Annotated in this window: 53 protein-coding genes (1 of these 53 running past the window's edge); 14 read left to right on the forward strand and 39 right to left on the reverse strand. The window is 69.3% G+C overall.

The window, feature by feature from the left end:
* The 8 genes from D0D37_RS19935 to D0D37_RS19970 all read right to left on the reverse strand — a co-directional run.
* Positions 1-2576 (reverse strand): ATP-binding protein (locus D0D37_RS19935; RefSeq protein ID WP_116202069.1); only part of this gene is annotated, 2576 nt, incomplete at its 3' end.
* Positions 2577-2997: 421 nt separating this feature from the next.
* Positions 2998-3204 carry a hypothetical protein gene (locus D0D37_RS19940; protein WP_116202070.1) on the reverse strand — a complete coding sequence of 69 codons (207 nt, stop codon included), beginning with the start codon at positions 3202-3204 and terminating at the stop codon, positions 2998-3000.
* Between the two features lie 185 nt (positions 3205-3389).
* The gene (locus D0D37_RS19945; RefSeq protein ID WP_116202071.1) at positions 3390-3587 is read right to left on the reverse strand and encodes a DUF397 domain-containing protein; all 198 of its coding nucleotides are present in this window, start codon (positions 3585-3587) and stop codon (positions 3390-3392) included.
* 13 nt (positions 3588-3600) lie between these two features.
* Positions 3601-4500, reverse strand: a complete 900-nt coding sequence (locus tag D0D37_RS19950; RefSeq protein WP_116202072.1) for a helix-turn-helix domain-containing protein — start codon at positions 4498-4500, stop codon at positions 3601-3603.
* A gap of 427 nt (positions 4501-4927) precedes the next feature.
* Positions 4928-5827, reverse strand: coding sequence for an acyl-CoA thioesterase II (tesB, locus tag D0D37_RS19955; protein ID WP_116202073.1), 900 nt, complete (start codon positions 5825-5827; stop codon positions 4928-4930).
* A gap of 36 nt (positions 5828-5863) precedes the next feature.
* Entirely contained in the window at positions 5864-7288 is a 1425-nt protein-coding gene (gene pyk / locus D0D37_RS19960) for a pyruvate kinase (protein WP_116202074.1), read from the reverse strand.
* Between the two features lie 157 nt (positions 7289-7445).
* On the reverse strand, positions 7446-8111 hold the full coding sequence (locus D0D37_RS19965; RefSeq protein WP_116202114.1) for a DUF2461 domain-containing protein: 666 nt from the start codon (positions 8109-8111) through the stop codon (positions 7446-7448).
* 60 nt (positions 8112-8171) lie between these two features.
* On the reverse strand, positions 8172-9398 hold the full coding sequence (locus tag D0D37_RS19970) for a glycoside hydrolase family 18 protein (RefSeq protein WP_116202075.1): 1227 nt from the start codon (positions 9396-9398) through the stop codon (positions 8172-8174).
* A gap of 169 nt (positions 9399-9567) precedes the next feature.
* Between D0D37_RS19970 and D0D37_RS19975 the strand changes: the two genes are divergently transcribed.
* The gene (locus tag D0D37_RS19975) at positions 9568-9870 is read left to right on the forward strand and encodes an ArsR/SmtB family transcription factor (protein WP_182890918.1); all 303 of its coding nucleotides are present in this window, start codon (positions 9568-9570) and stop codon (positions 9868-9870) included.
* Between the two features lie 10 nt (positions 9871-9880).
* Positions 9881-11317: an aromatic amino acid ammonia-lyase gene (locus tag D0D37_RS19980; protein WP_116202076.1), complete on the forward strand. Its 1437-nt coding sequence runs from the start codon at positions 9881-9883 to the stop codon at positions 11315-11317.
* A 99-nt stretch (positions 11318-11416) separates the two neighbouring features.
* On the opposite strand, the gene D0D37_RS19985 is transcribed toward D0D37_RS19980, so the two are convergent.
* Entirely contained in the window at positions 11417-14260 is a 2844-nt protein-coding gene (locus tag D0D37_RS19985) for an ATP-binding protein (RefSeq protein WP_162834342.1), read from the reverse strand.
* Positions 14261-14401: 141 nt separating this feature from the next.
* Here D0D37_RS19985 and D0D37_RS19990 point away from each other — a divergent pair, with 141 nt between their 5' ends.
* Positions 14402-16144 (forward strand): putative Ig domain-containing protein, encoded by a 1743-nt coding sequence (locus D0D37_RS19990; RefSeq protein ID WP_244223582.1) that lies wholly within the window; start codon positions 14402-14404, stop codon positions 16142-16144.
* Between the two features lie 46 nt (positions 16145-16190).
* On the opposite strand, the gene D0D37_RS19995 is transcribed toward D0D37_RS19990, so the two are convergent.
* From D0D37_RS19995 to D0D37_RS20005, 3 genes are all read right to left on the reverse strand, one after another.
* Complete coding sequence (locus D0D37_RS19995) at positions 16191-16625, reverse strand: VOC family protein (RefSeq protein WP_116202079.1); 435 nt, start codon at positions 16623-16625, stop codon at positions 16191-16193.
* A gap of 9 nt (positions 16626-16634) precedes the next feature.
* A complete protein-coding gene (locus D0D37_RS20000) occupies positions 16635-17909 on the reverse strand; it encodes a S41 family peptidase (protein WP_244223583.1) in 1275 nt (424 codons plus the stop codon).
* Positions 17910-17991: 82 nt separating this feature from the next.
* Positions 17992-19017 carry a 6-phosphofructokinase gene (locus D0D37_RS20005; RefSeq protein WP_116202080.1) on the reverse strand — a complete coding sequence of 342 codons (1026 nt, stop codon included), beginning with the start codon at positions 19015-19017 and terminating at the stop codon, positions 17992-17994.
* 290 nt (positions 19018-19307) lie between these two features.
* Here D0D37_RS20005 and D0D37_RS20010 point away from each other — a divergent pair, with 290 nt between their 5' ends.
* Complete coding sequence (locus D0D37_RS20010; RefSeq protein ID WP_116202081.1) at positions 19308-20399, forward strand: 3-deoxy-7-phosphoheptulonate synthase; 1092 nt, start codon at positions 19308-19310, stop codon at positions 20397-20399.
* A gap of 364 nt (positions 20400-20763) precedes the next feature.
* Here D0D37_RS20010 and D0D37_RS20015 read toward each other — a convergent pair whose 3' ends face one another.
* The gene (locus D0D37_RS20015) at positions 20764-21252 is read right to left on the reverse strand and encodes a polyadenylate-specific 3'-exoribonuclease AS (RefSeq protein ID WP_116202082.1); all 489 of its coding nucleotides are present in this window, start codon (positions 21250-21252) and stop codon (positions 20764-20766) included.
* A 20-nt stretch (positions 21253-21272) separates the two neighbouring features.
* Complete coding sequence (locus D0D37_RS20020) at positions 21273-22034, reverse strand: lysophospholipid acyltransferase family protein (RefSeq protein ID WP_116202083.1); 762 nt, start codon at positions 22032-22034, stop codon at positions 21273-21275.
* A 218-nt stretch (positions 22035-22252) separates the two neighbouring features.
* Here D0D37_RS20020 and D0D37_RS20025 point away from each other — a divergent pair, with 218 nt between their 5' ends.
* The 4 genes from D0D37_RS20025 to D0D37_RS20040 are packed head-to-tail and all read left to right on the forward strand — an operon-like array spanning position 22253 to position 25198.
* Positions 22253-23020: an alpha/beta hydrolase gene (locus tag D0D37_RS20025; protein WP_116202084.1), complete on the forward strand. Its 768-nt coding sequence runs from the start codon at positions 22253-22255 to the stop codon at positions 23018-23020.
* Positions 23017-23568: a hypothetical protein gene (locus tag D0D37_RS20030; protein ID WP_116202085.1), complete on the forward strand. Its 552-nt coding sequence runs from the start codon at positions 23017-23019 to the stop codon at positions 23566-23568. The genes D0D37_RS20025 and D0D37_RS20030 overlap by 4 nt, the downstream gene beginning before the upstream one ends.
* A gap of 10 nt (positions 23569-23578) precedes the next feature.
* Positions 23579-24718 (forward strand): glutamate--cysteine ligase, encoded by a 1140-nt coding sequence (locus D0D37_RS20035; RefSeq protein ID WP_116202086.1) that lies wholly within the window; start codon positions 23579-23581, stop codon positions 24716-24718.
* 24 nt (positions 24719-24742) lie between these two features.
* On the forward strand, positions 24743-25198 hold the full coding sequence (locus D0D37_RS20040; RefSeq protein ID WP_116202087.1) for a YdeI/OmpD-associated family protein: 456 nt from the start codon (positions 24743-24745) through the stop codon (positions 25196-25198).
* Here D0D37_RS20040 and D0D37_RS20045 read toward each other — a convergent pair.
* Positions 25195-25761 carry a TetR/AcrR family transcriptional regulator gene (locus D0D37_RS20045; protein ID WP_167493550.1) on the reverse strand — a complete coding sequence of 189 codons (567 nt, stop codon included), beginning with the start codon at positions 25759-25761 and terminating at the stop codon, positions 25195-25197. The genes D0D37_RS20040 and D0D37_RS20045 overlap by 4 nt on opposite strands.
* 106 nt (positions 25762-25867) lie before the next feature.
* On the opposite strand from D0D37_RS20045, the gene D0D37_RS20050 reads away from it, so the two are divergent.
* Positions 25868-26656, forward strand: coding sequence for an SDR family oxidoreductase (locus D0D37_RS20050; protein ID WP_116202088.1), 789 nt, complete (start codon positions 25868-25870; stop codon positions 26654-26656).
* A 130-nt stretch (positions 26657-26786) separates the two neighbouring features.
* On the opposite strand, the gene D0D37_RS20055 is transcribed toward D0D37_RS20050, so the two are convergent.
* The 7 genes from D0D37_RS20055 to D0D37_RS20085 all read right to left on the reverse strand — a co-directional run bounded on the left by D0D37_RS20055 (position 26787) and on the right by D0D37_RS20085 (position 32601).
* Positions 26787-27656 carry an NUDIX domain-containing protein gene (locus tag D0D37_RS20055; RefSeq protein ID WP_116202089.1) on the reverse strand — a complete coding sequence of 290 codons (870 nt, stop codon included), beginning with the start codon at positions 27654-27656 and terminating at the stop codon, positions 26787-26789.
* Between the two features lie 692 nt (positions 27657-28348).
* Positions 28349-29275, reverse strand: coding sequence for an ROK family protein (locus tag D0D37_RS20060; RefSeq protein WP_116202117.1), 927 nt, complete (start codon positions 29273-29275; stop codon positions 28349-28351).
* Positions 29276-29290: 15 nt separating this feature from the next.
* Positions 29291-29683: a hypothetical protein gene (locus tag D0D37_RS20065; protein ID WP_116202118.1), complete on the reverse strand. Its 393-nt coding sequence runs from the start codon at positions 29681-29683 to the stop codon at positions 29291-29293.
* Positions 29684-29763: 80 nt separating this feature from the next.
* Positions 29764-30921, reverse strand: coding sequence for an ArsA family ATPase (locus D0D37_RS20070; RefSeq protein WP_116202090.1), 1158 nt, complete (start codon positions 30919-30921; stop codon positions 29764-29766).
* A complete protein-coding gene (locus D0D37_RS20075; protein WP_116202091.1) occupies positions 30922-31359 on the reverse strand; it encodes an SRPBCC family protein in 438 nt (145 codons plus the stop codon).
* A 27-nt stretch (positions 31360-31386) separates the two neighbouring features.
* Complete coding sequence (locus D0D37_RS20080) at positions 31387-32181, reverse strand: metallophosphoesterase family protein (protein ID WP_116202092.1); 795 nt, start codon at positions 32179-32181, stop codon at positions 31387-31389.
* A 9-nt stretch (positions 32182-32190) separates the two neighbouring features.
* Positions 32191-32601 (reverse strand): polyketide cyclase / dehydrase and lipid transport, encoded by a 411-nt coding sequence (locus tag D0D37_RS20085; protein WP_116202093.1) that lies wholly within the window; start codon positions 32599-32601, stop codon positions 32191-32193.
* A 112-nt stretch (positions 32602-32713) separates the two neighbouring features.
* On the opposite strand from D0D37_RS20085, the gene D0D37_RS20090 reads away from it, so the two are divergent.
* Positions 32714-34510, forward strand: a complete 1797-nt coding sequence (locus tag D0D37_RS20090) for an AMP-dependent synthetase/ligase (RefSeq protein WP_116202094.1) — start codon at positions 32714-32716, stop codon at positions 34508-34510.
* A 31-nt stretch (positions 34511-34541) separates the two neighbouring features.
* Here the strand turns inward: D0D37_RS20090 and D0D37_RS20095 are convergent, their stop codons facing one another.
* The 4 genes from D0D37_RS20095 to D0D37_RS20110 form a co-directional block, all read right to left on the reverse strand.
* Positions 34542-39350, reverse strand: a complete 4809-nt coding sequence (locus D0D37_RS20095; RefSeq protein ID WP_116202095.1) for an RHS repeat-associated core domain-containing protein — start codon at positions 39348-39350, stop codon at positions 34542-34544.
* Positions 39351-39454: 104 nt separating this feature from the next.
* Complete coding sequence (locus tag D0D37_RS20100; RefSeq protein ID WP_116202096.1) at positions 39455-39913, reverse strand: YbjQ family protein; 459 nt, start codon at positions 39911-39913, stop codon at positions 39455-39457.
* 27 nt (positions 39914-39940) lie between these two features.
* Positions 39941-41035: an FAD-dependent monooxygenase gene (locus tag D0D37_RS20105; RefSeq protein WP_116202097.1), complete on the reverse strand. Its 1095-nt coding sequence runs from the start codon at positions 41033-41035 to the stop codon at positions 39941-39943.
* Between the two features lie 67 nt (positions 41036-41102).
* Positions 41103-42341, reverse strand: a complete 1239-nt coding sequence (locus tag D0D37_RS20110; protein ID WP_116202098.1) for an aspartate aminotransferase type Ic — start codon at positions 42339-42341, stop codon at positions 41103-41105.
* Positions 42342-42412: 71 nt separating this feature from the next.
* On the opposite strand from D0D37_RS20110, the gene D0D37_RS20115 reads away from it, so the two are divergent.
* From D0D37_RS20115 to D0D37_RS20125, 3 genes are read left to right on the forward strand one after another with little or no spacing between them, the layout of a single operon-like run.
* A complete protein-coding gene (locus tag D0D37_RS20115; RefSeq protein ID WP_116202099.1) occupies positions 42413-42895 on the forward strand; it encodes a hypothetical protein in 483 nt (160 codons plus the stop codon).
* A gap of 44 nt (positions 42896-42939) precedes the next feature.
* Positions 42940-44085 (forward strand): GDSL-type esterase/lipase family protein, encoded by a 1146-nt coding sequence (locus tag D0D37_RS20120; protein ID WP_116202100.1) that lies wholly within the window; start codon positions 42940-42942, stop codon positions 44083-44085.
* A 26-nt stretch (positions 44086-44111) separates the two neighbouring features.
* A complete protein-coding gene (locus D0D37_RS20125; protein WP_116202101.1) occupies positions 44112-45053 on the forward strand; it encodes a methylenetetrahydrofolate reductase in 942 nt (313 codons plus the stop codon).
* Here D0D37_RS20125 and D0D37_RS20130 read toward each other — a convergent pair.
* The 13 genes from D0D37_RS20130 to D0D37_RS20190 all read right to left on the reverse strand — a co-directional run bounded on the left by D0D37_RS20130 (position 45031) and on the right by D0D37_RS20190 (position 56985).
* Positions 45031-45519, reverse strand: coding sequence for a hypothetical protein (locus D0D37_RS20130; RefSeq protein WP_244223584.1), 489 nt, complete (start codon positions 45517-45519; stop codon positions 45031-45033). The genes D0D37_RS20125 and D0D37_RS20130 overlap by 23 nt on opposite strands.
* Positions 45516-46004 (reverse strand): hypothetical protein, encoded by a 489-nt coding sequence (locus tag D0D37_RS20135; protein WP_116202120.1) that lies wholly within the window; start codon positions 46002-46004, stop codon positions 45516-45518. Before D0D37_RS20135 ends, D0D37_RS20130 begins: the two co-directional genes overlap by 4 nt.
* A 53-nt stretch (positions 46005-46057) precedes the next feature.
* A complete protein-coding gene (locus tag D0D37_RS20140) occupies positions 46058-47299 on the reverse strand; it encodes an MlaD family protein (protein ID WP_116202102.1) in 1242 nt (413 codons plus the stop codon).
* Entirely contained in the window at positions 47299-48501 is a 1203-nt protein-coding gene (locus D0D37_RS20145) for an MCE family protein (protein ID WP_116202103.1), read from the reverse strand. Before D0D37_RS20145 ends, D0D37_RS20140 begins: the two co-directional genes overlap by 1 nt.
* Positions 48498-49694 carry an MCE family protein gene (locus D0D37_RS20150; RefSeq protein WP_116202104.1) on the reverse strand — a complete coding sequence of 399 codons (1197 nt, stop codon included), beginning with the start codon at positions 49692-49694 and terminating at the stop codon, positions 48498-48500. The genes D0D37_RS20145 and D0D37_RS20150 overlap by 4 nt, the downstream gene beginning before the upstream one ends.
* A gap of 76 nt (positions 49695-49770) precedes the next feature.
* Positions 49771-50802, reverse strand: coding sequence for an MlaD family protein (locus tag D0D37_RS20155; protein ID WP_162834343.1), 1032 nt, complete (start codon positions 50800-50802; stop codon positions 49771-49773).
* Positions 50799-51836 (reverse strand): MCE family protein, encoded by a 1038-nt coding sequence (locus D0D37_RS20160; RefSeq protein WP_116202106.1) that lies wholly within the window; start codon positions 51834-51836, stop codon positions 50799-50801. Before D0D37_RS20160 ends, D0D37_RS20155 begins: the two co-directional genes overlap by 4 nt.
* A complete protein-coding gene (locus tag D0D37_RS20165; protein ID WP_116202107.1) occupies positions 51833-53188 on the reverse strand; it encodes an MCE family protein in 1356 nt (451 codons plus the stop codon). The genes D0D37_RS20160 and D0D37_RS20165 overlap by 4 nt, the downstream gene beginning before the upstream one ends.
* Positions 53185-54045, reverse strand: coding sequence for an MlaE family ABC transporter permease (locus D0D37_RS20170; protein WP_009075203.1), 861 nt, complete (start codon positions 54043-54045; stop codon positions 53185-53187). Before D0D37_RS20170 ends, D0D37_RS20165 begins: the two co-directional genes overlap by 4 nt.
* 1 nt (position 54046) lies before the next feature.
* Positions 54047-54841, reverse strand: a complete 795-nt coding sequence (locus D0D37_RS20175; RefSeq protein WP_116202108.1) for an MlaE family ABC transporter permease — start codon at positions 54839-54841, stop codon at positions 54047-54049.
* A gap of 174 nt (positions 54842-55015) precedes the next feature.
* Positions 55016-55780 (reverse strand): glucose 1-dehydrogenase, encoded by a 765-nt coding sequence (locus D0D37_RS20180; protein ID WP_116202109.1) that lies wholly within the window; start codon positions 55778-55780, stop codon positions 55016-55018.
* Positions 55781-55793: 13 nt separating this feature from the next.
* Positions 55794-56675, reverse strand: coding sequence for a 3-oxoacyl-ACP reductase (locus tag D0D37_RS20185; RefSeq protein WP_116202110.1), 882 nt, complete (start codon positions 56673-56675; stop codon positions 55794-55796).
* Between the two features lie 124 nt (positions 56676-56799).
* Complete coding sequence (locus D0D37_RS20190; protein ID WP_116202111.1) at positions 56800-56985, reverse strand: ferredoxin; 186 nt, start codon at positions 56983-56985, stop codon at positions 56800-56802.
* A gap of 103 nt (positions 56986-57088) precedes the next feature.
* On the opposite strand from D0D37_RS20190, the gene D0D37_RS20195 reads away from it, so the two are divergent.
* Positions 57089-57671 carry the 5' portion of an acyl-CoA dehydrogenase family protein gene (locus D0D37_RS20195; protein WP_116202112.1) on the forward strand. Its footprint extends 581 nt past the window's final position, so only the first 583 of its 1164 coding nucleotides appear in the window; the start codon lies at positions 57089-57091; its stop codon lies off the right edge, out of view.

Raw genomic sequence — 57671 nt, forward strand, 5'->3', positions numbered from 1 at the left:
CCCGCCCCCCACAACTCCGGATCGGCGGGCCCCTCCAACGCCGAAGCAGCAGCCTCCATCCGAGCGAGCCAAGCCCGCCGCTCCGGCCCCACAGTCCCGGAACGCGGATGCCCCTCGGCCGCACAACGCCGCCCATGCTCCAAAAGCCGCCGCCCCCGCGCGACAAAGGCGTCCGCCGCGGCAAGATCCCCCTTGACCCGAGCCTCCGCGGCCAACGCCGCAGCCGACGGAATCGCCAGCGCCACGATCCGAATCCCGCCGAGCAACGCGGCCTCGACCTTCTCCAGCCACAGCACCAATTCGTCAGTGATCCGCAGCGCCTCGGAATGCTCCCCGCGCCAAGCGGCCAACTCAATCGCAGCATCCCCAGCGGACAAGGCGATCTGCAGATCAGCCATCCACTGCTGACGTAGATTCGGCAACACCTTCGCCGCATCCGCGAACCGACCGCGCCCCACCAGGAACAACACCCAGTTAGCCAAGATCCGCGCAGCGACCGCGCTGGACACGCCCCGCCGCGCGCGGCCCGCAGCGTCCTCCTTAGGCCAATCCCCGCTGAGGTACCGCAAATACAGAAGCCGGGCCCGCAACTCCAGCCCGTACGCACTCCAGGTAAGCCCGACCGCCTCCGCCCTCTCGACTCCGCGCGCGGCGTGGGCGAGCGCCAGATCCATCTCGGCCTGGTCGTCGTAGCTGAGGGCTAGGAAGTACATCGCGCGGATCTCGACGTTTAACGCTCCCGCGTCGTGCGCCTTGCCTTCGGCCTCGCACAACCGCTCGCGAGCCTCGACCGAGTCGCCCGCGCTGTCAGCCAGCGTGCCCAGCGTGACCAGCGCAGATGCCTCAGCACCGACCGCACCGACCGCGCGTGCGTCGGTGACTGCGGTGTGCGCGCTGGCCAACGCCTCGTCCGGTTGGTCGAGGAGCCGCTGGAACCCGGCCCGCGAGGCCAGCACCCACGCCCGCGCTCCGCTCGGCTCACGGTCGGCGACCAGTTCCCAGGCGCGCTCGATCGCCCGGACAGCCTCGTCGAACGTGCCTTCCAGGGTGAGCAGCGTTTCGGCCAGCCGACGCCAGACCTTCGCCGCGTGCTCGGGCGACGCGTCCGGCTTAAGAGCTTCGGTGGCGGAGCGCGCGTACGCGACCGCGCGTTCCGGTTCGCCGGAAGTGCCAGCGAAGTACGAGGCTTCGCTGAGCAGCTTCAACTCGTCGACACCCTCTGGACGGTTTTCCGGAGCGACAGCGTCCCAAATGGACTGTGCTTGCTCGATGTGCCGCAGAGCCGCACCGGGCGCGCCGAGTTTTTCCGCTTCGTCGGCGGCGCGCAGCAACGCGGAAAGGGCGGTGTCGAAGTCCCGGCTTTCCAGGCTGTGGAAGGCCAGCTTGGCGTCGTGGCCGCGCCCCTGCGGCATCGACTGGATCCGTGCCGCGTATCCGGCGTGCATCCGCGTGCGTTCGCCGGGAAGCAGGTCCGCGTAGACCGCTTCCTGCAGCAAGGCGTGGCGGAAAGTGTAAAAACCGTGCTCGATGACCAGGACATGGTGCTGCACGGCTTCCCGCAGCGCCTCGTCCAGCTCCAGGTCGCCGATGCCCGCTACTTGCGCGAGCGCGGCGTGGGACACCGATTCGTTGGCGACCGAGATGACGCGGAGGACTCGCCGGGTCTCGGCGGGGAAGCGTTCGAGCCGGGCCAGAAGGACTTCGGCGAGCCCGGCGGGAAGATCTTGACAGTCCGCACCCGTGGCGAGGAGTTCCTCGACGAAGAACGGATTGCCCTCGGAGCGTTCGGCGATGTCCGCGACCACGTCCGGCGACAGCGGTTCTTCAGCGAGCGCAGCGACGAACGCGCGCGCGTCGGCCGGTCCGAACGGGGCCAGCGCGACCTGTTCGACGGTGTTGAGCCGGACCAGTTCGGACAGCAGACCGCGCAGCGGATGCCTGCGGTGGACGTCTTCCTCGCGATAGCTGCCGACGACCAGCAGCCGCTGCGCGCGCAACCGGCTGAGCAGGAAGGACAGCAGGTTGCGGGTGGAGGAATCCGCCCAGTGCAGGTCTTCGAGCAGGACGACCACCGGCTGCGCCTGGCCGACCTCGGTCAGCACCCCCAGTACCGCGTCGAACAACTGGAGCTGACCCAGGTCCTGCTCAGGCCGCACCCGGCGGACGCCCTCGCGCTCCCCTTCCGAAACCTGCCCGTGGTCGCCGATGGCCGCGGGCTGCGGATCGCCGCCTTGCGGCAGCAGCATCCCCAGCGCGGACCGGGCCCGCACCGCGGCCGAAACCGCGGGATCGGCCGACGACCCGAGCGGAGCCAGCGCCTCGGCGAACGGCAAGTAGGGCAGGCCGCCGTCGCGCACGTCGATGCACCGGCCGGTGAGCACGAGGCCGCCGCAAGCGGCGACGTGCTCCCCGAGCGCGGTGAGCAGCCGGGTCTTGCCGACCCCGGCGTCGCCCGCGATCAGCACCGCACCTGCTTCTCCGCGTTCTGCACGCGCGAAGGCCGCTCGCAGCCGCCGCATCTCGTGCGTGCGGGCGACGAGCGGAATACCGGAACCGAGACGAGGCACGAGATGCATTCTCGCCTACACCCCCGACAGTTCCGGCATGGATTTCCTCGTGGCGGCCGGTTCGGCCAGTGATCTCCGTCCGATCAGCGGACGAAGGGTGTTCTCGAGCGGCCCGCCGCGTCTCTTCAGAACCGGTCCGGCCGGTGCTCCGGGGACCGACCGGCGCGCGGGCCGCGGCAAGTTCCTGGCGGAGCAGGCCGCCGCCTAGCTCGCGGCGGTGCTTCAGTGCGTATTAGGGAGAAGTCCGTGAGGGGAACCCTCACGGACTCTGATTCCCGCAGGGTTCCCCTCACGGACCTCTGCGGGAGCTTCGCCTGGCGGGCGTCGCGGGCCGGGCGCGTCCGGCGGGCGGAGCGGCCAGGCCGGAACCCGTGTTCCGGCTCGTCCGCCCCGCCCGACCCCCTTGCCGTCCCCGACCCGGGACCGGGGCTCAAGCGCTATGTCGCGCCCTTGCCTCCGGTACCGTCGCCGCGCGCCTTTGCTGGCGGGGCACCTCGACGTTCGTGATGCGGTGTGCGCGCACCCAGCGGACGACGCGGTTGCCGCGGCTCATGCGGGCGTGGCGGGCGGCGCGGCGCAGTTCGGCCATCCGGTAGTCCACCTCGGCGCGAGTGGCGTCCCAGTTGTAGTCGCTCATCGGATTCTCCCCAGCGGGTCGTGGTTCCTTGACGAAGACCACTTTCGTGCTGAGGGCCCGCCCCGGACATCAGGTGATCGCCTACCCCCGGACGCGAAAAGACCCCTTACCCGCGCTTTCGACTAGGGAAGTCCAGGTCGAGCGGGGTAAGGGGTCTCAGTGCAACGATCAGCCGGGCGAACGGATCAAGCCTGTCCCCGGTCGCGCACCGCGTCCAGCAGGCCCTGCCAGCCGGCGGCGGGCAGGCGGAACGCTCCGCCTTCCGGGTCTTTGGAATCGCGCACCGCGGCGCCGCCTGCGACGAAGGCGACCTCGACGCAGTCGTTGCCGCCGCCGCTGTAGCTGCTCTTGCGCCACTGCGCACCGGAAAGGTCGGCCATCATGGTCCCCACATCCTCACTGTCTCGGGTTGGTTTTCCTCGGTTCCTGAACCACGGCGGCCTGTTCGGCGAACCGGCCGGCCGCGTCGGTGATCAGAGCCACCGAATCGTCCGGTTTCAGCGCTGCTGCGCGCAGGTGGTCGAACATCAGCGCGTAGCGCCGGACGTCGTCGGGCTGTTCGAGGTACAGGCCGCTGGAAGTGCTGTCGTCGACGTAGACCACGTCGGGATCGGCCTGCTCGGGGAAGCCCATGATGAGGAACGGTCCCTCCATGCCGGGGTGCGCCCCGGCTCCGAACGGCACCACCTGGACGGTCACGTTCGGCTTCTCGGCCATCGCGCTCATCCGGTACAGCTGTTCGGCCATCACCTCGGCGCTGTCGACCACGCGGTGCAGCACCGCCTCGTCGATCACCGCCCAGTACTCGACCGGCGGGTCGTCGGTCAGCAGCTGCTGGCGCGCCATCCGCGCGGCGACCCGGCGGCGGGTCTCGGACTCTTCGGCGTCCGGGCGCAGCGCGCGGATCACCGAGAACGCGTAGCGCTCGGTCTGCAGCAGCCCCGGAACCAGCAGCGCCTGGAACGCGCGCAGCGAACTCGCGTCGGCTTCGAGGCCGACGAAGGTGCCGGTGAAGACTTCGTTGTACGCGTGCCACCAGCCGCGTTTGCGTGCTTCGCGCGCGAGCTGGACGAGCGCTTCCTGCTCGTCGCCGGTGATGCCGTACAGCGCGAGCATGTCCCTCGCGTCGCGCGGGGTGACGCCTACGTGGCCGGTCTCGATGCGGCTCACTTTGGACGCTGAGCACTCCAGCTTCTCGCCGACCTCGTCGATGGTGAGATCGGCGGCTTCGCGCAGCCTCCGCAACTCGCTCGCGAGGCGCCGGCGGCGAACGGTCGGTCCCTGGCCTCTCGCCATGGCAGCACCTCCGGTCCGTATTGTTGCCCGCACTGCATATCTAACCAGGTGATCGACTTGTCAGTGGAGTAATAACGCCGGGGAATTCCCGCCGTCGCCGCGGGAGCCGCCCGTCACCGGTTCCGACCTGCATTGTGCAGACTGCGCTTGTACTCTGGCATCCTGCGGGCCGAGACGCGAATCCAGCCGCGCCGACCGCCCTGAGCAGCGTAGACGACGACCGTCCTCGGCTATTGCGGACACCGGCCGAATGCGGACGACCACGGTGTCCGGGGCCGCCCCCCGACCGGTCCCGGGCACCTTCCTTCGCCTCGCGGGTATTACTCAGACGTGTTTTTCCGCGCAATTTCGCCACCGGAGTGTGGCAGTTTCCGACGATTTCCTCGCAGACAGCCACGCTGAGTGGTCATCGATGGGGTGAACGTCCTTACCGGACCCGCAGCAGTCCTTCTTGGACCACGGTGGCGACGTGCAGGCCGTCGCGGGTGAAGAACCGTCCGGTCGCCAGCCCGCGGGCGCCCGAGGCGCTCGGCGACGTGCTGTCGTAGAGGAACCACTCGTCCGCCCGGAACGGACGGTGGAACCACAGCGCGTGGTCGAGGCTCGCGCCGAGCACCTTGTCGACGTCCCAGTACACGCCGTGCCGCGCGAGCACCGAGTCGAGCAGCGTCATGTCCGAGGCGTAGGCGAGCACGCAGACGTGCAGCAGCTGGTTGTCGGCCAGCGTTCCGTCGGCCCGCATCCAGACGCGGTGGTTCGCCGGGCGTTCGCCGGTCGTGCGGGTGACCCACGGCGGCTCGCCGATGTAGCGGATGTCGATCGGCCGAGGGCGTTCGCTGAAGCGCAGGCCGTAGCCGGCGGTCAGCTCGGGGAACGTCGGCAGCGACTCCGGGTCCGGCACGTCCGGCATCGTCTCGGCGTGGTCGATGCCCGGCTCGTCCTTCTGGAACGACGCGGACAGCGAGAAAATCGCCTTGCCGTGCTGGACGGCGACGACGCGCCGGGTGGTGAACGAGCGGCCGTCGCGAATGCGGTCCACTTCGTACACGATCGGGACGCTCGGGTCGCCGCCGCGGATGAAGTACGCGTGCAGCGAATGGACCCGCCGCTCCTCCGGGACGGTCCGGCCCGCCGCGACGAGCGCCTGTCCGGCGACCTGCCCGCCGAACACGCGCACCGGCGAGTGCGCGGGCGAAACGCCGCGGTAGATGTTCTCTTCGATCTTCTCCAGGTCCAGCAGCGCGACGAGCTTGTCCAGCACCGGCTGTCCGCCGCCACCGAGGCTCGTGTCGAGTTCGGTGGCGGCTTCCCTGGCCATCTCAGTCATGCCGGAACCTTATGTGCCAAGGTTCCGGCACGTCCCTTATGCGTGGTCGTCTTCACCGAGCCGGTGGACGTGGATCAGGTTGGTCGAGCCAACGGTCCCGGGCGGGGAGCCCGCGACGATCACCACGAGGTCGCCGCGCTGGTACTTGCCCATTTCGAGCATCGCGTGGTCGACCTGCTGGATCATCTGGTCGGTGGAGTCCACCCGCGGCACGATCTGCGTCGTGGTGCCCCAGGTCAGCGCCAGCTGGCTGCGGACGCTCTGCTCCGGCGTGAACGCCATCAGCGGCAGCCGCGTGTGCAGCCGCGCGAGGCGGCGCACGGTGTCTCCGGACTGGGTGAACGCGACCAGCGCCTTGGCGTTGAGCCGCTCGCCGATGTCGCGGGCGGCGTAGGAGATCACGCCGCGCTTGGTGCGCGGCACGTGCGACAGCGGCGGCACGACCGGCGAATCCGTCTCGACGGCCTCGACGATCCGGCCCATCGTCTGGACCGTCTCGATCGGGTACCGGCCGACGCTCGTCTCGCCGGACAGCATCACCGCGTCCGCGCCGTCGAGGACCGCGTTCGCGACGTCGGACGCCTCGGCACGGGTCGGGCGGGAGTTGTTGATCATCGACTCCAGCATCTGCGTGGCGACGATGACCGGCTTCGCGTTCTCGCGGCAGATCTGGATGGCGCGCTTCTGCACCAGCGGGACCTGTTCGAGCGGCAGTTCGACGCCGAGGTCGCCGCGGGCGACCATCACCGCGTCGAAGGCCAGCACGATGGCCTCGAGGTTGTAGACCGCCTCGGGCTTCTCGATCTTCGCGACGACCGGGAGACGTCCCTTGCCGACACGGTCCATGACCTGGTGCACGAGGTCGATGTCGGCGGGCGAGCGCACGAAGGACAGCGCGATGAAGTCGACGCCGAGGTGCAGCGCGAACTCCAGGTCCTCGATGTCCTTCTCGGACAGCGCGGGCACCGAGACGTCCATCCCGGGCAGCGACACGCCCTTGTTGTTGCTGACCGGCCCGCCCTCGGTCACCTCGCACACGACGTCCGGGCCCTCGACGTCCTTGACCACCAGGCCGACCTTGCCGTCGTCGACCAGCAGCCGGTCGCCCGGCTTGGCGTCGCGGGCGAGTCCCTTGTAGGTGGTCGAGACCCGGTCGTGGGTGCCGGCGACGTCCTCGACGGTGATCCGGACGACGTCCCCGGTGTGCCATTCCGCCGATCCGCTGGCGAACGTGCCCAGCCGGATCTTCGGTCCCTGCAGGTCGGCGAGAATCCCCACCGCCCGGCCGGTTTCGGCGGCCGCGGACCGGACCAGGTCGTAGACCTGCTTGTGGTCGCTGTGGCTGCCGTGGCTGAAGTTCATCCTCGCGACGTCCATTCCGGCGTCGACGAGTGCCCGCATCTTCTCCGGCGTGGAGGTCGCGGGACCCAATGTACAAACGATCTTCGCGCGTCGGCTCACGTCCGGAGAGCCTAGTCGCTCGAGCCGCTCGCGTCTGTACCGATCCCGAAGTTCCGGCCGGAGAACACGGGAAGGATTCAGTTCCGGCCACCGGCGTGCGCTGCGCGACCACGCCGCGCGCCGGCGCTCGGAATCACCCGTTCGGGGGATGCCGGGTTCAGCGCCGCGGTTTCTCGCTCGGACCCACGTGGTCGCGAGCCCATTCGTTGAACTTCCGCAGCTGGCGCCACGATTTCCGCACTCGGTCGAAGGTCTCGCGCTCGTGCAGGAAGTCGTCCGGCTCCCAGCCGCGGACGGCGTACACCGACCGGTGCCGCAAGAGGTCGAGGCGCGAGTGGTCCTCGGCGAACCCGCGCGGTTTCGACTTGAGCCGGTCGCCGAGAATTTCCCAGCCCGCCTTCCGCAGGCCTGCCAGGATTTTCTCCAGCGCGGGCCCGTGCAGTTCGGTGTCGACCGCCGTGCGGTACCGGGCCAGCTGGTCGGAGGCCAGGTGGAAGCAGCCGCCGCCGACGCGCAGCCCGGCCGGGCCCACCTCGACGTAATACGCTCCCCCGCCGCGGCCGGACTCGATCACGCCGCCGCAGTGCGTCTTGTACGGCGTCTTGTCCTTGGCGAACCGGACGTCGCGATAGGGCCGGAACACCTTCGCCTCGCCGAAGCCCGCGCCGAACTCCGGCTCCAGCTCGGCCAGCAGCGCCTCCATCGGAGCCCGGACGTGCTCCTTGTAGACCGCCACGTGGTCGTCCCAGTAGGCCTTGGTGTTGTCCGCGAGCAGCCCGTCGTAGAACTCGACGGCGTGCTCCCCGAATCCGCTGAACTTCACCCGCAGCACGATAAACCGGGGCGCCGACAGAATCGGCGCCCCGGCGGCATCGAGCGGGGGTTACCTGGCGAGCGCGGTGATCAGCTCGCCGTTCGAGGTGTCGCCGGACAGCTCCCAGAAGAAGGTGCCGCCGAGGCCCTGGGACCTCGCGTACGACGTCTTGCCCGCGATAGTCGACGGGGTGTCGTAGCTCCACCAGTTCGAACCGCACTTGGCGTACGCGGTGCCCGCGACGGTTCCGGTCGCCGGGCAGCTCGTCTTGAGGATCTTGTAGTCCTCGATGCCCTGCTCGTACTTGCCCGGAGCCGGTCCGGTCGCGGTGCCGCCCGGCGCGCTCTGCGTGACGCCGGTCCAGCCGCGGCCGTAGAAACCGATGCCCAGCAGCAGTTTCGAGGACGGGACGCCCTCGGTCTTGAGCTTCTGGACGGCGGCGTCGGAGTAGAAGCCTTGCGTCGGCAGGCCGTTGTACGACGTGAGCGGCGAATGCGGCGCGGTCGGGCCTTGCGCGGCCCACCCGCCGAAGAAGTCGTACGTCATCACGTTGTACCAGTCGACATACTGCGCGGCGCCCGCGTAATCGGTGGCGTCGAGCTTGCCGCCGTTGCTGCCGTCCGCGGTGATCGCGGCGGTGACGAGCTTCGACGAGCCGAACTTCCCCCGCACTGCCGCGAGCAGCTTCTTCAACGCGTCGGGACCGCTCGTGTCACAGGTGAGGCCGCACGCGTTCGGGTACTCCCAGTCGAGGTCGATGCCGTCGAACAGCCCGGCCCAGCGCTTGTCGTTGACGAGGTTGTAGCAGGAGTTCGCGAAGGCTTCCGGGTTCTTCGCGGCCTGCCCGAAGCCGCCGGACCAGGTCCAGCCGCCGAACGACCAGATGATCTTCAATCCGGGATGCTTGGCCTTCAGCTTCTTGAGCTGGTTGAAACTGCCCGCGAGCGGCTGGTCCCAGGTGTCGGCGACGCCGTCGACGCTGCCCGCCGCGTCGTAGGTTTTCTGGTAGTCGGCCCACGCGTCGCCGATCGCGCAGCCGCCGCCGGTGACGTTGCCGAAGGCGAAGTTGACGTGCGTGAGCTTGTTCGCCGAGCCGGACGTCTCGATGTTCTTCACGTGGTAGTTGCGGTCGTAGATGCCCCAGTCGGTGAAGTAGCCGACCACCTTCCCGGCCGCCGCCTCGGTTCTCGCGGGCGCGGCCGTCGAAGCGGCGGGGACGAGCGCGGCCGCGGCGGCGAACGCCGCGGTCGCCAGGCCGGCCAGTGCCAGCAGGCGTTTTCTGCGCAAGCGAAGCATCGTTGCTCCCTTCAGGAGTCACCGTCGGTGACGAAGCGGTAACGGTGGGGACGAATGCACCGTAAGTGGACTAGACCACCGGGTCAATGGTTTAGACCATAAAACGGACATTCGGCGGTACTCGCATTCCTTGACAGGCATATGCCCCGCGAGGCAGATTTCCGGGGTGATGCAGACCTTCGACGTGCTGGCCGAACCCCGCCGCCGCGCGCTGCTGGACCTGCTGCTCGAGGGCGAGCGGTCGGTCGGCGAACTGGTGGCCGAGCTGCGGCTCAGCCAGCCCGCCGTGTCCAAGCACCTGCGCGTGCTGCGCGAGGCGGGGCTGGTGACCGTGCGAGTGTCCGCGCAGCGCCGCTGCTACCGGCTGCGCGCCGAGCCGCTGGCCGAAGTGGACGCGTGGCTCGCGCCCTACCGGCAGTTCTGGGCGGACCGGCTCGACGCGCTCGAACAGCGGCTGGACGAAACCGAGTGAGGAGCACGCCGTGATCCGAGTGGACGGCCGGACCCTGCGGTGCGCCGACGTGGTCACGGCGGCGCACACCGAAGGCCCATTGGCGATCGACGTGTCCATCGCCGCGATGCGCGCCGCCGAGCACTCGTGGAAGCTGGCCGAGGACCTGAGCACCCGGCGAGTGGTCTACGGCCGCACCACCGGCGTCGGCGCGAACAAGGACGACGCCGTCGACGAGCCCGCCGAGCACGGCCTTCGGTTGCTGCGCAGCCACGCCGGCGGCAGCGGCGACCTGCTGCCGGACGGCCAGATCCGCGCGATGCTGCTGATCCGGCTCAACCAACTGCTGACCGGCCGGTCCGGAATCAGTCCGGAGCTGATCGGCGCGCTCGCCGAAGCCGTCCGCACTGGCGCGCTGCCGGTAGTGCACCGACTGGGCGCTATCGGCACCGGCGATCTCGCCCCGCTCGCGGAAACCGCGCTCGCGCTGGCCGGAGAACGCGCGTGGGCGATCGGTACCGTGCCACCGGTTCCGGTGCGCGCGGGCGATGCGCTGGCCTTCATGAGCAGCAACGCCGCGACGCTCGCCGAAGCGACTCTCGCCGCGATGAGCCTAGACACGCTCACCCGCGCGAGCCACGCCGTCGCCGCGCTCACGTACGTGGCTCTCGACGGCAACCCGGAGGCGTACGCGACGCCTGTGCACGAAGCGCGCCCGCACGCCGGGCAGGTGGCGTGTGCGGCTGAGATGCGTCGGCTGCTGGGCATGCACGGCACGCCTAAGCCCGGGCGTCGGCTTCAGGATCCCTTCGGGTTGCGCGCTTTTCCTCAGGTGCAGGGTCCCGCTTTGGACGCGATCCATTACTTGCGCGACGTGCTCGCCGTGGAGATCAATGCCAGCACGGAGAATCCGATGATTTCCACGGTGCACGGCGATGCTTACCACCATGCGCATTTCCACACTGCGTACGTCTCGACTGCGCTCGACCAAGCCCGCGCCACTGTGCATCAGGTCGCGGAGCTGTCCGTGGCTCGGTTAGGTGACTTGGTGGAACCGGAATTCACCGGGCTGCGGCCGTTCCTCGCGGTCGGGCCGCCGGGGAGTTCCGGGGTGATGATTCTGGAGTATGTGGCGCACGACGCGCTGACCGAACTGCGGCAGGCGGCTTTGCCCGCGACGCTCGGGACTGCGGTGGTGTCGCGCGGGATCGAGGATCACGCGAGTTTTTCGACCCAGGCCGCGCGGGCTGCCACTGCGGCGGCGGCTGCTTATCGGCAGGTGCTGGCATGCGAACTGGTGGCGGCGGTGCGGGCGTTGCGGATCCGGAAGGCGGAGCTGGTGGACCTGCCAGTGCGGGCGGCTTTCGCGGCTGCGGTGGGTGTGTTGGATGAGCGGTTCGAGGATCGGCCGTTGACCGACGACATCGCGCAAGCGGCCGGGGTTCTTGACGAGCTGGCGCGGATCTGACTGACCGCAGTGGACACTTGGTTCTGCTCCCGCAAATGTCCGTGAGGGGAACCCTGACGGACTCTGATTCCCTCAGGGTTCCCCTCACGGACGGTCAGCTCAGTCCTCCGCCAACGCGTCCCGCCGCATTGTCGTGAACAGTTCCTCCGCCCGCCCACGATCTCGGGCCGCGGCAGCAGAGTCGCCTCGGTGGTCCGACAGATCAGCGTGCGCGGCGCTCACCCGGGCAAGCAGGTACGGCGAAGCCATCCGTTCAGCCAGCGAACGCGCCTCCTCCATGCTTTCCTCCGCCAGAGCAAGGGATCCGCACCGGAGGTAAGCAAGACCCTGCACCCGGAAAGCATCAGTGCGGGCAAGAATGTGGTCGATGTGCTCAGTACAGGCAACAGCCTCCGCAGCGGTATCCACAGCGGTCACCGGATCGCCAGCGGCCAGTTGCGCCTCGGCGAGGAACGGCAGCGCATCGGTCATCTGCCAGCTCCGCTCCCCCTGCATCGCAAGCAACGGCAGCAACCGACGCACCCCTTGCGCAGGACGGCCCGCGCGCACGTCGTTCTCCGCCAGTTGCGCGGACGCGTTGCAGATGATGTCGGCATTGTCGCTTTCCCGCCCCAGCCGAATCACTTGAGTCAGATCATCGGCTGCCGCGTCGAAGCGGCCGCAGGCTGACCACAGGGCACCGCGGCCGATGAGCGCCATCGCGCCGCACATGGGTGACCTGCCGTGTCCCGCGAGTTCCAGTGCTTGGCCGAACCGTCGCAGCGCGTCGCCCCAGCGGCCGACGTAGACCGCGCTCGCGCCGACGTTGCAGACCGCTCGGCTGAGCAGTTCCCGGTCCCCGAGTTGCTCGGCCAGCAAGAGGATCCGCTCGAACTGCCGGTCGGCCCGGACCAGTTCGCCGCGGTAGTGGTGCAGCACCGCGACCCCGGTCAGCGCTCGGACGACGATCTCGCGGTCGCCGCACAGTTCCGCGGTAGCGGCGGCGGTGTGCAGATCGGCCAGCGCGTCTTCGTTACGGCCGAGCAACCGCGACGCCAGGCCGCGGCGCAGGTGTCCGCCCGCGAGGCCGTGCTCGTCCCCCACCGCTTCTGCGGCGACGATCGCGGCGGTGGAGACCTCGACAGACTCCCGGTAGCGCGTGCTCTGGTAGAGGTTGGCGGCGCGAGCCAGCCGCAGCTGTACGGCCGATCCGCCGGGCCGGTCCTCGGTCAGCGTCGGCGCGATCCTGGCCAGCCCCTCGCGCGGAGTGCCGCGTTGGTAGTGCAGGTAGCCGATCCGGGCGATCACCAGGCGTTGCCGTTCCTCGTCGCCTTCCTTGCGGTACACCAAAAGCGCGCGTTCGGCGGCGGCGAGCGCGGCATCGTAGCGGCCAGCAGCGGCGAGTGCGTCCGCCCAGGCTTCGGCTGCTCCGGCGACCTCGGTCTGGGAACCGGTGCGGTCCAGCAGATCGACCAGCGCGCCCAGGTGCTGGGCGGCAGTGTCGTGCGCGGCTTGTCTGCTGGCTTTTTCCGCTGCGTGCCGCAAGGTTTGCGCGGCGCGTTCGGTGTCCTGCGCGTGCGTGTAGTGATAGGCCGCCGCCGCGCCGCCCAACGCCTCGGCGAGTCTGCGGTGCAGCACGTGCCGACGGCTCGGGGGCAGATCTCCGTTCATCACCTCGGCGACCAGTTCGTGAGTGAGCCGGACGCCCTCGGCGTTCTCGTCCAGCAGCCGCGCGGTGTGCGCGGGAGCCAGTACCTCGGACAGTTCGGCCGGGTCCAGCCCGGCGGCCGCGGCGAGGACGTCCGGGTCCATCCGCTGCTGCCCGACCGCTAGCAGCGTCAGCACTTCGGCCGTCCGTTCGGGCAGCGAACCGAGCTGCCGCCGCACCGCGTGTGCGAGTCCCCACGGCAGTTCCGCGGGCGGTTTGCCGGATCTGCCCAGTACGTGTCCCAGCTGGACCAGGAACAACGGAAGACCGCCGGCCAGCCGGAGCACCCGGTCCCGGGCGGACTGTCCCACTTCGGTCCCGGCGCTGTGGTGCAACAGCATCGTCGCGTCCTCGTCCGCCAGCGGAGCGAGCGAATGCTGGGTCAGCAAGCCTTTTCGGTACAGATCGAGCAGCGTGTCGGCCAACGGTTCGGCCGTGGCGATCTCGGTGTCGCGGTAGGCAGCGAGGAAACGGACGCGATCCGGCCGGACGTCTTGGACGAGCGAAGCCAGCAGCGCGAGCCCGTCCGGACCGGCCCATTGCAGGTCGTCCAGGATCACGAGCACGCCGTGCCGCCGGGCGAGCGTGTCAAGAAACCGCGCTGCTTCGGCGAACATCTGCCAGCGGGCGGGAACCGGTTCGGCGGTGCGTTGTTCCGGCACCAGGAACGCCAGACCGGGTCCGGCGGGATGCTCGGACACGTGCCGGGCGAACGCTTCGGAGAGCGGCGCGTACGGCTCGCCGCCGTGCCGGGAACACGCAGTGGAAAGCACCACCGTGCCCCGGGCTTCGGCGAGTGTCGCGGCTTCGGTCAGCAACCGGGTCTTGCCGATGCCGGTCTGTCCGGCGAAGACCAGAAACGACCTTCCCGTGCCCGAAATGTGCTTATCCAGCAAGGCGTGTTCCTCGACGCGGCCGATGAGATCCGGCGCTGGAGGCGCAGGCGGGACCGGCCGGTCCGGCGGACTTTGCCTGCCGCGCCGCGCGGCCGCCAGCAGTTCGGCACGGCCGTCTTCGGGCAGCGCGAGACCGTCGGCGAGCAGTTGCACGGTGACCCGCCGCGGATGCCGCTGCCCGCGTTCGAGATTCCCGACGCCGCGGGTGCTCAGCCCGCAGCGCTGCGCCAGTTGTTCCTGCGTCAGCCCGGCCGCCCGGCGCAGCCGGACCAGCGTCCGGTCGAACGTTTCCGTCGCGCCGTCCGGCATGTCCCGCACCTCCCGCCAGTCCATGGTCGCTCGCGCCGGGGCGTGGAACATCCTCCGAAGGTCGGGTTCCTCCTCCCGGCACAACAGCCGGTTGTGCCGGTTGTTCCTGGTTCCGGCCGCCTCGGTGAAATCCAATGGCGGCACCGCTTTTCGCCCGTCTCCGGGCAGCGGCGTACCAGGAAGGACGCGATGATGCGTGCAGGAATGACCTTGAGACGGCTAGCTGCCGCCGGTGCGGCGCTCGCTCTGGGGGCAGGGGTGGCGGCGACCTTCACCCCGACCGCCGACGCCAGCCCGCAGCTGAGCCCGGCGTCGTGCGCCAACGCCCCCGCCGGTTACGCGAAATGCCAGGCAGTGCAACTGGTTTCGTCAGGCGCACGGCCGGCGAACGCGATGAGCCCGACCGACCTGCAGAACGCCTACGGAGTCGCCGGGCTGAAGAGCGGCGGGACCACCGTCGCGATCGTCGACGCCTTCGACGACCCTGGCATCGAAAAGGACCTGAACGACTTCCGGTCGCATTGGAACCTGGGCTCCTGCACGAAGGCGAACGGCTGCCTGACCGTCGTCGGCCAGGACGGCACGAGCACGCTTCCGTCCAAGACCGACTCGGGCTGGGCGACGGAGATGGCCATCGACGTGGACGCGGTCAGCGCGCTCTGCCCGGACTGCAAGATCCTGCTGGTGGAAGGCAACAGCAACGAGGACAGCGACCTCGCGGCGGCCGTCGACAGCGCGGTCCGGCTCGGCGCGAAGATCGTGTCGAACAGCTACGCCGACCACGAAAGCGCGATCCCCTCGGACGCCGAGCAGCACTACAACCACCCGGGCGTCGCCATCCTCGGCGCCACCGGCGACTGGGGCAGCGAAAGCGGGACCCAGGCCGAATACCCGGCAACCTCCCCTGAGGTGGTCGCGGTCGGCGGCACCACGCTGACCGCGTCCGGCAGCGGCTACTCCGAAACCGCCTGGAACAAGGCGGGCAGCGGCTGTTCGAGCAAGTTCAGCAAGCCCGCGTTCCAGAACGGGATCAGCACCGCGTGCGACAATCGGGCCACTTCGGACATTTCGGCGGACGCGGATCCCAACAGCGGCATCACGATCTACGTCAACGGCCAGCAGTCGCAGTACGGCGGCACCAGTCTCGCCACGCCGATCGTCGCCGGCATCTGGGCGCTCGCGGGCACGCCTAAGGACGGCGACAACGCCGCGACCTACCCGTACGCGCACACCGGCGACTTCAACGACGTCACCTCGGGCAGCAACGGCAGCTGCGGCACCGTGATCTGCAACGCGGGCACCGGCTGGGACGGCCCGACCGGCCTCGGCACCCCGCACGGCGTCAACGGCCTCACCCCGGGCGGCGGCACCAACGGCAAGCTCAGCGTCAGCAACCCGGGCAACCAGAACAGCGTGGTGGGCAAGGCGGTTTCGCTGAAGGTCACCGCCTCCGGCGGCACCTCGCCCTACACGTACTCGGCGGACGGCCTCCCGGCCGGACTGGCCATCGACGGCAAGACCGGCTCCATCACCGGCACGCCGAGCGCCGCGGGCACCAGCAAGGTGACCGTGACGGCCACCGATTCCGCCGGGGCGACCGCGCAGGCTCCGTTCACCTGGACCGTCACGACGGCTCCGGTGGGCAAGCTGACCGCGAAGTTCACCACCGACTACGACTACGGGTTCGGCGCCTTCGCGCACTTCACGATCACCAACGGCGGCGCGTCGACTGCGAACGGCTGGACGCTGGCGTTCGACCTGGCTTCGAACGAGTCGCTGTCGAACACGAACCCGGGCACCGCGTCCGGGTCCACCGGGCACGTCGTGATCACCGGCCAGGACGCCATCCCGGCGGGCGGCAGCCTCACCGTGTCGCAGATCTACCAGGTGTCGGGCGGCTCGTTCACCGCTCCGGCCAACGTGTCTGTTTCCTGACCCGCTGAGAGTCGCCGTGCCGCGGGTCGCGGCACGGCGGCTTTTCTCAGTCCAGGCAGAACTCGTTGCCCTCGACGTCCTGCATCGGGATGCAGGACTCGTTCACGCCGTCGGCGCGCAGCACCTGCACGATGGACGCGCCCAGCGCGACCAGCCGCGCGGCCTCGGCTTCGAGGACCGCCAGCCGCTCGTCGCCCACGAGGCCGGCGCCCGCGCGCACGTCGAGGTGCACTCGGTTCTTCACCACGCGGCCTTCGGGCACGCGCTGGAAGTACAGCCGAGGGCCGACCCCGTTCGGATCGACGCAGGCGAACGCCGCGCCCTGGTGTTCGGCGGGCAGCGAACGGTCGAACTCGGCCCAGTCGGCGAATCCTTCCGGCGGCGGCGGCACGACGTACCCCAGCACCTCGCACCAGAAGCGGGCGACGCGCTCGGGTTCCGCGCAGTCGAAAGTGACTTGGAAGTTCTTGACCGACCCCATGCGCTCACCTTAGCGGCGGGCGGCGGCCAGCGCCGGATCCCGCCCGGCAGCGAGGTCGTCCGGGGCGAAAACCGGGACTTTGAGGTCCGGGCTGATGCCGGTGCCGTCGTAGGTGCGGCCGTGCGGGTCGAGGTACTCCTCGTTCGGCAGCGCCACCTGCCAGCCCTGCTTCGGCAGCGTCCGCTCCAGCATGTCTGAGAAAGCGCCCTGAGTGGACTGTCCGATCAGGACTGGGCGCGGGTGCCGGTTCAGCAGTGCCTGCAGGAAGGTCTCCCCCGCCGAGACGTCCAGGCTGCCGGTCAGGACCGTCAGCGGACCGGTGTAGCGCGGCGCGGCAGCGGGCTGCACGAAGAACGGTTGCGGCACGGTGAACCTCGCCGGGTCGTCCGGGTCATTGCGGGCGCGTTTGGCGTAGGCGAAGTGCGGTGTGTCGGTCAGCCGGGCGGCGACCTGCAGGCCGAGTGGGTCGTCGCCACCGCCGTTGACGCGCAGGTCGAGGATCAGGCCGCGCAAGGCGTGCACCCGGTCGGCGGTGAAGATCTGGTCCAGCGCTTTCGCCAGGACCTTGCTGCTGGCGGCGAACGTGTCGGCGTAGTCGTGGAATCCGCTGATCCGCAGGTATCCGCGGCCATTCGGCAGATCGGCGTAGGCGATGGCTCCGTCGGCCCAGCGCTGGATCGGGACGCCGAGGTTGGCGTCGGCTACGGCGATCGCGCGCGGGACAGTCGTTTTCAGATCCGGAGTGCCGGGCCGAGGCGACGAGCAACGCTGGCCTGACGCGAGCAAGCCGACGTGAGCGTCGTGCAGCGGCCTGATCAGTCCACATAGGACGCCGAAGAGCCGCTCCGGATGCGCGGCCAGTTCGCGGCGGGCAGCGTCCCCTTCGGATTTCCAGTCGACGCCCTTCGCCCGGAAAAACGGGTAGTTCTCGGCAAAGCTGTGCCAGAAGACATCGAACACTTCCGCGGACGAAGCCTGGCACTCGGGCGGCAATCCACTGTGGACCCGGCGCAACGACCGCACACCCAGGTTGTCGTCGAAACTCATCTTGCCCGCGCGGACGGTGACGACGGATCCCTCGTTCGTCGAAAACCTGGTGCCGTCGCCAGTTCCGGAAAGCGCGCCGGGCAAGCAGCTGACTTTGGTGACGTCGTAGGTCGTCAGCTTGCCGCCGGACACTTGGACCAACTGCCCGTACCCGTCGGTCCGCCACACACCGTCCACAGTGGAGTTCGGTGCCACGGTCATCGAGAGCATCGTCAAGCCCGCCAGGAGGATTCGCACGAGCCGAGGGTAGAAAAAAGCCGGGGGCGCACGGAATACCGCACGCCCCCGGCACCGTAGTGGGGTTGCCCCTACCCGTGGCTCAGCCGAAGAAGACTTCGGCTTCCTGGTACCGCTCCAGCGGAACGGTCTTCAGTTCGGCCGTCGCCTCGGACAGCTTCACGCGGACGATGTCGGTGCCCTTGAGCGCGACCATCACGCCGAAGTCGCCGTCGGCGACCGCGTCCACCGCGTGCAGGCCGAAGCGCGTCGCGAGGACCCGGTCGTACGCGGTCGGGGTGCCGCCGCGCTGGACGTGGCCGAGCACGACCGCGCGCGATTCCTTGCCGGTGCGCTCGGTGATCTCGCCGGCCAGCCAGTTGCCGATGCCGCCGAGGCGGACGTGCCCGAAGGCGTCCTTCTCGCCGGTCAGCAGCTTCTCCTCGCCGCCCTCGGGCAGCGCGCCCTCGGCGACGACGATGATCGGCGCGTACTCCTTTTCGAAGCGGCGCTCGACCCACTGCACGACCTGGTCGACAGAGAACTGCCGTTCCGGCACCAGGATCACGCTCGCGCCGCCGGCCAGGCCGGAGTGCAGCGCGATCCAGCCCGCGTGCCGCCCCATGACCTCGACGACCAGCGCACGGTGGTGCGATTCGGCCGTCGTGTGCAGGCGGTCGATCGCCTCGGTGGCGATGGAGACCGCGGTGTCGAAGCCGAACGTGTAGTCGGTGGCCCCGAGGTCGTTGTCGATCGTCTTGGGCACGCCGACGACGCCGATGCCGTCGTCGGTCAGCCGCTTGGCGACGCCGAGGGTGTCCTCGCCGCCGATCGCGACCAGCGCGTCCACGCCCTGGTCGGCGAGCACCTCACGGATCTTGTCGACACCGCCGTCGACCTTGTACGGGTTCGTCCGCGACGACCGCAGGATGGTGCCCCCGCGGGTGAGGATGTCCTCGACGTCGGCGAGGCCGAGCGGCCGGCTGTCGCCGGTCAGCGGGCCCTGCCAGCCGTTGCGGAAGCCGACGAACTCCCAGCCGTGCACCTCGACGCCCTTGCGGACCACCGCGCGGATGACCGCGTTCAGGCCGGGGCAGTCGCCGCCCCCCGTCAGCACACCGACACGCATCTGTTGCCTCCGTCTTTCGTCGCAGGGAGAGTGCAGTCACAGTCCGCGGACAGCGTAGCGGCTTTCATCTGGATCGGTGCAGGGCGGACCACCTGCCCAATCCGGTCCGGACAGAGTGCTCTGGACGGTGTGTTACCTTGGGGCTGTGCAGCGCTATTTCTGGTTTACGAAGCCGGCCCCGGGTGGGCACGGCGGCGTGAACCTGCGCTGACCTCCACCCCGAGCCGGATCTCGAACCGGCTCGGCGATTCTCCCGCGGGTCGGTGTCCACCAGGAAGGACCACCCGCACATGAACGCCCCCCTCGTCGCCGCCCCCGCCGACGCGAGCACGCTGGACAACCGCCGCACCACCTCGGTCAGTCCCCTCATCTCGCCCGCGTTGTTGCGAGAAGACCATCCCGTGGGCGCCGCCGTCGCGAAGGTCGTGCAAAACGGCCGCACGGAAACGGTCGACATCCTCGACGGCCGCGACGACCGCCTGGCGGTGATCGTCGGCCCGTGCTCGGTCCACGACCCCGAAGCCGCCTTGGACTACGCCCGCCGCCTGGCCGCCAAGGCTGAGTCGCTGCGCGAAGACCTGCACATCGTGATGCGGGTGTACTTCGAAAAGCCGCGCACCACGCTGGGCTGGAAGGGCCTGATCAACGACCCCGACCTGGACGGCACCTTCGCGGTCAACAAGGGCCTCCGCCTGGCCCGGAAACTGCTGCTGGACGTCTCCGAACTGGGCCTCCCGGTCGGCTGCGAATTCCTGGACCCGATCACCCCGCAGTTCATCGCCGACATCGTCACCTGGGGCTCGATCGGCGCTCGTACAGCGGCCAGCCAGGTCCACCGCCAACTGTGCAGCGCCCTGTCCATGCCGGTCGGCATCAAGAACTCGACCGAAGGCGACATCCAGGTAGCCGTGGACGCGACCCGCGCCGCCGCAGCGTCGCACGTCTTCCCCGGAATCAACGTAGACGGCCTGGCCGCCCTGGTGACGACCGCCGGAAACCCGGACTGCCACGTAATCCTGCGAGGCAGCTCCGCAGGCCCGAACTACGACCCGGCCACTGTGGAGGAAACCCTCGCCCGCCTGGCGAAGTCCGGCCTGCCAGAACGCCTCGTGGTCGACGCGAGCCACGGCAACAGCAACAAGGACCACGTCCGCCAGGAGGAAGTAGTCCGCGACCTGGCCGCCCGGATCTCCGCCGGAGAACGCGGAATCGCAGGCCTGATGCTGGAAAGCAATCTGGCAGCCGGACGCCAGGACCTGGTGCTGGGACAGGCAGCCGATTTGACCTACGGCCAGTCCATCACCGACGCCTGCATGGATTGGGACACCACCGCGGCCTTGCTGGACACCCTGGCCACCGCCGTCCGCACCCGTCGCCGCTGACCAGCCCGCTCGCCGATGCCGAGGCCGAGTCCGAGTCCGTGAGGGCCACCTTCACGGACTCTGAGTCCCTCAGGGTTCCCCTCACGACCAACGCAAGTCCGTGAGGGGCCCCTTCACGGACTTAGATTCCCTCAAGGAGCCCTTCACGGACCACCCACCAAACCGCCACCAACGCACCCAACGATCGAGGCACCCACACCACCCCCGCACCCCGATACGAAGCCTTCCCTGCGGTCTTGGGGTGCTTGTCAAGGCATCTTTCCCGCCTTGACAAGCACCCCAAGACCGTCAGCACAATCAGCTTCGGGGTGCCCCACGCAACCACCCGTGAGCAATGTCGCCGCCAGGCGACGAGCCGAACGACTCAACGCCGCCGAAAAGCCCCCTCAATAACCTCCCACCGCTGCAAGTTATGCCGAGCATCAGCCAACGCGTCATGCTGATCCCCAGGCGCAGCAGGCAACTTGGGCTTCCCCGCATCCTCCCACCGCTGCCTCAAGTCCCGAGTAAACCGAGGCAACTGCCGAGGCAACGCAGGCATCGGCCCCCACAACTGCGCCAACGCCACATGGTCGTAAGCAGCGAACCAAGCCCAAAGCTCGATCCCCCCAGGCGGCTTCCCGAAGAACTCCAGCAGATCCGCCCGAATCCGCTCCCGGCTGCGCCAAGCCGGATCCGCCGGGGAAGGCAGCTTGGGCAGCACATTCTCCCGCACCCAAGCCCCGGCCCGCCCGGGGTCGAAGTCGGTGGACACGGCATAGAACTCGCGACCGCGCTCGTCAACGACACCGATCGACACCAGGTCAATCGTCACGCCGTCCTCGATAAACTCGGTGTCGTAGAAAAAACGCACCGGGGAACTCTAGTGGGCGGCTATCCGGCCTTGCTCTCCGGCACCCGATCGGCGTCAAGACCACTCGGCTGAACGGGCACCGCGGGCTTGACTCCAGCCGCTTCGGCGGCGAGCAACTCCTTGGCCTTAGCCGCGTAAATGTCCACGTATTCCTGGCCGGACAGCTCCATCAGCGCGTACATGATCTCGTCCGTGATCGACCGTTCGATGAACCGGTCGCCGGCCAAGCCCTCGTAGCGGGAGAAGTCGAGCGGCTTGCCGAAGCGGATCTCGAGCCGCCGCGGCCACCACATCTTGGAGCCGATCGGGTTGACCTTGTCCGTGCCGACCATGGCCACCGGGACCACCACGCCGCGCGATTCGAGCGCGATCCGGGCGACGCCGGTCTTGCCCTTGTACAGCCGCCCGTCCGGGGAGCGGGTGCCCTCGGGGTAGATGCCGAGCAGGTGCCCGTCCTTGACCAGCCGGATCGCGGTGTCGAGCGCGGCCTGCGCGGCGTTGCCGCCGGAGCGGTCGATGGGGAACTGGCCGACGCCGGTGAAGAACCACTTCTTGAGCAGGCCCTTGAACCCGGGCTCGGTGAAGTACTCCGACTTCGCCGGGAAGGTGACCTTGCGCTTGACCCGCAGCGGCATGAAGAACGAATCCGCGACCGCGAGGTGGTTCCCGGCGAGGATGGCGCCACCCGTCTCGGGGATGTTTTCGGCGCCGACGACCTTGGTGGGCCACAGCGTCTTCAGCAGCGGTCCGATGAAAACCCACTTCATCAGCAAGTACAGCACCGGGTTCCAGTCCTTTCCTGCCCGCGTGGGCCCCGGCAGGTCAGGGTACGGAACAAGCACCGGCCCGCACAACGCGAGAGCACGCGGTCACCCGGGGGCAGCGACCGATCTCACAGCGGGACCGGAAGGATCCTCGCTTCCGGAGCGGGCCCCACAACCCGGCTTCGGCGTGAGAGCATGGGAGGACTCCACCGCTTCGATTCGGAAGGGCGTTCGTGATGGGCGTGCTCGCCGGCGCGGAACCGTTCTCCCACCCGGGTTCCTCCGGGGCCGGCTTCCTGCTCTGCCACGGATTCACCGCGACGCCCGACGGCATGCGCGCCTGGGGCGAGCACCTGGCCGGAGAAGGCTTCGCGGTGCGCTGCCCGCTGCTGCCCGGCCACGGCACGCACTGGCGCGACCTCAACCGGACGACCTGGCAGGACTGGTACGCCACGGTCCGCGAGGCGCTGCTGGCGCTGCGCGCGGAGTGCGACCAGGTGTTCGTCGGCGGGATGTCGATGGGCGGGACGCTCACCCTCCGCCTCGCCGAGGAGTTCGGCGCGGACCTCTCCGGCCTCGTGCTGGTCAACCCGTCGGTCACCCGGCTGAGCCTCGACGCCAAGGTGCTTCCGCTGCTGTCGCGAGTGGTCCCGTCGATCCGCGCGATCGGCAACGACATCGCGAAGCCCGGCGAGATCGAACTGGCCTACCCGCGCACGCCGGTGCGGGCCGCGGCGAGCCTCGCCCGGCTGTGGAAGATCGTGCGCGCCGACCTGCCGAAGGTGACGCAGCCGGTGCTGCTGCTGCACTCGCGGGTCGACCACGTCGTCGAACCCGAGAACTCGCAGATCGTTCTGGACGGCATCTCGAGCACGGACGTGACCGAGGTGGTGCTGGAGAACAGCTTCCACGTCGCGACGCAGGACCACGACGCGGAACTGATCTTCAGCCGCAGTGTCGACTTCGCCCGGCAGTTGCGGGCGGGACAGGTGGGTGCCCCATGAGCCGGGGGAAAGGCGCGGACGGACCCGAGGACGTCGACGCCACGTTCGCCGAGATCGTCGCCGACCTGCGGGCCGAGGGCGTGGGCGTGTTCCTGGACGAGGACCCGTTCTCCAGCGCCGGCCCCGCGTCCGCCGAGCCCGAGACGTCTTCCGGAGCCGAACCCGAAGCGGGCAAGGCCAAGCCGAAGCCCACCGCGGACCCGCCCGCTCCGCCCGCGCCTCCGGCGGCGTCCTCAGGGGGCTGGCGCACCGGCGGCAGCGACTGGGACACCACGATGTTCTCCGGCGACCCGGCCGAGGACGACGAGCACTACGTCCCGCCGGAGCCGCCGCCGCTGCCGCGCTGGCGCAAAGGCGCGTTCATCGTCCTGCTGTTCTTTGTCGTCGGACTCCTGCTGCTGATCGTGCCGAACCTGATCGGCGTCGGTCCCGCGCTCGCCACGCCGCTCGGCATCCTCTCGCTCGCCACCGGCATCGCGCTGCTCCTGCTGCGCGTGCGCCAGGGGCCGCCTCCCGGCGCGGACCCCAGCAACGGCGCCCAGGTCTGACCGGACGGGCATGCGGATCGACTTCCAGGCGTCGCGGCGTTCCACCGTCGGCGCGGAATGGGAACTCGCGCTGGTGGACCGGCGCAGCGGCGAATTGCGGTCGGTCGCGGAGGAACTGCTCGCCGCGGTCTGCCCGGAGGGGAAGGCCGAGCATCCCCGGATCAAACAGGAACTGCTGCTCAACACGGTCGAGGTGGTCAGCGGCGTCTGCCGCACGGTCGGCGAGGTGAAACACGACCTCGCCGAGGCGCTCGACGAGGTCCACCAGGTCACCGACCCGCTGGGCGTCGAGCTGTTCTCCGCCGGATCGCACCCGTTTTCCTCGTGGTACCGCCAGAAGGTGACCGACAAGGAGCGCTACGCCAAGCTGATCGACCGCACCCAGTGGTGGGGCAGGCAGATGCTGATCTACGGCGTGCACGTCCACGTCGGGCTCGACCACCGGGACAAGGTGCTGCCGGTCCTGGACGGGCTGCTGCGCTACGCGCCGCACCTGCAGGCGCTGTCCGCGTCGTCGCCGTACTGGTCCGGCGAGGACACCGGGTACGCCTCGAACCGGGCGCTGATGTTCCAGCAGCTGCCGACCGCCGGGCTGCCGTTCCAGTTCCGCGAGTGGGCGGAGCTGGAGGGTTACGTCGAGGACATGTTCACCACCGGCGTGATCGACCACTTTTCCGAGATCCGCTGGGACATCCGCCCTGCCCCGCATTTCGGCACCATCGAAATGCGCGTGTGCGACGGACTGCCGACGCTGCAGGAAGTCGGCGCGATCTCGGCGCTCACGCAGTGCCTGGTGGACGATTTCAGCGCCCGCCTCGACAAGGGCGAAACGCTGCCGGTGCTGCCGCCGTGGCACGTCCAGGAGAACAAGTGGCGCGCCGCGCGCTACGGCCTGGACGCGATCGTCATCCTCGACGCCGCCGGTCGCGAACGCCTCGTCACCGAAGACCTCGCCGAACTGCTGGACCGGCTGGAACCGGTCGCGCGGCGGCTGGACTGCGTCCGCGAACTGCGCGATGTCGAGAACATTCTCCGGGTCGGCGCGAGCTATCAGCGGCAGCGGGCGGTCGCGAAGCAGTACAACGGATCTTTGAAGGCCGTGGTCGCCGCGCTGGTCACCGAGATGCGCGACGGCGTCCCGCACGCTTAGCTGCGTTTGGCTTAGGAGGCAGCGATGTCGCATACGTTCAGCACGCTCGTCGAACTCAACGGCAAAACCGCCACCGGCTTCCGGGTCCCGGCCGAGGTCGTCGAGGCGCTCGACCAGGGACGACGGCCGAAGGTCAAGGTGACTGTCGGCCCGCACACCTACCGGAGCACGGTCGCGGTCTACTCCGGCGAGTTCATGCTGCCGCTCAGCGCGGCGAACCGGGAGGCGGCCGGGGTCGCCGCCGGGGAGACGGTCGAGGTCACGCTCGAAGCCGATCTCGCCGAGCGGACGGTCGAGATGCCGGACGATCTGGCCGCCGCGCTGGCTGACCGGAAGGGCGCGCGGGCCGCGTTCGACAAGCTTTCCTTTACCGCACAACGGGAACGCGCCGAAGCCGTCACCTCGGCCAAGCGCGCCGAGACCCGGGAGCGCCGGATCGCGAAGATCGTCGCCGAATTGGCCGGGGACGGGCTCGCCTAGCCGACGGCCAGACCGGGTTTGCCGAAGCCGCCGAGCACGGTGTCGACGACGCGGGTCGCCAGCGTGTCCGGGTCGGCGGAGTCCTGGTCCTGCGCCGCTTCGTGGATGAGCGCGCAGTACACGCGACGCGCCCAGACCAGGTCGACGCCGGGGCGCAGGGTGCCGGTTTCCTCCAGCCGATGGAAGAAGACGTCGCACTGGGCGAGCACGTCCGGGGTCATGACGCCTTCCTCCTGCGGGTGCGCATTCATCGCGAACCCCCACCGGAGCTTGACGCTCAGCACCTTCGCGGTCACCTGGTAAAGCGCGACCAGCGGCGGCGTGACGTCGGGCCGGACGCTGGCGAGCGCGTCGTGGAACTGCTGCGTCGCCCAGAGGGTCATCTCGTCCACCAGCGCGTCCCGGCTGGCGAACCGGCGGTGCACCGTTGTCCGCGAGACGCCCGCGGCCTCGGCGATCTGCTCCATGGTCGCCGCCGGGTTGTCGCTGAGCACACGTTCGGCGGCCTCGAGGATCGCCTGGGCCGTCCGTTCCGAGTCCGCGCGCTGGGCCCGTTTCTCCATGGTGCTCAGTTTACGCCATGGTTGCCACTCGGTTCTTAGTTGCGTCATCAGTGTTGCAACTGCTAGCTTAAGTGCATCGAACTTGACACGACTTTGGGGGTTTTCGATGGACATGCAGCTGACTGTCAAGACCGCAGTGGTCACCGGAGCGAGCCGGGGAATCGGCCTGGCGACGGTCTCCTCGCTGATCGGCGAAGGGATGCGAGTGGTGGCCGCGGCCCGGACGATCACGCCGGAACTGAAGGAAACCGGCGCGGTGCCCGTCTCCGTGGACCTCTCCACGCCGGACGGTCCCGGCCGCTTGATCGAACAGGCCGTCGCTGAACTAGGCGGCTTGGACGTCCTGGTGAACAACGTCGGCGGCGGCGACAGCAGCGAGGGGCAGGCTGCCGGTTTCTTGTCGCTGACCGATCAGCAGTGGACAGAGATGGTGGAACTGAATTTCCTCGCTGCAGTCCGGGCTTCTCGCGCCGCGCTGCCGCATCTGGTCGAAAGCCGGGGTGCGATCGTCACGGTGTCTTCCAACGGCGCGCGGATCCCGCAGTCGGGTCCGATCGCTTACACCAGCGCGAAAGCCGCGCTGACCGCCTTCGGGAAGGCGCTAGCGGAAGAGTTCGGACCGCAGGGCGTACGGGTCAACACGGTCTCGCCCGGGCCAGTTCGTACCGCGATGTGGGAAGGCCCGGACAGCTACGGTGCCGAACTGGCGTCCTCGATGGGACTGTCGCAAGGGGATTTGCTGGCCACGCTCCCGGCGGGCGCCGGGATGCTGACCGGCCGGTTTGTCGAACCGGAGGAGGTCGCCACGCTCATTACGTATCTCGCGTCGCCGCTGGCCGCGAGCGTTACCGGGGCGGACTATCTCGTCGATGCCGGGGCAGTGAAGACCGTGTGATTGCGCCGGGATCCCGCGGGCTGGTGCGGGCTGGTGCGTCGAGGTCGCCGACCTGGCTGCGCAGTTCGCGGTCGGCCATAATCGTCGGGATCGCTACCGCGTGGCGGCGGAGCGATCAACCGCGTAACGCTTAGCTGCCAAGTTCCCGCAACAGGGTCCCCGGACCGAGCACCCGCGCACCGAGATCACCCACCCGGCCACGTAACTCGCGATCAGCCGTCACCACCACAACGTGATCGTCCGGACGTTGGCGGGCTGCGGCAGTCACCTCGACGATCTTCGAATCGCCGTCGGTCTCCGCCGCGACGACCTCGACTCCCGGGATCGGCTCCACTCCCCTGGCCTTGCCCTCGACCACCAGCACCACCCGAGGCCACCAGGACCACGCCGGGCCCGCGCCGATGCCCGCTACGTCGTCGCGCAGGCCGTGTTCGACGGGGGCGGTCAGCTGGTCGCGCAACCGTTCCGCGGCGCCGCGACGGTCGCGCCACCAGCCGTCCGGACGGGAGCCCATCACGTTCGCCGCGTCGACCACCAGGACCAGTTCCCGGCCCAGTTGCTCGCGCAGCACCGGCCAGGCGGCGGCGAAATCGCGATGGAGGTCAAGCGCGGCCACCTCATCCGGCGGGACCCAGCGCATCTCGGCGCTTTCCTCGTTCGCGACCTGGGCTTGCAACGCACTGTCGGCCAAGCCGAGCACGGTCGTGTACTGCCACTCGCCGTGGTCCAGCACCGACGCGGACATCGCACGGAACGCGGACGAAGGAATTGCGGCTTCTTCCCACGCTTCCCGAGCGGCAGCCTCGTGCACGGTCTCGCCGACCTCGAGCGCGCCGCCAGGCAGGGCCCAGGTGCCGCCGTTGTGCACCCACCACGCACGCCGCTGCAACAGCACGCCGCGACGGGGATCGCACAACAACAACCCGGCCGCGCCGAACGCGCCCCAGTGCTGCCTGCCGCAAGAACACCGCACGAAACGGTTGGCGGTCATCGGCGTCACCCTGCCCAGCCTTCCACAGAACTTTGTGAGTGCCTATGCCGGTCAGAACCCGAAGACCGCTCCAGCGAGAGCGGCAAGCCCCGAACCTCGTGCGCGGCGAAGCCGGTGAGGACCGGAATCAACAGCGCGGCGACGCACCCATCGCCAACGCCCCTTGCGCCCCCGACCTCACCGGCAAGAGCACCCGGCAACGAGCCGAGCGCCGACCGAAACCAACAGCCGCAAGCACCCGCCGATTCCCACGACCGCCCCATCACGACCACTCCAGCGAAAACGCCAAGCCACCAACCAGCACAGCGAAACTCAAATCAGCGGTCGCAAGCACCCACCGCCGCCACACCGCGACCACTCCGGCAAGAACCGCAGGCCACCCGCGGCCTAGCGAGAACCGGACTCAGCAGTCGCAACTACGCCCCGACCTCGAACATCCCCGCACCACGACCGCTCCGGCAAGAACACCGGTCCAGGGACAACCGAAACCAAACCAACAGCCGCAAGCACGCGCCGCCCCCAACACCCCCGCGCCACGACCGCCACAGCGAGAACCGCAGGCCACCACCCGGCCCAGCGAAACCGAAACCAGCAGCCGCGAGCACACGCCGATCCCAACGCCCTCGCACCAAGACCACTCCGGCACGAACGACAGGCCGCCAACCGGCTCAGCGACAACCGGGGTCAACACTCCTGAGCGACTACAACGTGTCCATCGCCAAAGCCGCCGCCCCGACGATCGCCGTGTCGTCTCCGAGGTGTGCAGTCCGGATCCGCGCCAACGGACGATGCCGCGCACCGGTGATCGCCCCGGCGTAGTGCTCTCGGGCCTCGTCCAAAAACAGCGGCGCGGATCCCGACACTCCGCCGCCGATCACGATGATTTCCGGGTCGAAGACATCCGCCACCAGCGCGAGTCCCTCGCCCAGCCATTTCGCCAGTTCTGCCATGGCGCGCAACGCAATCGGGTCGCCGTCGCGAGCCGCGCGGGCCACTCGGCGGCCGGTGACTGAACCTGGATCACCGGCGATTTCGCGTGACAGCACGGTGGAACGGCCGGGGTACCTAGCCAGCAGCTCGACCGCGGTCGCAGCAAGCGCTGTGCCGCTGCAGTACCGCTCCCAGCAGCCGTACTTCCCGCACGGGCACGCGCGGCCGTCGCGCACCACGGTGAGGTGGCCGAGTTCCGGTGCGACTCCATGTGCACCGCGGTAGATCTCGCCGTCCAGCAACAGGCCCGCGCCGATTCCGGTGCCTAGTGCCACCAGCGCAGCCACTCCGGCTCCGCGCGCGGCGCCGAAGCGGTGTTCGGCGACGACCGCCGAGTTGACGTCGTGCTCCAGCGTCACCGGCAGGCCGACCCGTTTCGCGATCCGGTCCGCGACGGGCGCATTGCGCCAGGCGAGATGCGGCGCGAACATCACCGAGCGCCGGTCGCGGGTCACGAAACCGGCGACCGCGAGACCGACCGCGGCGACGTCGTGCCGGTTGCGCAGGTTCTCGACGACCCCGGCGATGGCGTCTTCGAGCGCGTTCTCCTCGCTCGGCGTCCCGACGCGCGCCGTGTCGAGAAGCGAGCCGCGCTCGTCCACGACGCCGGCTCGCACGCTGGTGCCGCCGACGTCCACCCCTACGGTCAGCAATCAGTTCTCCCGCTCCGGCTGCCAGTCCGCGCTCTTGCGGACGACGATGTGCTGGACCCGCGACGACGGCTCCGAAGAAGACGTCGCGGCGGCAGCGGGCGGATGCGCGGCGGGCCGGAACCCGGGCATGTGCACGCCCTCGTCCGGCTCCCAGCGGTCCGCGAGCACCGCCCGCAGCAGCGCGACGAGCTGGGCAGCCTGTTCGAGGACCCTGGCCACGAACTCCGGCCGCTCGCCGCGCACGACGGCGACGATCGCACACAGCGGGCACCACCCGCATCCCGAAGTGCTGTCCTCCACACCGGACACACCCTCGGCACCCGGTTCCCCCGGGGCGCCGTGCCCGGCGGCCAGCACACCCTCCAGCCATGGAGCGGCGCGTTCGATCACCATCTCGACCAGCAGCCGGATCTCCTCGGCCAGCTTCAGGCCGTCCGAAGACCACCCGGCCGACCCCTCGTCGTGCTCTTCGCTCACCCGGATCCCCGGTTCCCGGCCAGGCTGACCACCAGGCCGTCGGCGTCGGATTCCGCGCCGGTGATCCGGCACGGGCGCAGTGTCTCGGGCAGGGCGACGAGCCGGCGGAACCCGTCCACGGTGATCGCCAGGTCGTCGTCCACGCGGGCGAGGTCGACCGCCGAATCCCGGTCCAGCGGGAGCGCGACCCGCAGCCGGAAGCCGTCTCCTTCGGCAGCCACGGACAACAGCGGTGTGACCGGTTTTCCGTTGCCGGACAAGGGATCCCGGCTGCCGTACAGCTCGCGGGCCAGCTCGGCGAGCGCCGCCGCGCCCACCGGTTCGCTCGCCCGGTGTTCGACGCGGGCCAGCTCGTCGGGACCGAAACCTGCCTCGGCGAGTTCCGCCAAGACCGCGTCCTGCTGGTCGCGCCGGGTGCGCAGCCACTTCGCCGCCGAACCGCGCCAGAAGCCGGGCGCGGGCATCAGCCGGTTGGCGATCAGGCCGTCGACCGCGATGCCGCGCAGCGCCAGCGACGTGAGCGTGCGCCGGGCCTCGGCTACCACCACTCGTTCCGGCGTGAGCACCAGCCGGACAGTCGTCACGCGCGGGTCGGTGAGCAGCTCGCGCAGCGCGTCCAGATGCGCGCCGAGCTGCCGGACCGACGCCGCGACGCGCCGGTTGCCGAAAACCCGGCCCAGGTAGCCCGACACGGCTTCCGGCAGCGAAAGCAAGCGCAGCGTTTCAGCAGTTGGACCGCAGTCGACCACGACGGTGTCCCACGGACCCTGCGACGCCAGCCGACGCACCTCGCTCAGCGCGAGCAACTCGTCCACGCCGGGCAGCACGGTCAGCTCTTCCGCGTCCAGGACGTCCAGACCGGCTCCGGCCAGCACTTTCCGCAGTTCGCCGCGCAGCTCGTGCCAGGTGCGATCAGCCAGCGCCCGGGAATCGACCTGCGCCGCCCAGAGACCGGCCGGAGTGCCGTCGCCGCGGATGTCCACTTCGGAGGGTTCGCCCCGCAGGGGCGTGCCGAACGCGTCGGCGAGCGAATGCGCCGGATCGGTGGACACGACGAGCGTCTTCCTGCCGCGGCCGGCCAGCGCGGCAGCGGTAGCCGCGGCGAGCGTCGTTTTCCCGACACCCCCCTTGCCGGTGAACAGCAGGATGCGCATCTAGCCCTCGGCCCTGCGCTTGAGCTCCTTGAGCGCGGTGTCCATGACCATCTTCTCCGCCTTGCGCCGCAGCAGCCCGATCATCGGCAGCGCCAGCTCGACCGACAGCGTGTAGGTGACGCGGGTGCGCCCGCCGCCGAGCGGCTCGAGCGCGTACCGGCCGTTCTGCGCCTTCTGCATCTGGCCCTTGACCAGGTGCCAGCTGACGCCGAGACCGGAATCGTCCCAGTCGTACTCGAGCGTGTACACGTCCTTGATCGGCCCGGCGTCGAGGGTGAGCTTCACCTGCTTCGCCCGGCCCGCGTCGTCGGTCGCGAGCACCTCGGTCTCGCGGACCGCCTTGGTCCACTCCGGGTACGCGGGGAAATCGGAGATCACCGACATCACCCGTGCGGGCTCGGCGTCGACCTCGATGGACTGCGTGGACTGCTCGGCCATGGGAGGAAGCGTAGCCGGACAGCGCAGTCACCAGCGCAGCACGTAGGGCTGCCCGGTCTCCTTGAAGTGACCCACGTTACGGCACTCGGTGTGCCCGACCCGGCGCCGCACGGCCAGCGGCTGGTGCACGTGCCCGAACACCGACCAGCGCGGACGCTGGTCGCGGATCAGGTCCAGCAGCGCCTTCGAACCGATTTCGGCGCGGCGCGCGACCACGTCGTAGGTCAGTTCGGGCACCGCGGGCGGGATGTGCGTGCAGAGGACGTCGACCCGGTCCAGCAGCGAGACCGCCGCGTCGAACTCCTCGCGCGCCCGCAGGTACGGCCGCCACGCCGCGCCCTTGCGCGGCCGCGGGAGCATGCCGTCCGGCAGCACCGCGCCGCCGGCGAAGCCGAACCGCAGGCCGCCGATCGTGACGACCTCGCCGTCGACCAGCTGGACCCCCTCGCCGGCGAACTCCGGCCACGCCGACGGCGCGTCGACATTGCCGGGGATCGCGTACGTGGGCGCGGTCATCGAGGCGAACAGCGTGGAGTACTGCTCCCGGACCGCTTCGTCGACCGCGGCGGCCGGGTCGTCCAGGGTGGCCCACAGCGTGCGCGAGTACGCGACCGTCTCGTCCCTCGTGCCTTCGCGGCGCAGGCGGGCGAACTCGCCGACTCTCTCCGCGCCGAACAGCACGCCCATGATGCCTTTGTCGTGGTCGTGGTAGTCGACGAAGTCGAGCAGGTCGCCGAGCACGACCAGCGCGTCCGCCCCGTCCCCCGCCCGCTTCAGCGCGTCGGCGTTGCCGTGCACGTCCGAAACGACGTGAACCCGCACAAGAGCCTCCTACTCGACGGTCCGGGGCGGAACCCCCGGCTCGCGCCCGTCCTCGAGGATCTCCTTCAGCTCCAGCGCCACGTCCTTCGCCGCGCGCGCCCGCCGGTCGAACTCGCGGCGCAGTTCGCGCGGGCTCAGCTCGCGCGGGACGCCGCCGGGACCGGCCGGCGTGGCCCGGAGGAAGTAGTGCAGCACGGTGCCGTCGAGAACGGGTTCCAGCCAGACCTCCATGGTACCGATCAAGGCGCCCGTGACGGTCCAGCGCAGGCCCTTGTCCCCCCGGTCGGTGTAGACCCGCAACTCCAGGTCCGGCCAGTACCGCCGCCACGAACGCGGGTCGGCGAACGCCGCCGCGACGGTGGACGGGGGCACGACGATGAAGGTCTCGTCGACGAGATCGAGAGCTGGCGGTGCGTGCACCCGGACACGATGTCACGACCTCGCCGCGCGGCCCGTGCCAGCATGGTCTTAAGGTCTACGGCACGCTAAGTTGACTGGCGGGTAACCGCACGCGTCGAACACGGAGGTCCACGTGCGCGAATACAGCGCCCCCGCCGGGAAACCGGTGACCGACGACGAGAATCTGGCCGATGTCGTCTGGGCGAACGCGGAGCGGTTCTCCGACGTGGTCAGCTTCCGCAGGCAGGTCGAGGGCACCTGGCTCGACGTGACCGCGAAGGACTTCGCCGACCAGGTCGCGGCCGTGGCCAAGGGCCTGATCGCGGCCGGCGTCGGGCACGGCGACCGGGTCGCGCTGATGTCGAAGACCCGCTACGAGTGGACGCTGGTCGACTTCGCGATCTGGGCCGCGGGCGCGGTCACGGTTCCGATCTACGAAACCTCGTCGCCCGAACAGGTGTACTGGATCCTGTCCGACTCGGCCGCCAAGGCCGTCGTCGTGGAGACCGGCGCGCACCGCGAGGCGATCGACGAGATCAGCGGGCGGCTCAGCACGCTCGAGCACACCTGGCAGCTCGAGGGCGGCTCCCCCGCGGTCGACGAGCTGACCGCGCTGGGCGCCGAAGTCTCCGACGAGGACCTGCACACCCGTCGCCGCGGCGTCACCGCCAACGAGACGGCCACCATCGTCTACACGTCGGGCACCACCGGGCGGCCCAAGGGCGTCGAGCTGACCCACCGGAACCTGCTCGCCGAGATCCGCGCGGACATCGAGGCTTTCCCGGAGCTGATGGAGCAGGGCAACTCGCTGCTGTGCTTCCTGCCGCTGGCGCACATCCTCGCCCGCGCGATCGCGATCACCGCGCTCACCGCCCGGGTCACGCTCGGCCACACGCCGGACGTGAAGAACCTGGTCCCCGACCTGGGCACTTTCCGGCCGACGTTCGTGGTCGCGGTGCCGCGCGTGTTCGAGAAGGTCTACAACACCGCCAAGCAGAAGGCGCACGCCGACGGCAAGGGCAAGATCTTCGACGCCGCCGAGGCCACCGCGGTCGCGTACAGCGAGGCGCAGGAAAAGGGCGGCGCCGGGCTCGGCCTGCGCGCGAAGCACCTGGTGTTCGACAAGCTGGTGTACGGCAAGCTCCGCGCCGCGCTGGGCGGCCGCTGCATCGCCGCGGTGTCCGGCGGGGCCCCGCTGGGCGCGCGGCTGGCGCACTTCTTCCGCGGCATCGGCGTGCCGGTGTTCGAGGGCTACGGCCTCACCGAAACGTCCGCTGCGGCGAACGTGAACACCAGCGCGGCGTTCCGCGTCGGCACCGTCGGACGTCCGGTCGCGGGCACCTCGGTGCGCATCGCGGAGGACGGCGAAGTCCTGCTCAAGGGCGACGTCGTGTTCGGCCGGTACTACAACAACCCGGAGGCGAGCGCGGAAGCCCTCACCGACGGCTGGTTCCACACCGGCGACCTCGGCGAGCTGGACGCGGAAGGCTTCCTCAAGATCACCGGCCGCAAGAAGGAGATCATCGTGACGGCGGGCGGCAAGAACGTCGCCCCGTCCGGGCTCGAGGACACCATCAAGGCCTCGCCGCTGGTGAGCCAGGTGATGGTGGTCGGCGACCAGCGGCCGTTCATCGCCGCGCTGGTGACGATCGACGAGGAGTACTTCCCGGCCTGGAAGTCCCAGCACGGCAAGGCGGAAGCGGCGACGGTCTCCGAGCTGGCCGACGACGCGGACCTGCGCGCGGAGATCCAGACGGCGGTCGACGAGGCGAACAAGCAGGTGTCGCACGCGGAGTCGATCAAGAAGTTCACCGTGCTGGCGAACGACTTCACCGAGGCGGGCGGCGAGATCACGCCGAGCTTGAAGCTGAAGCGGAACGTGGTGAACAAGAACTACGCGTCCGACATCGAGGCGCTGTACCGGAAGTGAGCCGGGGCGCCGGGTCCTCCCGGCACCCCGTTCACAGGTCCTTGGCCAGGTTCTTGAAGTATTCGTCGGCCAGGTTCCCCCGGATCTCGTCCGCATGCGGCCGGAAGCGCGGGTTCTCCCGCAGGACCTGGTCGATCTCGTTGAGGGCGTTGCGGGTCTCGGCCTTCCTCGGGTCGTTCCCCGGCCGGTTTTCCACGTGGTTCTCCACGTCGGCCCAGGTGTGCCCCCGCTGGCCGCCGGGAACCTCGTCGACGGCGTAGTTCGTGCGGACCGGCCCCGTGCCGCCTCCCCATTTGCTCTCGTTGTGCAGGATGTTGTGGTACTCGAGGACGACCCGGTTGGTGCTGCCGGCGGGTCCCGCGTTGAGACCGTTCTCGTTCTGCTTGGCGTGGCCCAGCTCGTGGAAGATCTCCGCGTCCGACGCGTCGTGCCGGGCCGAGATCAGGTTGGACGTGTGCCCGTAGCCGCCCCCGCCCTGGGTGTCCTTGAGGAACTGGTTCGCGCCGTAGCCGCCGTACTCGGGATCGTCCAGCAGGGCATTCCGGGGGATGCCCATCGCCTCGCCGACGAGCTGGTCCTCCTCCCCCGGCCGGAGCTTGTGGGTGGAGCCCTCCGGCAGATCTCCCAGCCGGGTGTTCAGCTTGGCGTCGTCCGGGAGCTTAAGGATCTTCACGTCGTTGTCCGGCTTCAGGCCGATCTGCTCCCGGTAATCGGCGACCTTCTCGTCGAACGTGCGCGGCGGCGGTTCGTGCGGGGGATTGTTTTCCTGCACGTGCCCGGCGTTGTTCCCGCCGCCCGGGGTTTCGTTCGGGCGCGCATCGTCGCCCGGGCCGGGCCTCTGCCTGCCCAGGCAGTTGCCCAGTCCCAGCGGGTCGGCGTCGGCGAGCGGGTTGGGCACGTAGGCGGCCGGGTTCGGGGCCGGGGCGAGGCCGAGCGGGTCCTGGCTCAGGTAGCGGCCGGTGCCGGGGTCGTAGTAGCGGAAAACGTTGTAGTGCAAGCCAGTTTCGTCGTCCGCGTACTGGCCGGGGAACCGCAGCGGGGTGCCTCCCGGGCGGGTGCGGCCCCACAGCGAGCCCGACGCTCGCCAGGCGACGGTGCCGTAGGCGTCCACCAAACCCACCGGGGTGCCGACCGGATCGGTGACGAACGAGAAGAACCGCGCGCTCTTGCCCAGCAGTTCGGTCTGCGTCACCGGGCGCACGGTGCCGGGCAGGTGGTCCCACGTCAGCGTGAGCGGAGCGGAATCGGCCAGCCGGTGTTCCTGTTCGACCAGCAGCTGCCCGCTCCACGAGAACCGGGTCTCCTCGGCTGGTGACTCCGCGCCGGGCAGCCAGCGTTGCTTGGCGATGCGGCGGCCCAGCGGGTCGTAGCGGTAGCGCCACTCCGCGCCGTCCGGGGTTTCCACTGCCAGCAAACGATCCTGCGCGTCCCAGCGGTAGGTCCAGGTGCGCGAGTCCTCGTGGCGGGCGACAAGCCGTCCTTGGCCGTCGTGGACGTATCGCACCGCACCGGCTGCGGTGAGCCGGTTTCCGGTGTAGCCGCGCGAGCCGGAGTCCGCTTCGGCGAACGGCAGCTGTGCGTGCCGGATGTTGCCCGAGGGGTCGTATTGGTAGCTCTCCTGGCCTTCTCGCCGAGCCACCAAGGTGACGCGGCCGACGGCGTCGAGCTGGTACCGCGTGGAGCCGGAGAGCGTGTCGTCCACGCCGACCAGGTGGCCGTCGGAGCGGTAGTGGTACTCGCGCCGCTGCCGGATCTGGTTGCCCGCGGCCAAAGTCTGCGCGACCAGCTGATGTTCCGCGTCGAAAGCCTGTGCCAGCACAGTGTTTCCGCCAAGGACACGTTCGACCTCGTGGCCCGCTGCGTCGTGCCGGAAGAGCACCTCGTGCCCGGCGGTCGTCAGCGCGACCGCCTTCCCCGCGTCGTCGAAGCTCCACTCGCTGACCGAGCCGGACGGAGTGGTGCGGCGCATTCCGGACGGCTCGTGGACGTACGAAACCGCGCGTCCGTCGACTGATTCCCGGACTACGCGGCCGTCCTCGTCGCGCTCGATCTCCAGCACGCACGAACCCTCGGTGGCGCGTGCGAGGAAGCCGACCGGGTCGTACTCGTAGCGAATGGTCCCGCTGTTCATGCGGCGCTCGATCATATTGCCGAGCGCGTCGTAGTTGTACTCGGTGACCGCGCCCAGCCCGTCGACCGATCGCACGAGCTGGCCCGCCGCGTCGTAGGCGAACTGCCGCTCACGGCCGTCGAAGTCGCTTTCCGCGATGAGCCTGCCGTCGGCGTCGTAGGTGTAGTTCCAGGTCAGGCCCGCCGGGTCGGTGATCCGGACGAGCTGCAACTCGGTGTCGTACTCGTACGAGGTGCGGGCACCGGTGGCATCGATCTTCGCGACCGGCAGGTCGAACGGGCCGTATTCGAAGCGCGCGTCGGTGCGTTCCACGAGGTTTCCCTCGGCGTCGTAACGCCATTCCTCACGCCGCCCGGACGGGCCGATCCGGCTGGCCTGGCTCCCGTCGACCGTCCAGCCGAAGCGGGTGCCGTCGGCTACCACGCGCGGGCGGCCGAACTGGTCGCGCTCCACCGGGTCAGGCTCGGCGCGCGCCGGTTCTCCCCCGGTCAGCTGGCGATCCTGGGCGAACTCGGTCGCGGCGATTCCGGCTTGCGCGGTGAACAGATCCGGTGCGGTGCCTGGCGGATAGATCCGTCGCCAGGTGCGTTCGGCGGTCTCGACGGTGACGGTCAGCGTGCCGTCGGGCGCGGCGCTGACCTGCGCGCGGCTGCCGTCCGGACGGACGACCGCGGTGAGCAGACCCTCGGCGGTGTACTCGAATCCGGTGGTGCGGCCGAGCGGATCGGTGCGCGACAGCAGCCGGTCGTAACGGTCCCATGTGGACACTGTGGTCGCACCGAGCGGGGTGACGTCCTTGGTCGGCTGCGAGACCTCGTTGAAGTGGAATTCCGTGACGTGGCCCAAAGCGTTGGTGTAGCGGGTGATCCGCTGCTCGCGGTCGTAAGCGAACTCGCCGTCGTACACGCCGCGATCGCCGACTGTGCGGACGCAGCGGCCGTCGGCGTCGTAGATGTAGCGGTACCAGATGCCGTTGCGGTCCTGCCAGCCGGTGATCCGGCCGTCGGAGTCGTAGTCGTACTGTGTTGCCAGGCCGGAGGAATTGAAGACCCGGGCCAGCCTGCCCCGGTCGTCGTAGCCGAAGGTGCGGACCAGCACCGGTTCCTGGCCGTCGCCGAGCACCCGGATCGCGATGACGCGGCCCGCCTCGGCGTCCAGCGCCACGCGGTAGCCCGCGGAGTGGCGGATCAGCCGGGGAGCGCCGCTTCCGTCGTACTCGACGTCCATCCGGTCGCCCTCGGCGTCGGTCGCGCTCAGCAGCGGGAAGATGCCGCCGCGGGCGGGGCCGAAGCGCAATTCCGTGCCCTTGACCGGATCCGCGAGCAGGTACCCGCCGTCGTCGGTCGCGGTCAGCGGACGGCGCGGGCCTTCCATCGGCAGCACCGGCTCTCCGGCGGCCGCCCGCGGGTACACGAGGATCCGGCCGTCCGCCGCGTGGAACCGGACGGCACCGGAGTCTGCTTCGAGCCGCTGGTCCACCGTCGACGTCCAGCTCGGGCCGAACCAGCGGCCGGACCGGTACGACGAGACGTGCAGCCGTTCGAGCACGAGCGGGCTCGGCAGTTCGAGGTCGACGTCCTCGATCAGGACGGAGCCCCGCACGACGTCAACCGGGTCCCCGGCGGTCTTGCACTCGTCCTTGCCGCCCCGGGTGTCGCCCGCTTTCGGATCGTCCTTCGGCGGGGTCTTGCCGGACTCGCCCTGGTTGCCGCTCCGGTCCGACGGCGTCGGCTCCTCGCCTCTTGGCTGCTCGGAGTGGTTGCCCTGCGGTGTGTCCTTCGGCGGCCGGGAATGGTCGCCCTGCGGTTTGGTCTCGCCCTTCGGCGGCCCGGAGTGATCGCCCGAGGCGGTGGTCGAATCCCCGCCCTTTTCGTTCTCCGGCTTGGGTTCGGGCTTGGGCTCCGACTTCGGCTTCGTCTCGATGTTCTTCGGCGCGCCCGACGGCTTGACCTTGCCGCCCTTGATCCCCTTCAACGCCTTCGCCGCGTCCTCGAACAGGACGCCCGCCTTCTTCAGCAGCGGCATCAGCGCCTTGAGCGCGGAGACCAGCTGCTTGGTGATCTTGGCCAGCTGCGCGGCGGTCTTGGCGACGGCGCCGACCACCTGCGGCAGCACCCACGCCATGCCGATCCCGGCGGTGAACAGCACCTGCAGCGCCCAGCTGATCAGGTGCCCGACGAGCTGCGCGATGATGTCGCGCACCAGCATCCGGACGGCCGCGACGACCTCTCCCGCCGTCTTCACCCCGGACGCCGCGCCTTCGGTGCCCTTCTGCGCCGCGCCGAGCAGGTTCGCGACGTCCTTGGTCCGCGCGCGGTAGGAGTCGGCCGCTTCGCCGGTCCAGTTCTGCAGGTCCTTCTCGACGCAGGCGGTCAGGTCCTTGCCGATGCTTTCCAGCTCTTTGGCGACGTTCTGCCACGTCTCGGCCTGCGCCTTGATCTCGTCGGCCTTGCCGGTCAGCGCCTCCAGCGCCTGCTTCAGCGGCCCGACGTGCTCGATCAGCCAGCCGACGCCCGCCGCCAGGATCGACCCGAACGGGTCCATCGCGGTCGACAGCACGTCCAGCGCGACCCCGACCGCCCCCATCGCGATCGACGCCCAGTCGCCGGATTCGATGCCGGACTTCACCATCTCGCCCGATTCGAGCAGCGTGATGCCCGAATACGCCGTGGTCGAATCCTTCGTCTCCGCGATCAACGGGTTGCTCACGCGGAGAACGCTATCCGGGACGGCGAGGGCGTTTTCCGGCCTCGCACGCTAGTTGCCCGTGCATCCACGAAGAGCTGGACGCACGGGCAAGCCTGTCGTGGGGCTCAGGCCTGCGGGGGCTGAGCCTGGTACTGCTGCTGCTGCGCCTGCGCGTACTGCTGCTGCGGGGCCTGCTGTTGTTGTTGCTGCTGCTGCTGAGCACCTTCCGGGACCACGTACACCGCGGTGCCGTACGCGGCGATTTCGCTGGCGGTACCGGCGATCTCGTTGCAGTCGAAGCGCAGCGCGAGCACCGCGTTGGCGCCGTGCTGCATGCCTTCCTGGCACAGCCGGAAGAGAGCTTCGTGGCGCGAGTCGGACAGCAGCTTCGTGAGGCCCTTGAGCTCGCCGCCTCCCATCGCCTTGAACCCGGACCCGATGTTGGAGAACATGTTGCGGCTGCGGACGGTGAGCCCGAAGACCTCGCCGAACACGCGGACCACGCGGTACCCGGGCAGATCGTTCATCGTGGACAGCAGGATCGGGAACTGCGGCTGCTGTTGCGGTGGCGCGGCTTGAGTCATGCGCGGATCGTATCGTCGGCGAGGCGCTCACGCTGTGATTCGCGCGGTCCAGTCCAGATGATGCCGGTATGCCCATCCTCGCCCGCCGCCGACGTCCTTGCCCGCGCTGGCCGCCACGAGCTTCTCCACCCGGGCGCGGCGCAGCCGGTCGTAGGCCGCGAACGCCGCGGGCGCGTCCGGGAGGTCGCGCAGGCACTGGCCGAGCACCACCGCGTCTTCCAGCGCCATCGACGCGCCCTGTCCCGCAGCCGGGGACGCCGCGTGTGCCGCGTCACCGGCCAGCACCATCGACGACGTCGACCACACGCGGGTGGTCGGCAGGTCGTAGGAGTGGCCGCCGTGCACGTCGTCGCCGGTCGCGGCCACGATCGCGGCGCACGGCAGCGGGTCGTCCGCGAACGCGGCGTGGGCGAACTCACGCCAGCCTTCCGGCGTGACAGCGGCGATATCGGCACTCGATCGTTCGGAATCGGGGACACGGGCGAACCAGAACGTCCCGCCGTCCGGGGCGGTGGTGTACCCGAACGCGGCGCTGCTGCCGCGGAGCATCCGGTAGATGCCGGGCGCGGGAGGAAATCCTTCGGCGCGCGTGTAGCCGTAGACGACGGTCAAGCCGGTGAAGCGCGGCGGCTCGGCCTGCGGGTCGATGAGCGTGCGGACCACCGAATGCAGTCCGTCCGCGCCGATGAGCACATCGCCGGACGCGGTGGTGCCGTCCTGGAAGGTCGCGGTGACGCCCTCGGTGGCGGAGACCAGGCGCTTGCCGTGGACGATCTGGACGCCGCGGCGTTCCGCTTCCTGTTGCAGCGCACGGTAAAGCGCGGCACGGGTGAGGGTGCGCGGGCCGTCGAGTTCGCGGTCGAACTCGTGCGCGCCGAGCGTAGTCCCGTCCGGGCCGACGAGTTCCATGCCGGTCGAGGCGAAGGACGCCTCGATCACCGGAGAGTCGGCGTCGATCGCGCGCAACGCGTTCATGCCGTTGTGCATCACCACGAGGAACGCGCCCGCGTCCGCTCCCCCGCTGGGATGCGCCTCGTAGACGACCGGCTCGTGCCCGGCGAGTTGCAATGCCATCGCCGTGACCGTGCCGGCGACTCCGCCGCCGGCGATCAAAATCCGCATCGTGCGCCCCCTGGATACGACCGTGCCGCCGCCACCGTAGCGGGTGGCGGCGGCACGAAACCAGAGATCAGGCGCGCTGCGCGACCGCGAGCCGCACGCAGACGGCGAGGGCGCGGACGGCCTCCTCCACCTCGGCCAGCGCGGGGAAGGTCGGCGCGATGCGGATGACCGCGTCGGCCGGGTCGTCGCCGTGCGGATGGGTGGCCCCGGCCGGGGTCAGCGCGACGCCCGCCTCCTTGGCCAGCCGCACGACCTCCTTCGCGGTGCCCTCGGGCACAGTGAGCGAGATGAAGTAGCCGCCGGTCGGCTTGGTCCAGGTCGCCACGTCGCCCAGCTCCTCGGAGAGGATGCGCTCGACGGCGGCGAACTTGGGCGCGATCAGCTCGGCGTGCTTGCGCATGAGCGCGCGGACGCCGTCGGCGTCCTTGAGGAACAGCGCGTGGCGCAGCTGGTTGACCTTGTCCGGGCCGATCGTGCGCTTGCCGAGCACGCTCTGCCACCAGGCGAGGTTGGCCTCGGACGCGCCGAAGAACCCGACGCCGGCCCCGGCGAAGGTGATCTTCGAGGTGGAGCCGAACACGAACGCGCGGTCCGCGTTACCGGCCTCGGCGCAGAGGGCGAGGAGGTCGGCCAGCTCCGGCTCGTCGTCGGTGAGGTGGTGCACCGCGTAGGCGTTGTCCCAGATGATCCGGAAGTCCGGCGCGGCGGTCGGCATCGCGGCGAGCCGCCCGGCGGTCTCGGCGCTGAAGGTGACGCCGGTCGGGTTGGAGTACTTCGGCACGCACCAGATGCCCTTGACCGCGGCGTCCTCGGCGACGAGGCGCTCGACGACGTCCATGTCCGGGCCGGTCTCGGTCATCGGCACCGGGATCAGCTCGATGCCGAACCGCTCGGCGAGCGCGAAGTGCCGGTCGTAGCCGGGCACCGGGCACAGCATCGCGATCCGGGGCTCGTCGGCCCAGCGGCGCACGGCGCCCGGCAGGGTGCTGAGCATCGCCTGCGCGATGGTGTCGTGCATCAGCTCCAGGCTGGAGTTGCCCGCGGCGAACAGCTGCTCGACCGGCACCTGCAGCGCACCGGCGAAGATGCGGCGCAGCTCCGGCAGTCCCTTGAGCCCGCCGTAGTTGCGGGTGTCGGTGCCGTCCTCGGCCTTGTACTGGCCGTTCGGCAGCGTCAGGAGATCTGCGGAGAGGTCGAGCTGCCGGGGCGACGGCTTGCCGCGGGTGATGTCCAGGGACAGGCCGCGCTCGACCAGCGCAGCGTAGTCGCGACGGGCGGTGTCGACGTCGACAGGAGCTGTGGTCATACCACCACGCTAAACCGCTCGCGCAAGCCAGTTCGGGTGACCCCCGGCTCGCGTGGGCTAGCGTGGGGCGCGTGCGGTACCTGGTGCATGCCGAGCAACGGCAGTTCTCCTTGCGGGACAAGGACGCCTGGCGTCCCGGCGACGGCGGATGGACCGACGAGGCGGTGTCCGCGCACCGCGTGGCCGTAGAGCCGTCGTCGCTCTCCGTGGCGACCGCGCGCTCCGATTGGGTCGAGGTCGACGTGTCGGTCGGCGTGGCGGCGCCCCCGGTGCGGCCGGACGCGTCCCACGTCGTGGAAGCCGACCTCGACGTCCCCGGCGGCGAGGCGACGCTGGCCGGTCCCGCCGACTACGCCCGGCAGGAGCACCGGATCGCGGTCCCGCCCGGCCGGTACCGAGTCCGAGTGTCCTATGTGGAAAGCGGTCCGCCGGCCGCCGAATGGCACGACCACGAGTTCGGCGAGCACTTCCGGTACGTGCTGGACCTGTGGCCGTCCGCCGAAGCCGCCCCGGTCGCGGTGCTGCGCCAGGGCGCCGGGGTCTGGGACGGCTGATATTCCGTTGGCGGCGCGCGGCCGCGGACGGCAGACTCGGCGGCATGCAGTGGATCACCACCGAGATCGGCGAAGAGTTCGTGCGCGGTGCACTCGAGCTGGAACGCACGCCGCAAGGCTTGCTGCCGCACCGGCTGACCGCACGGGCGCGAGCGCAGAACACCGACAGCAGGGTCGCGATGGCGGAGTCCCAGCCGTCCGGCGTCCGGCTGGCGTTCCGCACCGAGTCGACCGCCATCGAGCTGGACACCCACCGCACGAAGGTCGGCTATGTCGGCGTGCCGCCGCTGCCGGACGGCAACTACGACCTCGTCCTGAACGGCAAGCTGGCCGGCTCCGCGACGGTCTCCGGCGGCGACGAACTGATCCTCGACATGATGACCGGCACCGGCGAAACCCGCCCCGGCCCGCCCGGCACGGTCCGGTTCTCCGACCTGCCTTCGGGGGTCAAGGACGTCGAGATCTGGTTGCCGTACAACGAAACCACCAGCTTGGTCGCGCTTCGTACCACTGCTCCGGTCTCTCCGCTGCCACCCGCTCGACGGGTCTGGCTGCATCACGGCAGTTCGATCAGCCACGGCACGGGTGCGGCAGGCCCGTCCCAGACATGGGCCGCGCTGGCCGCCGCAACCGCCGGGGTGGACCTGATCAACCTGGGCTTCAGCGGGAGTGCACTGCTGGACCCGTTCACTGCGAGGGCTCTTCGTGACACGCCCGCGGATCTGATCAGCGTGAAGCTGGGAATCAACGTCGTGAACGCCGACCTGATGCGATTGCGCGCTTTCGGCCCGGCGGTGCACGGGTTTTTGGACACGATCCGGGAGGGGCATCCGGACGTTCCGCTGGTGGTGATCTCGCCTTGGCTGTGCCCGATCCACGAGGACACGCCAGGCCCGGGCGCGCCGGACTTCAGCGCCGGAACGCTCCGGTTCAAGGCGACTGGGGATCCGGCTTCCGTGGCCGAGGGAAAGCTGACGTTGAAGGTGATCCGGGAGGAGCTGGCACGGATCGTGACGGCCCGGGAGGATCCGGCGTTGTCTTACGTGGACGGGCTTTCGCTGTATGGGGAAGGGGATTTCGCCGCGCACCCGCTGCCCGACGCGCTGCATCCGGACGCGGCTACGCATCGGTTCGCCGGGGAACGGTTCGCTAAGCAGGTCTTTGGGCCTGGCGGTCCGTTCGCGACCTGACGGCCCCGGCTGCTAACTTCCGCCTCATGGCGGACCACACTCTCCGGGCGAAGCTGACCGACTCCGACAGCGGTGTTCTTCTCTTCGGCATCACCCCGCCCCGCCTCAGCACCTCGCCCGAGCGGATCCGGGAGATCACCGCCGCCACCCTCGCGCGGCTGAGCGACCTCGACGTCGACGGCCTCGCCCTCTACGACATCGACGACGAGAGCGACCGCAACCCCGAGGAGCGGCCGTTCCCCTACCTGCCGACCCTCGACCCGGTCGCCTATCACTCGGACTATCTCAGCGAGTGGGACCGTCCGGCGGTGATCTACCGGTGCGTCGGCAAATACCCCGGGGCTGAGCTGCGCGACTGGCTGCAGACCGCCGACCCCGAGCGGGTGCTGTCCGTCTTCGTCGGGGCGTCCTCGAAGGGCAAAGAGGTCCACACCCGCCTGTCCGAGGCTCAGGCGCTGCGCCGCGAAGTCCGCCCGGACCTGCTGCTCGGCGGCGTCGCCATCACCGAACGGCCCGACGAGCACCTCCGGCTGATCGCCAAGCAACAGGCTGGCTGCGCGTACTTCATCTCGCAGGTGATCTACAGCACCGACGCCGCCAAGAGCATGGTCTCCGACTACTTCTACGCCTGCCGCGAGCAGCAGCTCGAACCCAAGCCGGTCCTGTTCACCCTCTCGGTCTGCGGCTCGGCGAAAACGCTGGCGTTCCTCAAGTGGCTCGGCGTGCACGTCCCCCGCTGGCTGGAGAACTCCCTGCGCCACGCGGACGACACGCTGGCCGAGTCGTACGAGCAGTGCCTGGCTAACGCCCGCGAACTGGCTGCTTTCTGCCGCAAGCTCGGCATGCCGTTCGGTTTCCTCGTGGAGAGCGTGTCCATCCGCAAGGTCGAGATCGAGGCGTCGGTCGCCCTCGCGCGGGAGGTCAGCGAACTGCTCGGCCGGACGGTTACAGCGGATCCAGCGCGGTGATCTTCCACTGCCCGTCGGTGCGATGCGCAGTCACGGACAACTGCCCCACCGACGACTGAGGCGCACCACCCCCGGGCAGGATCGTTTGCTGGTCAAGGAAAAGCAGCAGACTCGCGTCATCGCCATGCAAGGAGCGGACCCCGATCGCGCGCACTGTCGTCGTCCGAACCAGCTTTTCGCTCGCCGCACGTTGCCGGGCCGCAGCGAACTGGCTTTGATACTGGCTCACCGCCGAGCCTGTGAGGACATCGCCCGCGGCGCGAGCGGTGCGGTCCAGGTTCGCGTAGTCGTAAGAGAAAGCCGCCTTGACCGCGGCGCTGACCTGGTCGGTGACCTGCGACGTCGCCGCGGGGTCGACCATCGCTTCGTCGTCCTCGGGTTGCAGCAGCGACGCCTGCACGCCGAACCACACCGCGCACGCCAGTGCGATCGCGGCCACGCCAGCGGCGATCGTCCGTCGGTTCACGAGCCCACCGCCTGGACAGCGCCGATCTTCCACGCATCGCCGTCGCGCGCGAAGTCCACGGCCAAACGCGCCTGTTTCGCCGAGGGAGCGCCATCGCCGGTGCTCACGCGAACGTTCAGGACTGCGATCAGCCTTGCCGTGCCTGCCGAAGGATCCAGGTCGGTGACAGCGGCTTGCACCAGCGAAGCTGTCGACACGATCTTGGCGCGCTTGGCGCGGTCGATCTGCATCTGCCGGTCGCCGGACAGATCTTTGCCGTATTGCCCGGTCGTCGCGGCGATCCAGCGGTCCACGTCGGCCGCGCTCGTGCGGTAGTCGATCGTGTTGAGCGTGACCAGACTCGTGCTCGCGGCGGCCAGCACGGCGTCCCGGGCCCGGCCGCGGGCGAGGCTGTCGTCCTGGGCCGCGCTCCACCACGACCAGCCGAACCACGCGGCGGCCAGCACCGCGACCACGGTCAGTGCAGTCAGCACCCGCGCAGTCAGGAAGGGCTGCCCAGCAACAACCTCGTCGTCAGTTTCCGCAGTATCAACAGCCATCACGAACCGCCCAGCAACGCGCCGAGTCCGCCCTTCAGCGGCGCGGTCAGCTGTCCCAGCAGACCCGGCAACTGCTGCTGCGAACCCTGGTCCGAGGGCGCGGAAGCCTTGGGCGCGGCCGGAATCGCGGGCGGCTTCCCCGCGTACGGCGCGTTCTGCGCACCCCGGACCTCAGTCGGGCTGCCGGGAGGCTCCGCGCAGTAAGCGTTCATGTTGACCGGCGCGTCGCTCGTGTCGTTGGCCGGACGCTGTTTCGTGCCCTCGTACCCCTTCGTGCACGAATGCGGGTCGAAGAAGTTGAACACCACGCCCAGATGTCCGGTGCCGTCCGGCGAGGTCGACGGCGAGAACGCCGAGATCACCGGGTACGCCACCAAAAGTTCCTCGATGGCGTCCTTCCGCATCGAGGTGACCTGCGCGGTGGTGAGCGAGTTCGCGAACAGCACCCCAAGATCGGTTCCGGACGTGGCAAGCACATCGCTGATCTGCCGACTCAACTGGGGAGCCTCGTCGATCACCTTGCGGATAGCCGGATCCGAAGATTTCAGCTGCCCGGCGATCGTCTTCAGCCCGGACGCGAACGCCGTGATGTTCTGCGCCTGCCGCTCCTGCGTGGCGAAGACCGTGCGCGAATTCGCCAGCAACCCCTGCGTGTCCGGCACGTACTGGGCGGCCGTCGCGGTCAAAGAACTGGTGCTGTCCAACAGTTTCTGCAGCTGCGGTCCCGACCCGGCGAAGGCGTCGTACGTCTCGTCCACGACGGTCTTCAACGACTCCGGATGGACGCTCGCGACCAGGCCGTCGAGGTGCGTCAGCACGGAATCCGGCGTCGCGGGCAGCGACGTGCGGTCCTGCGTGATCACCGCGCCGTCCTCCAGGTACGGGCCGGATTCGCGGTCCGGCAGCAGGTCCACGAACTGCTCCCCCACCGCCGACCGGTTCGCGACCTGCGCGTGCAGCGCGGACGGGATGTCCGGGCCGCCGGAGTCGATGTCGAGGCGGACGTCGATGCCCTGCGGGGTGAGCGTCATGGCCCCGACCCGGCCGACGGTGACGCCGCGGTAGGCGACCTCGGAGTTCACGAAAACCCCGCCGGAGTCGGCGAGCTTGAGCGTCACGTGATAGCCGCGGTTGCCGAAAATCCGGTCGAGACCGGCGTAATGCCCGCCCGCGTACGCGACCGAAACGATGGCGATCGCGAAGAACACCAGCAGCTGGATCCGGACTTTGCGCGTGTTCATCAGCCGCCTCCCACCAGACCGCCGAGCAACCCGCCCAGCACCCCGCCGTAACCCGGTTTCGCCCCGCCCGTGGCCGGGGTGTTGGGCAGCGGCAACGGCAGCTGCGGCAACTGCGGCGTCCCTTGACCGGCGGCGGGCGGAGTGCCGCCGGTCGCCGGAGTCATCGGCAGCTGGAACGGCGGCTGCGAGGAGTTGGTGAAGTTCTGCACCAGCTTGTCGAGATCGAGGTTGATCCGCGCGTCGACGTTCGCGTAGTCGCCCTTGATCACGTTGCCCGCGTAGTCCGGGAACGGGTAGGTGAGCAGGATCCGCAGCGCGTTCGGCAGGTCCTTGCCCGCCGCGCTGAGCTGGCGCAGCGTCGGCTCCAGCGCCTTGAGGTTCGCGACGAGCTGGTCCCGGCTGCGGTTCACCGTGTCCACCGCGACCCCGGACAGCTTGTTCAGCGCGGTCAGCATCCCCACCAGCTGGTCGCGCTGGTCGGCGACGATCTTCAGCCCCGGCGCGAGTTTGTCCAGCGCGGTGGCGAGGTTCTGCTTCTGCCCGACGAGCGTGGTCGACAGCTTGTCCAGCCCGTCGATCGCGCGCAGGATCTCGCCCTTGTGCCCGTCCAGCTGGGTGGCCAGTTCGTCCACTCGGGACAGCAGCGCGCGCATCTGCGGTTCGTTGCCGGACAGCGCGTCGTTGAGTTCGTGGCTGATGTTCTGCAGCTGGTCGACGCCGCCGCCGTTGAGCAGCAACGACAACGCGCCCAGCACCTCTTCGATCTCCGGGTTGCGGTTCGTGCGCCCGAGCGGAATCTGCGCCCCGTCGGCGAGCTTGCCCGCGGGCTTCTCCGCGGTCGGCGCGCTCAGCTGCACGAACTTCTCGCCGAGCAGGCTGGATTGCCGCAGTTCGGCGCGCGCGTTGGCGGGCAGCTGGACGTCGCCGTTGACCGTCATCGACACGAGCGCGGACCGGGTGTCCGGGGTGAGCGCGATCCGGTCGATCCGGCCGACCGCGACGTCGTTCACCTTCACGTTCGCCTGCGGCACCAGGTCCAGCACGTCGGTGAACAGCGCGGTGACGTGGTACGGATGGTCGCCGACGTCCGGGCCGCCGGGCAACGGCGTCGAGTACAGCCCGTTGAACCCGCCGTCGCTGCACCCGGCGAGCACCAGCACTCCGGCGAGCACGCCCGCCAGCCGTTTGCGGAGGCGTTTCACTTGGCGCCTCCGGGTTTCTGCGTCATCACGTCCGACAGCGGCAGCGGAAACGGCGGCAACTGGCCGTTCTGCAGCGAGTTCAACGCCTGCGGGATGGACGGCAGCTTGAGCGTGCCGTCGAGGACCGGCGCGAGCTTCTTGCAGATGTTGCCGAGCGTGTCCGGAAGCGGCTTCGGCGTGCCCGCGCTGATCAACCGGCAGATGGTGAGGATCGGCGGGTTCGTGATCTCGTTCAGGTTGTCGCGCACCGCGATCGTGCCGGACGCCGCGTCGTAGGTGTTGATGAAGTTCGTCGCCCCGGTCGGCGCGATGTCGAGCACCTCGGCGAGGGAGGCCCGCTGGTCCACCAGCACCTTGGTGAGCGACGCCAGTTTGGCCACATTGGACGAAAGCCCGTTTTTGTTGTCCGCCACGAACTGTTTCACGTCACCGAGCGACGTGGACAGCGAATCGAGCGCGGCCCCGACGTCGTGCGAATCGTCGGCGAGGAACCCGCTGACGTCCGCGAGCCGCTGGTAGAACTCGTTCAGCTGACTGTCGCTTTGGGACAGCGCGGAGGTGAAGGAGTTCAGGTTCTTCACCGTGGAGAACAGGTCGTCCTTCGAATCGTCGAGCGTGCCGGCCAGATCGGCGAGCCTGCTGACGGTCGAGTTCAGGTCCTTGCCGTTGCCCTTGAGGTTGGCCGCGGCCGTGTCCAGCAGGTCGGACAACGCGCCGTTTTTGTTGGCCCCGTTGGGTCCGAGCGCGGTGGACAGCTTGTCGAGGCTCGCGTAGAGGTCGTCCAGTTCGACCGGCGTCGCGGTTTTGTCGCGCGCCAGCACGGTTCCGCTCGCGAGCGTCGGACCGCTGTCGTACGACGGGGTCAGCTGCACGTACCGGTCGCTCACCAGGCTCGGCGAAACGACCACCGCGCCGACGTCCTTCGGGATCGGGACGTCGTCGTTGACCTTCATGTCCACGCGCACCGCCTGGCCTTCCGGCGTCACCGCGGTGACCTCGCCGACCGCCACGCCCAGCACGCGCACGGACGAACCGGCGTACAGGCCGACGGTCTTCCCGAAGTACGCCGAGATCTTCGTCCCGCCGGTGTCGCGCAGCACCAGGTAGATGCCCGCGGTGAGCAGGAGGGCCGCCACGCAGGCGAGGGAGAGCCAGGTGAGGAGGGAGCGGCGGGGCTTGGTGTCTACGGTCATGACAGGGCCCCCTTGGGGTCTCGTGAGTGTTTATGCCGGTTAGAACCGGCATAAACACTCACCACGAGCCGAACGTTCACCGTCCACCCACCCCCTGGTCCGGCGCGGAGATCGGCGGCGTGCAGCCCTCCGGGTTGATCGAGATTCCGCCCGCCGTGATCGTCGGCGGCAGCAACCCGCACAGGTACCCCTCGAACCAGCGCCCGTTGCCGGTCGCGTTCGCGCCGACCCGGGCGAACGGGGCCATCAGCTGCAGGCTCCGCTCGAGGTTGCCCTGGTTGCGCTGCAGCACGTCGGTGACCTTCCCGAGCGCGGCGAGCGTCGGCCCGATCTGCGTGCGGTTGTCCGCGACCAGCCCGGACAACTGCTTCGAGATCTCCTGCGTGCCCTTGAGCAGCGTGCTGATCTGCTCGCGGCGCTGCTGCAGTTCGGTCAGCAACAGGTTGCCGTCGCTGATCACCTGCTGCAGCTGGGCGTTCCGGTCGGACAGCGTCTTCGAGATCTTGCTCGTGTTGGACAGCAGCGCGTGCAGGTCGGCGTCGCGCGAGGACACCGTCTTCGACAACGCCGACAGCCCGGACAGCGTGTCCTTCAAGTACTGCGGACTGTCCTTGAGGGAATCCGACAGCGCGGTGAAGCTCTGCGCGAGCTGTTTCGTGTCGATGTCGCCGACCGTGGTGGACAGCTGGTTGAACGCGTCCTGCAGCTCGAACGGCGTCCGCGTGCGCTGCACCGGGATCGTGTCGCCGGGCGACTGCGTGCCGCCGCCTTTCGTGTCCAGCGCGAGGTACTTCTCCCCCAGCAGCGTCTTGATCTCGATCGACGCCGTGGACGCGTCGCCGACCCGCACGCCCTTCACCCGGAACTTCACGAGCACCTGTTTGTGCCCCAGTTCCACCGAAGTCACCTGCCCGACCTTGACGCCGGCCACCTGCACCTCGTTGTCCGGCGCGAGCCCGGCGGACTCGGCGAACGCCGCGGTGTAGGTGGTGCCGTTGCCGAACATCGGGATGCTGTCGGAAAAGTACGTCACCGCGGTGATCAGCACGATGAGCACGAGCGCCACCGCGCCGACGCTGGCTTGGTTCCGGTCTTTGAGTCGCTTCACGGGCCACACCTCGGCGCGCGTTCAGTGCCGGGAACCGGAACAATCGGCAGCGTCACGTCCAGCGAGGAAATGCCTATGGTGCCTTCGATCCCGCACAGGTAGTAGTTGAACCAGCTGCCGTAGCTCAGGGTCCGGGTGAACTTCTCCAGGTTGCCCGGCAGCACCTGCAGCAGGTGCTCGATGAGCGGCTGCGAATCGTTGAGGTTGTTCGACAGCTTCCCGAGCTGGGCCACGTCCTGCTGCACGGCGGGACGGGCGTCCGCGAGCAGACCGGCGGTCGCGTTGGTGAGGTCGCCGAGCGCGCCCACCGCGTCGCCGATCGGCTTGCGCTGCTCGGCCAGCCCGCTCACCAGCCGCTGCGTCTGGTCGACGAGGTCGCCCAGCTGCGGGCCGCGTGCGTTGACCGTGCTGAGCACCTGGTTGAGGTTGTCGATGACCTGCCCGATCACCTTGTCCTTGCCCGCGATCGCCGACGTGATCGACGCCGTGTGCGACAGCAGGCTGGTGATCGTGCCGCCCTCGCCCTGGAACACCTGCACGATCTCGGCGGAAAGCTGGTTGACCTCCTTCGGGTCCAGCGCCTTGAACAGCGGCTTGAACCCGTTGAACAGCACGGTCAGGTTGAGCGCCGGTTTGGTCCGCTCCGGCGGGATCGTGTCGCCGGGAGACAGCAGGTCGCCGCCGCTGACGTCGGTGCCGAGCGAGAGGTAGCGCTGGCCGACGAGGTTGCGGTACTTGATGGTCGCGGTGGCGAGCGAGGGCAGCTTGTACGCCGATTCGACGAGGAACCGGACCTCGGCGTAGTTCTGCTCGCCCTGGTCGACCCCGATCGTCTCGACCTGGCCGACCTTCACCCCGGAAATCCGCACGTCGTCGCCGGCCTGCAGCCCGGACGCGTCGGTGAACTTCGCGACGTAGGACGCGGTGTTGCCGAAGTTCGTGTTCGCGATCGTGGTGGCGAGGACCCCGGTGAGCAGCACGGTGACCACGGCGAAGATGCCGATCTTGATCAGCGCGGGAACGAACGACCTCATTTCAGCTCCACCTCCGCCCCGCGGTACAGCGGCCCGACCAGCAGCCCCGACCAGCCCGGAACGTTGTCCGGCGTGGTGTTCAGCGTCGGCGAAATCAGTAGGTCGAGCAGCTTCTGCTCGTCGGCCGACCCGACGATGCTCGGCGCGCCGCCGGTCGAGCCGGACCCGCCGGGCAGCGGGCCGTTGGTGATGTCGCCGGGGAGCGTGCCGTCCGGATTGTGCGGCGGGGCGGGTTTGGTCGTCCCGTCCTTCACCGCGCCGTCGGGCGGATACTGCGGCCAGTGCCCGGGTTTCGGCACCTGCGGATAGCAGCGCGGGCCGCGTTTGTCGTCGTACTTCGGCTCGTCGACGCCGGGCAGGTATTTGCCGCGGCTCGCCGAGAACTCGATCGTCACGCGGCTGACCTCCGGATGCGCGGTGCCCTTGCCGAACGCCAGCTCCGCGTTCGGCACCGTCCCGGCCAGCTGTTTGAACAGGCACGGGTATTCCGGCGCGTACTTCGCGAGCACGTCGAGCGTGGGCTGCACCGCGGTGGTGAGGCGGATGATGTTGTCCTTGTTGACTTCCAGGAAGCGCGTCAGGTCGGTGGCGGTGCCGGTGACCGAGGAGTACAGGTCGGTCAGCCCGCGCTGTTTCTCCACGATGGTCTGCGTCGTCGTGGTGAGGTCCGCCAGTGCCTGCAACGCGTCCGGCGCGGCTTTGTCGTAGATGCCGGAAACGTTGGCCAGCCCGGTGATGTCGGCCTTGAGATCGGGCAGCGACGGGTTGAGCTTACCGAGATAGTCCGACAGCTGTGTGAGCGTCTCGCCGAGCTTCTTGCCGCGCCCGTCGAGCGCGGTGGACACGGCGTTGAGCGTGCTCGAAAGCTTCTCCGGCTGCACCGCCTGCAGCAGCGGCATGACGTGGTTGAGCACCTGCTCCAGCTCGATCGCGGTGCTGCTGCGGTCCTGCGGGATGACGTCGCCCGCCTTGATCGGCCGCTGCGCCTGCTCGGGCAGCTGGAGCGCGACATACCGTTCGCCGAACAGGGTTTTCGGCAGCAGCCGCGCCGAAACGTTCGACGGGATCACGTCGGTCTTGTCCGGCTGCAGCGCCAGTTCCAGCTCCGCGTGGTCGCCGACCGGCCGCACGTCGCGGATCTCGCCGACGAGCATCCCGCGCACCTTCACGTCGCCGCCGACGCGCAATTGGCTGCCGACGTGGTCGGTCTCCAGCTTCACGAGCGTGACCGGCGTGAACACCTTGCGGTACGCGGCGATCGTGGTGGTGAAGAACAACGCGGCTACGACCAGGAAGATCAGGCCCAGCAGCTGGTACTGGAGCCGTCTGCGCAACTCTCGACGGGTACTCATCCGGATATCCGCACTGTCGTGTTCGCGCCCCAGATCGCGAGGCTCAGGAAGAAGTCCAGCACCGAGATCAGCACGATCGACGTCCGCACCGCGCGGCCCACCGCGATGCCCACCCCGGCCGGCCCGCCGGAGGCGGTATAGCCGTAATAGCAATGGGAAAGGATCACCAGCACGCTGAACACGATCACCTTGGCGAACGACCACAGCACGTCCTCCGGCGGGAGGAACAGCGTGAAGTAATGGTCGTAGGTTCCCGCGGACTGGCCGTAGAGCCAGATGGTGATCTGCCGCGACGCGAGATACGAGGACAGCAGGCCCACCGCGTACAGCGGGATCACCGCGGTGACGCCGGCGAGCACGCGCGTGGTGACGAGGTACGGCATGCTCGGCACGGCCATCACTTCGAGCGCGTCGATCTCCTCGGAGATCCGCATCGCGCCGAGCTGGGCGGTGAAACCGCAGCCGACGGTGGCCGACAGCGCGAGCCCTGCCGACAGCGGCGCGACCTCGCGGGTGTTGAAGTAGGCCGAAATGAACCCGGTGAGCGCGGCGGTGCCGAGCTGGTTCAGCGCCGAATATCCCTGCAGGCCCACGATGAGGCCGGTGAACAGCGTCATCCCGATCATCACGCCGAGCGTCCCGCCGATCACCGCGAGACCGCCGGTGCCGAAGCAGACCTCGGTGAGCAGCCGCGTGGTTTCGCGGCCGTAGCGGCGGATCGTGCGCGGCGACCAGGCGAGCGCCCGGCCGTAGAACGACAGCTGTTTCCCGAGTCCTTCGAGACTCGCGCCAGGGCGCGCGATGATCTCCAGCGTCCGGTCGGACGCGCGCGTCTGCTCGATCGGTTCGGCGGTCATGTCACAACGCCTTCGGGGGCACGACTTTGAGGTACACGGCGGTCAGCACGACGTTGATCAGGAACAGCAGCAGGAAGGTGATCACCACCGCCTGGTTCACCGCGTCGCCGACGCCCTTCGGCCCGCCGGACGGGTTCAGCCCGCGGAAGGCGGCGACCACCCCGGCCACGAAGCCGTACAGGAACGCCTTGATCTCGCTGATCCAGAGGTCCGGCACCTGCGCGAGCGCGTTGAAGCTGGCCAGGTACGCGCCGGGCGTGCCGCCTTGCAGGACCACGTTGAAGAAGTAGCCGCCGAGCACGCCGACCACGCTGACCAGGCCGTTGAGCAGCACCGACACCACGATCGCGGCGAGCACCCTCGGCACCACGATGCGCTGGATCGGGTTGACGCCGAGCACTTCCATCGCGTCGATCTCTTCGCGGATCTTGCGCGCGCCGATATCGGCACAGACCGCGCTTCCGCCCGCCCCGGCCACCAGCAGCGCGGTGATCAGCGGGGCCGCCTGCTGCACGATGGCGAGCGCGCTGGCCGCGCCGGTGAACGACTGCGCGCCGATCTGCGTGGTCAGCGAACCCAGCTGCAGCGCGATGACCGCGCCGAACGGGATCGCGACCAGCGCCGTCGGCAAAATGGTCACGCTCGCGAAGAACCAGCACTGCTGGATCCATTCGCGGAACTGGAACGGACGCTTGAAAATCGCCCGCAGGACCTCCCAGGACAGCGTGGCGAGCCTGCCGGCCTGGGTCAGCGCCGCGGTGCCCGGGAGAGTGACTGAGCCGCTTGCGCCCACCACACCTCCCAGTAGTCACCCCCGAGTCTTGCCCATCCCCGCCCGCCGATTTCGGTTAGCGGTGTTCACTCCCGTCGCTTCAGCCCCCAGCCGTCACCCTAGGCGCAGCAGCACCGGCAGTGCTCACTCCATCCATGCCCCCGCCGCCGCCCTCAGCGGAGGAGCTTCGCTCCACAATCACAACTTCAACGCGTGCGTGGCGGTCGCCCCGCCGTCGGCGACGAACTCGCTGCCGGTGCAATACGAACTCTCGTCGCTGCCGAGGAACACCAGCAGCGGCGCGATCTCGTCGGCCCGGCCGACCCGGCCGAGCGCGACCTTCTTGCCCACCCAGGACACGTCCACGTCCGCGCCCGCCGCGTCGGACACCATCTTCGTGTCGATCATGCCCGGATGCACCGAGTTGACCCGGATCCCGCGCGCACCCAGTTCCAGCGCGGCGACCTTGGTCATCCCGCGGATCGCGAACTTGGTCGCGGTGTAGGCGACGAGGAACGGCATCCCGGCCAGACCCTCCACAGAGGACACGTTGACGATGGAGCCGCCGCCGGCCCCCGCCATGGGTTCAACGACCGAGCGCATGCCGAGAAACGCCCCGATCTGGTTGATCCGCACGACGCGTTCGTATTCGGCGAGCGGCGTCTTCGCGAGTTCCGAAAAGTACAGCACCCCGGCGTTGTTGACCAGCACCGTCGGCGGTCCGAATTCCGTCACCGTGCGGTCGACCGCGGCCGTCCAACCGTCCTCGTCGCTCACGTCGAGATGGCAGAACACGGCCGATTCGCCGAGTTCGGCGGCCAGCTCCTCGCCTTCGTCGTCGAGGACGTCGGCGATCACCACCTGCGCGCCTTGCGCGACGAACGCGCGCGCGGCCGCCGCGCCCTGGCCGCGTGCCGCTCCGGTGATCAGGGCGACCTTGCCGGCCATTCGGTGCTCGGTCATGCGTCCTCCGGGGTCAGGGCAGCGAAAGCAGATCGGTCGCGGCGAACATCCGCTCCGGGTCCCGGCCGGCGAAGTGCGCGCCGACGGTTTCGGCGAGTTCGCCGGTGGTCCAGGCGCCGTTCGCGGTGTCGAACCGCTCCTCCACCGTCGGCGGAGCCAGCAACGCGACCATGCCGCCGTGGACGACGAAAACCTGGCCGTTGATCGCGTCCGCGTCCGGTGACGCGAGGAATGCGACAAACGGAGCAACGTGCTCTACCGACAACGGATCGAGCCCGTCGGCGGGTGCTTCGCCGAAGACATCCGCGGTCATCGCGGTGCGGGCGCGCGGGCAGATCGTGTTGGCGCGCACGCCGTATTTCGCGAGCCCGCGCGCCGCGGACATGGTGAGCGCCGCGATGCCCGCCTTGGCCGCCGAGTAGTTCGGCTGGCCGGGCGAACCGACCAGAAACGCCTCGGACGCGGTGTTCACCAGCCGGCCGTACACCGGCTGTCCCTCCATTTTGGAGCGATCGCGCCAATACGCGGCGGCGTTGCGGGACAGCAGGAAATGCCCGCGCAGGTGCACCGCGATGACCTTGTCCCAGTCCTCGTCGGACATCGAGAACAGCATCCGGTCGCGGAGCACGCCCGCGTTGTTCACGACAATGTCGAGGCTGCCGAAGTGGTCCACCGCGGCCGACAGCAGTTCCTTCGCGGTTTCGGCCGAGGAGACGTCTCCGGCCACCGCGAGCGCCTTGCCGCCGTGCTTTTCGATCTCGGCCACGACGTCCGTCGCTTCGCCGATGTCGTTGACCACGACGGACGCGCCTTCGCGGGCCAGCGCGAGCGCCTCGGCCCGGCCGAGCCCGGCTCCGGCCCCGGTGACGACAGCGACCTTGCCCTCGAGAGTCATCGAACCGCCTCAGCCCGGTCGTCGTTCGTGTTCCCTGCGGCCGATTTCACCCGCGAGCCTCCTCGTCGAAGCCTGCCTGACGAAGCACAGACTAGAATCTGTTCTCGTTTTGAGCAAGCCCCGATCAACCGGTCGTGAACAGGGCGTTCTTCGGGCAGTTCGTCACCGCTTGCGAAACACGTTCTACTTCGTCCTCCGGAACCGGTCCGATCACCAGGTTCTCGTCGTCGTCGAGATCGAAGACCTCCGGCGCGAACCCCACGCACACCGCGTTGGCCTCGCACAGCGTCCGGTCGACACTGACCTCCATGCTTCCTCCCGCTCGCCGCTCCTGGTACAACTAGAACAGGTTCTAGCTTACCGCCGGGGCCCGGTACGACACCACAACGAGACCGGCGGGGTGGAGGTGACGGGTGCGGATCGACTATACGAGCGAGCAGCAGGCACTGGCCGCTGAGCTGCGGGAATATTTCGCCGAACTGATGACTCCGGCGCGGCGGGAAAGTCTCGCCGCGCCTGGTGGCGAGTACGGCGACGGCTTGGCGTACAAGGAAATCGTCCGGCAGCTCGGCAAGGACGGCTGGCTCGCGCTCGGCTGGCCGCGCGAGTACGGCGGCCAGGACCGGAGCATGCTCGACCAGCTGGTCTTCACCGACGAGGCGGCGGTCGCCGGGGTGCCGGTGCCGTTCCTGACGGTGAACACGGTCGGCCCGACGATCATGCGGTTCGGGACGCCGGATCAGAAGGCGTTCTACCTGCCGAAGATCGCCGCCGGCGAGCTGCATTTCGCGATCGGCTACTCCGAGCCGGGCGCGGGCACGGACCTCGCCTCGCTGCGCACGCGGGCTACCCGCGACGGCGACGAATACGTGGTCAACGGGCAGAAAATGTGGACCAGCCTGATCGAGTACGCCGACTACGTGTGGCTCGCCGCGCGCACCGATCCGGAGGCGCGCAAGCACAAGGGCCTGTCGATCCTGATCGTGCCGACCTCCG

Origin of the sequence: Amycolatopsis circi, assembly GCF_003385235.1 — a bacterium.
GTDB lineage: Bacteria > Actinomycetota > Actinomycetes > Mycobacteriales > Pseudonocardiaceae > Amycolatopsis > Amycolatopsis circi.

Excerpts from the sequence above, each read along its gene's own strand:
- tesB (WP_116202073.1), bottom strand. The coding sequence starts at position 5,827 with ATGACTGAGATGGCCAGGGAAGCCGCCACCGAACTCGACACGAGCCTC.
- D0D37_RS20160 (WP_116202106.1), bottom strand. The coding sequence starts at position 51,836 with ATGAGGTCGTTCGTTCCCGCGCTGATCAAGATCGGCATCTTCGCCGTG.
- D0D37_RS19975 (WP_182890918.1), top strand. The coding sequence starts at position 9,568 with ATGCAGACCTTCGACGTGCTGGCCGAACCCCGCCGCCGCGCGCTGCTG.
- D0D37_RS20050 (WP_116202088.1), top strand. The coding sequence starts at position 25,868 with ATGGACATGCAGCTGACTGTCAAGACCGCAGTGGTCACCGGAGCGAGC.
- D0D37_RS20005 (WP_116202080.1), bottom strand. The coding sequence starts at position 19,017 with ATGCGTGTCGGTGTGCTGACGGGGGGCGGCGACTGCCCCGGCCTGAAC.
- D0D37_RS20180 (WP_116202109.1), bottom strand. The coding sequence starts at position 55,780 with ATGACCGAGCACCGAATGGCCGGCAAGGTCGCCCTGATCACCGGAGCG.
- D0D37_RS20075 (WP_116202091.1), bottom strand. The coding sequence starts at position 31,359 with ATGGCCGAGCAGTCCACGCAGTCCATCGAGGTCGACGCCGAGCCCGCA.
- D0D37_RS19990 (WP_244223582.1), top strand. The coding sequence starts at position 14,402 with ATGCGTGCAGGAATGACCTTGAGACGGCTAGCTGCCGCCGGTGCGGCG.
- D0D37_RS20045 (WP_167493550.1), bottom strand. The coding sequence starts at position 25,761 with ATGGAGAAACGGGCCCAGCGCGCGGACTCGGAACGGACGGCCCAGGCG.
- D0D37_RS20110 (WP_116202098.1), bottom strand. The coding sequence starts at position 42,341 with ATGACCACAGCTCCTGTCGACGTCGACACCGCCCGTCGCGACTACGCT.
- D0D37_RS20100 (WP_116202096.1), bottom strand. The coding sequence starts at position 39,913 with ATGACTCAAGCCGCGCCACCGCAACAGCAGCCGCAGTTCCCGATCCTG.
- D0D37_RS20190 (WP_116202111.1), bottom strand. The coding sequence starts at position 56,985 with ATGGAGGTCAGTGTCGACCGGACGCTGTGCGAGGCCAACGCGGTGTGC.
- D0D37_RS20065 (WP_116202118.1), bottom strand. The coding sequence starts at position 29,683 with ATGGTGATCGAACGCGCCGCTCCATGGCTGGAGGGTGTGCTGGCCGCC.
- D0D37_RS20120 (WP_116202100.1), top strand. The coding sequence starts at position 42,940 with ATGCAGTGGATCACCACCGAGATCGGCGAAGAGTTCGTGCGCGGTGCA.
- D0D37_RS19995 (WP_116202079.1), bottom strand. The coding sequence starts at position 16,625 with ATGGGGTCGGTCAAGAACTTCCAAGTCACTTTCGACTGCGCGGAACCC.
- D0D37_RS20105 (WP_116202097.1), bottom strand. The coding sequence starts at position 41,035 with ATGCGGATTTTGATCGCCGGCGGCGGAGTCGCCGGCACGGTCACGGCG.
- D0D37_RS19950 (WP_116202072.1), bottom strand. The coding sequence starts at position 4,500 with ATGGCGAGAGGCCAGGGACCGACCGTTCGCCGCCGGCGCCTCGCGAGC.
- D0D37_RS20165 (WP_116202107.1), bottom strand. The coding sequence starts at position 53,188 with ATGAGTACCCGTCGAGAGTTGCGCAGACGGCTCCAGTACCAGCTGCTG.
- D0D37_RS20170 (WP_009075203.1), bottom strand. The coding sequence starts at position 54,045 with ATGACCGCCGAACCGATCGAGCAGACGCGCGCGTCCGACCGGACGCTG.
- D0D37_RS19940 (WP_116202070.1), bottom strand. The coding sequence starts at position 3,204 with ATGAGCGACTACAACTGGGACGCCACTCGCGCCGAGGTGGACTACCGG.
- D0D37_RS19985 (WP_162834342.1), bottom strand. The coding sequence starts at position 14,260 with ATGTTCCACGCCCCGGCGCGAGCGACCATGGACTGGCGGGAGGTGCGG.
- D0D37_RS20035 (WP_116202086.1), top strand. The coding sequence starts at position 23,579 with ATGCGGATCGACTTCCAGGCGTCGCGGCGTTCCACCGTCGGCGCGGAA.
- D0D37_RS19945 (WP_116202071.1), bottom strand. The coding sequence starts at position 3,587 with ATGATGGCCGACCTTTCCGGTGCGCAGTGGCGCAAGAGCAGCTACAGC.
- D0D37_RS20125 (WP_116202101.1), top strand. The coding sequence starts at position 44,112 with ATGGCGGACCACACTCTCCGGGCGAAGCTGACCGACTCCGACAGCGGT.
- D0D37_RS20185 (WP_116202110.1), bottom strand. The coding sequence starts at position 56,675 with ATGACTCTCGAGGGCAAGGTCGCTGTCGTCACCGGGGCCGGAGCCGGG.
- D0D37_RS20040 (WP_116202087.1), top strand. The coding sequence starts at position 24,743 with ATGTCGCATACGTTCAGCACGCTCGTCGAACTCAACGGCAAAACCGCC.
- D0D37_RS20150 (WP_116202104.1), bottom strand. The coding sequence starts at position 49,694 with ATGACCGTAGACACCAAGCCCCGCCGCTCCCTCCTCACCTGGCTCTCC.
- D0D37_RS20140 (WP_116202102.1), bottom strand. The coding sequence starts at position 47,299 with ATGAACACGCGCAAAGTCCGGATCCAGCTGCTGGTGTTCTTCGCGATC.
- D0D37_RS20030 (WP_116202085.1), top strand. The coding sequence starts at position 23,017 with ATGAGCCGGGGGAAAGGCGCGGACGGACCCGAGGACGTCGACGCCACG.
- D0D37_RS19970 (WP_116202075.1), bottom strand. The coding sequence starts at position 9,398 with ATGCTTCGCTTGCGCAGAAAACGCCTGCTGGCACTGGCCGGCCTGGCG.
- D0D37_RS20010 (WP_116202081.1), top strand. The coding sequence starts at position 19,308 with ATGAACGCCCCCCTCGTCGCCGCCCCCGCCGACGCGAGCACGCTGGAC.
- D0D37_RS20025 (WP_116202084.1), top strand. The coding sequence starts at position 22,253 with ATGGGCGTGCTCGCCGGCGCGGAACCGTTCTCCCACCCGGGTTCCTCC.
- D0D37_RS20070 (WP_116202090.1), bottom strand. The coding sequence starts at position 30,921 with ATGCGCATCCTGCTGTTCACCGGCAAGGGGGGTGTCGGGAAAACGACG.